53 protein-coding genes (2 of these 53 running past the window's edge) are annotated in these 55,751 nt (G+C 64.5%); 25 read left to right on the top strand and 28 right to left on the bottom strand.

What is annotated here, in order from left to right; genetic code table 11:
• The 8 genes from rplC to rplP all read left to right on the top strand — a co-directional run.
• Positions 1-734: the 3' portion of a 50S ribosomal protein L3 gene (gene rplC, locus AADZ90_RS18790; protein WP_367311565.1), read on the top strand. Its footprint begins 142 nt before the window's first position; only the last 734 of its 876 coding nucleotides appear in the window; its start codon lies off the left edge, out of view; it ends in the stop codon at positions 732-734.
• The gene (gene rplD, locus AADZ90_RS18785; protein ID WP_367311526.1) at positions 724-1,344 is read left to right on the top strand and encodes a 50S ribosomal protein L4; all 621 of its coding nucleotides are present in this window, start codon (positions 724-726) and stop codon (positions 1,342-1,344) included. The genes rplC and rplD overlap by 11 nt, the downstream gene beginning before the upstream one ends.
• A complete protein-coding gene (locus AADZ90_RS18780) occupies positions 1,341-1,637 on the top strand; it encodes a 50S ribosomal protein L23 (protein WP_367311527.1) in 297 nt (98 codons plus the stop codon). Before rplD ends, AADZ90_RS18780 begins: the two co-directional genes overlap by 4 nt.
• Before the next feature lie 121 nt (positions 1,638-1,758).
• Complete coding sequence (rplB, locus tag AADZ90_RS18775; protein WP_367311528.1) at positions 1,759-2,601, top strand: 50S ribosomal protein L2; 843 nt, start codon at positions 1,759-1,761, stop codon at positions 2,599-2,601.
• Between the two features lie 3 nt (positions 2,602-2,604).
• Positions 2,605-2,883 carry a 30S ribosomal protein S19 gene (gene rpsS / locus AADZ90_RS18770; RefSeq protein ID WP_367311529.1) on the top strand — a complete coding sequence of 93 codons (279 nt, stop codon included), beginning with the start codon at positions 2,605-2,607 and terminating at the stop codon, positions 2,881-2,883.
• Positions 2,880-3,260 (top strand): 50S ribosomal protein L22, encoded by a 381-nt coding sequence (gene rplV, locus AADZ90_RS18765; RefSeq protein WP_367311530.1) that lies wholly within the window; start codon positions 2,880-2,882, stop codon positions 3,258-3,260. Before rpsS ends, rplV begins: the two co-directional genes overlap by 4 nt.
• The gene (gene rpsC, locus AADZ90_RS18760; RefSeq protein WP_367311531.1) at positions 3,260-3,973 is read left to right on the top strand and encodes a 30S ribosomal protein S3; all 714 of its coding nucleotides are present in this window, start codon (positions 3,260-3,262) and stop codon (positions 3,971-3,973) included. Before rplV ends, rpsC begins: the two co-directional genes overlap by 1 nt.
• 3 nt (positions 3,974-3,976) lie before the next feature.
• Positions 3,977-4,390, top strand: coding sequence for a 50S ribosomal protein L16 (gene rplP, locus AADZ90_RS18755; protein WP_367311532.1), 414 nt, complete (start codon positions 3,977-3,979; stop codon positions 4,388-4,390).
• A gap of 95 nt (positions 4,391-4,485) precedes the next feature.
• Here the strand turns inward: rplP and AADZ90_RS18750 are convergent, their stop codons facing one another.
• The 6 genes from AADZ90_RS18750 to AADZ90_RS18725 all read right to left on the bottom strand — a co-directional run bounded on the left by AADZ90_RS18750 (position 4,486) and on the right by AADZ90_RS18725 (position 8,382).
• Complete coding sequence (locus tag AADZ90_RS18750; RefSeq protein ID WP_367311533.1) at positions 4,486-5,766, bottom strand: hypothetical protein; 1,281 nt, start codon at positions 5,764-5,766, stop codon at positions 4,486-4,488.
• Positions 5,763-6,170, bottom strand: a complete 408-nt coding sequence (locus tag AADZ90_RS18745; RefSeq protein WP_367311534.1) for a biopolymer transporter ExbD — start codon at positions 6,168-6,170, stop codon at positions 5,763-5,765. The genes AADZ90_RS18750 and AADZ90_RS18745 overlap by 4 nt, the downstream gene beginning before the upstream one ends.
• On the bottom strand, positions 6,167-6,613 hold the full coding sequence (locus AADZ90_RS18740) for an ExbD/TolR family protein (protein WP_367311535.1): 447 nt from the start codon (positions 6,611-6,613) through the stop codon (positions 6,167-6,169). The genes AADZ90_RS18745 and AADZ90_RS18740 overlap by 4 nt, the downstream gene beginning before the upstream one ends.
• Before the next feature lie 18 nt (positions 6,614-6,631).
• The gene (locus AADZ90_RS18735; RefSeq protein WP_367311536.1) at positions 6,632-7,273 is read right to left on the bottom strand and encodes a MotA/TolQ/ExbB proton channel family protein; all 642 of its coding nucleotides are present in this window, start codon (positions 7,271-7,273) and stop codon (positions 6,632-6,634) included.
• Between the two features lie 27 nt (positions 7,274-7,300).
• Positions 7,301-7,732, bottom strand: coding sequence for a hypothetical protein (locus tag AADZ90_RS18730; protein ID WP_367311537.1), 432 nt, complete (start codon positions 7,730-7,732; stop codon positions 7,301-7,303).
• Positions 7,733-7,851: 119 nt separating this feature from the next.
• Entirely contained in the window at positions 7,852-8,382 is a 531-nt protein-coding gene (locus AADZ90_RS18725; protein ID WP_367311538.1) for a hypothetical protein, read from the bottom strand.
• On the opposite strand from AADZ90_RS18725, the gene AADZ90_RS18720 reads away from it, so the two are divergent.
• The 3 genes from AADZ90_RS18720 (at position 8,369) to AADZ90_RS18710 (ending at position 12,667) form a co-directional block, all read left to right on the top strand.
• Positions 8,369-8,887: a DUF1036 domain-containing protein gene (locus AADZ90_RS18720; protein WP_411997094.1), complete on the top strand. Its 519-nt coding sequence runs from the start codon at positions 8,369-8,371 to the stop codon at positions 8,885-8,887. The genes AADZ90_RS18725 and AADZ90_RS18720 overlap by 14 nt on opposite strands.
• A gap of 87 nt (positions 8,888-8,974) precedes the next feature.
• Positions 8,975-10,396, top strand: a complete 1,422-nt coding sequence (locus AADZ90_RS18715; protein WP_367311540.1) for a caspase family protein — start codon at positions 8,975-8,977, stop codon at positions 10,394-10,396.
• A gap of 6 nt (positions 10,397-10,402) precedes the next feature.
• A complete protein-coding gene (locus AADZ90_RS18710; protein WP_367311541.1) occupies positions 10,403-12,667 on the top strand; it encodes a peptidoglycan DD-metalloendopeptidase family protein in 2,265 nt (754 codons plus the stop codon).
• A gap of 98 nt (positions 12,668-12,765) precedes the next feature.
• Here AADZ90_RS18710 and tssH read toward each other — a convergent pair whose 3' ends face one another.
• The 10 genes from tssH to AADZ90_RS18660 all read right to left on the bottom strand — a co-directional run bounded on the left by tssH (position 12,766) and on the right by AADZ90_RS18660 (position 25,358).
• Positions 12,766-15,546 carry a type VI secretion system ATPase TssH gene (tssH, locus tag AADZ90_RS18705; RefSeq protein WP_367311542.1) on the bottom strand — a complete coding sequence of 927 codons (2,781 nt, stop codon included), beginning with the start codon at positions 15,544-15,546 and terminating at the stop codon, positions 12,766-12,768.
• Between the two features lie 27 nt (positions 15,547-15,573).
• Entirely contained in the window at positions 15,574-16,560 is a 987-nt protein-coding gene (gene tssG / locus AADZ90_RS18700) for a type VI secretion system baseplate subunit TssG (RefSeq protein WP_367311543.1), read from the bottom strand.
• The gene (gene tssF / locus AADZ90_RS18695; RefSeq protein WP_367311544.1) at positions 16,557-18,473 is read right to left on the bottom strand and encodes a type VI secretion system baseplate subunit TssF; all 1,917 of its coding nucleotides are present in this window, start codon (positions 18,471-18,473) and stop codon (positions 16,557-16,559) included. Before tssF ends, tssG begins: the two co-directional genes overlap by 4 nt.
• Positions 18,474-18,477: 4 nt before the next feature.
• On the bottom strand, positions 18,478-19,038 hold the full coding sequence (gene tssE, locus AADZ90_RS18690) for a type VI secretion system baseplate subunit TssE (protein ID WP_411997093.1): 561 nt from the start codon (positions 19,036-19,038) through the stop codon (positions 18,478-18,480).
• Positions 19,039-19,181: 143 nt separating this feature from the next.
• Positions 19,182-19,679, bottom strand: a complete 498-nt coding sequence (locus AADZ90_RS18685; protein WP_367311546.1) for an Hcp family type VI secretion system effector — start codon at positions 19,677-19,679, stop codon at positions 19,182-19,184.
• Positions 19,680-19,736: 57 nt separating this feature from the next.
• Positions 19,737-21,233: a type VI secretion system contractile sheath large subunit gene (tssC, locus tag AADZ90_RS18680; protein ID WP_367311547.1), complete on the bottom strand. Its 1,497-nt coding sequence runs from the start codon at positions 21,231-21,233 to the stop codon at positions 19,737-19,739.
• A 55-nt stretch (positions 21,234-21,288) separates the two neighbouring features.
• Positions 21,289-21,822 (bottom strand): type VI secretion system contractile sheath small subunit, encoded by a 534-nt coding sequence (tssB, locus tag AADZ90_RS18675; protein WP_367311548.1) that lies wholly within the window; start codon positions 21,820-21,822, stop codon positions 21,289-21,291.
• A 135-nt stretch (positions 21,823-21,957) separates the two neighbouring features.
• A complete protein-coding gene (locus AADZ90_RS18670; protein ID WP_367311549.1) occupies positions 21,958-23,322 on the bottom strand; it encodes a type VI secretion system protein TssA in 1,365 nt (454 codons plus the stop codon).
• Positions 23,323-23,398: 76 nt separating this feature from the next.
• Positions 23,399-24,685, bottom strand: a complete 1,287-nt coding sequence (tagH, locus tag AADZ90_RS18665) for a type VI secretion system-associated FHA domain protein TagH (RefSeq protein ID WP_411997092.1) — start codon at positions 24,683-24,685, stop codon at positions 23,399-23,401.
• Between the two features lie 34 nt (positions 24,686-24,719).
• A complete protein-coding gene (locus AADZ90_RS18660) occupies positions 24,720-25,358 on the bottom strand; it encodes a DUF6931 family protein (protein ID WP_367312253.1) in 639 nt (212 codons plus the stop codon).
• Between the two features lie 217 nt (positions 25,359-25,575).
• On the opposite strand from AADZ90_RS18660, the gene AADZ90_RS18655 reads away from it, so the two are divergent.
• Entirely contained in the window at positions 25,576-26,616 is a 1,041-nt protein-coding gene (locus AADZ90_RS18655; protein WP_367312252.1) for a serine hydrolase domain-containing protein, read from the top strand.
• 30 nt (positions 26,617-26,646) lie between these two features.
• Here AADZ90_RS18655 and AADZ90_RS18650 read toward each other — a convergent pair whose 3' ends face one another.
• The 5 genes from AADZ90_RS18650 to AADZ90_RS18630 form a co-directional block, all read right to left on the bottom strand.
• Positions 26,647-27,075: a YybH family protein gene (locus AADZ90_RS18650; RefSeq protein WP_367312251.1), complete on the bottom strand. Its 429-nt coding sequence runs from the start codon at positions 27,073-27,075 to the stop codon at positions 26,647-26,649.
• A gap of 74 nt (positions 27,076-27,149) precedes the next feature.
• On the bottom strand, positions 27,150-27,824 hold the full coding sequence (locus AADZ90_RS18645; RefSeq protein ID WP_367312250.1) for a glutathione S-transferase family protein: 675 nt from the start codon (positions 27,822-27,824) through the stop codon (positions 27,150-27,152).
• Positions 27,821-28,312 (bottom strand): VOC family protein, encoded by a 492-nt coding sequence (locus tag AADZ90_RS18640; protein ID WP_367312249.1) that lies wholly within the window; start codon positions 28,310-28,312, stop codon positions 27,821-27,823. The genes AADZ90_RS18645 and AADZ90_RS18640 overlap by 4 nt, the downstream gene beginning before the upstream one ends.
• Entirely contained in the window at positions 28,309-28,794 is a 486-nt protein-coding gene (locus tag AADZ90_RS18635) for a VOC family protein (protein ID WP_367312248.1), read from the bottom strand. Before AADZ90_RS18635 ends, AADZ90_RS18640 begins: the two co-directional genes overlap by 4 nt.
• Before the next feature lie 2 nt (positions 28,795-28,796).
• Positions 28,797-29,429 (bottom strand): TetR/AcrR family transcriptional regulator, encoded by a 633-nt coding sequence (locus tag AADZ90_RS18630; protein ID WP_367312246.1) that lies wholly within the window; start codon positions 29,427-29,429, stop codon positions 28,797-28,799.
• A 287-nt stretch (positions 29,430-29,716) separates the two neighbouring features.
• On the opposite strand from AADZ90_RS18630, the gene AADZ90_RS18625 reads away from it, so the two are divergent.
• The gene (locus AADZ90_RS18625) at positions 29,717-30,361 is read left to right on the top strand and encodes a glutathione S-transferase family protein (protein ID WP_367312245.1); all 645 of its coding nucleotides are present in this window, start codon (positions 29,717-29,719) and stop codon (positions 30,359-30,361) included.
• 111 nt (positions 30,362-30,472) lie between these two features.
• Here the strand turns inward: AADZ90_RS18625 and AADZ90_RS18620 are convergent, their stop codons facing one another.
• Positions 30,473-30,826 carry a hypothetical protein gene (locus tag AADZ90_RS18620; RefSeq protein WP_367312244.1) on the bottom strand — a complete coding sequence of 118 codons (354 nt, stop codon included), beginning with the start codon at positions 30,824-30,826 and terminating at the stop codon, positions 30,473-30,475.
• Positions 30,827-30,959: 133 nt separating this feature from the next.
• Between AADZ90_RS18620 and AADZ90_RS18615 the strand changes: the two genes are divergently transcribed.
• From AADZ90_RS18615 to glcF, 4 genes are all read left to right on the top strand, one after another.
• Positions 30,960-32,408, top strand: a complete 1,449-nt coding sequence (locus tag AADZ90_RS18615; protein ID WP_367312243.1) for an FAD-linked oxidase C-terminal domain-containing protein — start codon at positions 30,960-30,962, stop codon at positions 32,406-32,408.
• A gap of 80 nt (positions 32,409-32,488) precedes the next feature.
• On the top strand, positions 32,489-33,562 hold the full coding sequence (locus tag AADZ90_RS18610) for an FAD-binding protein (protein ID WP_367312242.1): 1,074 nt from the start codon (positions 32,489-32,491) through the stop codon (positions 33,560-33,562).
• A complete protein-coding gene (locus AADZ90_RS18605) occupies positions 33,559-33,963 on the top strand; it encodes a hypothetical protein (protein ID WP_367312241.1) in 405 nt (134 codons plus the stop codon). The genes AADZ90_RS18610 and AADZ90_RS18605 overlap by 4 nt, the downstream gene beginning before the upstream one ends.
• A 16-nt stretch (positions 33,964-33,979) precedes the next feature.
• Positions 33,980-35,359, top strand: coding sequence for a glycolate oxidase subunit GlcF (gene glcF, locus AADZ90_RS18600; protein WP_367312240.1), 1,380 nt, complete (start codon positions 33,980-33,982; stop codon positions 35,357-35,359).
• Here glcF and AADZ90_RS18595 read toward each other — a convergent pair.
• Positions 35,356-35,886: a DUF2799 domain-containing protein gene (locus tag AADZ90_RS18595; protein ID WP_367312239.1), complete on the bottom strand. Its 531-nt coding sequence runs from the start codon at positions 35,884-35,886 to the stop codon at positions 35,356-35,358. The two genes, glcF and AADZ90_RS18595, sit on opposite strands and share 4 nt — an antisense overlap.
• Before the next feature lie 196 nt (positions 35,887-36,082).
• Here AADZ90_RS18595 and AADZ90_RS18590 point away from each other — a divergent pair, with 196 nt between their 5' ends.
• Together AADZ90_RS18590 and AADZ90_RS18585 are read left to right on the top strand one after the other, a co-directional pair.
• Positions 36,083-36,886 (top strand): trypsin-like serine peptidase, encoded by an 804-nt coding sequence (locus AADZ90_RS18590; protein ID WP_411997091.1) that lies wholly within the window; start codon positions 36,083-36,085, stop codon positions 36,884-36,886.
• 143 nt (positions 36,887-37,029) lie between these two features.
• Positions 37,030-37,500: an Hsp20 family protein gene (locus tag AADZ90_RS18585; RefSeq protein ID WP_367312237.1), complete on the top strand. Its 471-nt coding sequence runs from the start codon at positions 37,030-37,032 to the stop codon at positions 37,498-37,500.
• 163 nt (positions 37,501-37,663) lie between these two features.
• Here the strand turns inward: AADZ90_RS18585 and AADZ90_RS18580 are convergent, their stop codons facing one another.
• Positions 37,664-38,392 (bottom strand): hypothetical protein, encoded by a 729-nt coding sequence (locus AADZ90_RS18580; RefSeq protein ID WP_367312236.1) that lies wholly within the window; start codon positions 38,390-38,392, stop codon positions 37,664-37,666.
• A 15-nt stretch (positions 38,393-38,407) separates the two neighbouring features.
• A complete protein-coding gene (locus AADZ90_RS18575) occupies positions 38,408-39,292 on the bottom strand; it encodes a LysR family transcriptional regulator (RefSeq protein ID WP_367312235.1) in 885 nt (294 codons plus the stop codon).
• A 170-nt stretch (positions 39,293-39,462) separates the two neighbouring features.
• On the opposite strand from AADZ90_RS18575, the gene AADZ90_RS18570 reads away from it, so the two are divergent.
• Entirely contained in the window at positions 39,463-39,816 is a 354-nt protein-coding gene (locus AADZ90_RS18570) for a helix-turn-helix domain-containing protein (RefSeq protein ID WP_367312234.1), read from the top strand.
• 11 nt (positions 39,817-39,827) lie between these two features.
• Here the strand turns inward: AADZ90_RS18570 and AADZ90_RS18565 are convergent, their stop codons facing one another.
• The 3 genes from AADZ90_RS18565 to AADZ90_RS18555 form a co-directional block, all read right to left on the bottom strand.
• Complete coding sequence (locus AADZ90_RS18565) at positions 39,828-41,213, bottom strand: alpha,alpha-trehalose-phosphate synthase (UDP-forming) (protein ID WP_367312233.1); 1,386 nt, start codon at positions 41,211-41,213, stop codon at positions 39,828-39,830.
• A gap of 16 nt (positions 41,214-41,229) precedes the next feature.
• The gene (otsB, locus tag AADZ90_RS18560) at positions 41,230-42,006 is read right to left on the bottom strand and encodes a trehalose-phosphatase (RefSeq protein ID WP_367312232.1); all 777 of its coding nucleotides are present in this window, start codon (positions 42,004-42,006) and stop codon (positions 41,230-41,232) included.
• Between the two features lie 518 nt (positions 42,007-42,524).
• Entirely contained in the window at positions 42,525-42,761 is a 237-nt protein-coding gene (locus tag AADZ90_RS18555) for an Lrp/AsnC family transcriptional regulator (RefSeq protein ID WP_367312231.1), read from the bottom strand.
• A gap of 158 nt (positions 42,762-42,919) precedes the next feature.
• On the opposite strand from AADZ90_RS18555, the gene AADZ90_RS18550 reads away from it, so the two are divergent.
• The 5 genes from AADZ90_RS18550 to AADZ90_RS18530 form a co-directional block, all read left to right on the top strand.
• A complete protein-coding gene (locus AADZ90_RS18550; RefSeq protein WP_367312230.1) occupies positions 42,920-43,552 on the top strand; it encodes a CDP-alcohol phosphatidyltransferase family protein in 633 nt (210 codons plus the stop codon).
• Entirely contained in the window at positions 43,552-44,748 is a 1,197-nt protein-coding gene (locus AADZ90_RS18545) for an ABC transporter substrate-binding protein (RefSeq protein WP_367312229.1), read from the top strand. The genes AADZ90_RS18550 and AADZ90_RS18545 overlap by 1 nt, the downstream gene beginning before the upstream one ends.
• A 55-nt stretch (positions 44,749-44,803) precedes the next feature.
• Positions 44,804-46,447: an ABC transporter permease gene (locus tag AADZ90_RS18540; protein WP_367312257.1), complete on the top strand. Its 1,644-nt coding sequence runs from the start codon at positions 44,804-44,806 to the stop codon at positions 46,445-46,447.
• Entirely contained in the window at positions 46,440-47,072 is a 633-nt protein-coding gene (locus tag AADZ90_RS18535; RefSeq protein WP_367312228.1) for an ATP-binding cassette domain-containing protein, read from the top strand. Before AADZ90_RS18540 ends, AADZ90_RS18535 begins: the two co-directional genes overlap by 8 nt.
• Before the next feature lie 120 nt (positions 47,073-47,192).
• A protein-coding gene (locus AADZ90_RS18530; RefSeq protein ID WP_367312227.1) for a polymer-forming cytoskeletal protein crosses the window boundary here: on the top strand, positions 47,193-55,751 show its 5' portion. The gene runs 126 nt beyond the window's last position; only the first 8,559 of its 8,685 coding nucleotides appear in the window; the start codon lies at positions 47,193-47,195; its stop codon lies beyond the right edge, outside the window.

Below are 55,751 nucleotides of genomic sequence, written 5' to 3'. Positions count from 1 at the left end.
GCGCCGTTCAACTCGGGGCGGGCGTCGCGAAGGCCAAGCGCACCAGCGCGCCGATGCGCGGCCACTTTGCCGCCGCCAAGGTCGAGCCCAAGCGCAAGGTCGCCGAATTCCGTGTCCATCCCGACAATCTGATCGGTGTGGGTGAGGAGATCACCGCGAACCACTATTTCGAAGGCCAGTTCGTCGACGTCTCCGGTACGTCGATCGGTAAAGGCTTCGCCGGTGCTATGAAGCGGCACAATTTCGGCGGTCTGCGCGCCTCACACGGCGTGTCGATCAGCCACCGCTCGCATGGCTCCACCGGTCAGTGTCAGGATCCAGGCAAGGTCTTCAAAGGCAAGAAGATGGCCGGACATATGGGCGCGGCCAAGGTCACCACCCAAAACTTGCAGGTGGTCAAGACCGACGCCGACCGTGGTCTCATCATGGTCAAGGGTGCCGTTCCCGGCTCCAAAGGCGGCTGGGTCACCATCAAAGACGCGGTCAAGAAGCCGACGCCCGAGAACGTGATCTACCCTGCGGCGCTGAAATCGGCTGCCGAAGAGGCTGAGCGTCTGGCAGCAGAAGCGGCGGAAGCTGCCGAAGCCGAAGCCAAGGCCGCTGAAGAGGCACGTCTGGCGGAAGAGGCTGCGGCTCAAGAGGCTGCTCTCAAGGAAGCCGAAGCTGAAATCGCTGCCGAGAAGTCGGATGACGATAACTCAGACGCGACCGATGGAGACAAAGATGAAAGCTGATGCCATCAAACTGGACGGCAAGAAGGCTGGCTCCGTCGATCTCGACGATGCCATCTTCGGCCTTGAGCCGCGTGCGGATATCCTGCACCGCGTCGTGCGCTGGCAACGTAACAATGCGCAGCAGGGGACGCATAAGGTCAAGACCCGGTCGGAGACGAGTTATTCGACCAAGAAGATCTATCGCCAGAAGGGCACCGGTGGCGCACGCCACGGCGACCGGAACGCGCCGATCTTCCGCAAGGGTGGGATCTATAAGGGGCCGACCCCGCGCAGCCACGGCCATGAACTGACCAAGAAGTTCCGCAAGCTGGGTTTGCGCCATGCGCTGTCGGCCAAACAGGCCGCCGGTGAGCTGGTCATCATCGACGAGGCCAAGCTGGGCGACGCGAAGACGTCGCAGCTGGCCAAGCACGCGAAGTCGCTTGGCTGGAAGCGTACGCTGGTGATCGACGGCCCGCAGGTCGATGAGAACTTCGCCCGCGCCGCGCGCAACCTCACGGATGTGGACGTGCTGCCTTCGGTCGGAGCCAATGTCTACGACATCCTGAAATCGAAGACGCTTGTCATCACCAAGGCCGGCGTCGAAGCTCTGGAGGCTCGCCTGAAATGAGCGTGAAGCCGGAACATTACGACGTGATCCGCAAGCCCGTGATCACCGAAAAGGCGACGATGGCGTCCGAGAACAACGCCGTTGTCTTCGAAGTTGCGATCGATGCGAACAAGCCCGCGATCAAGGAGGCCGTCGAAAGCCTTTTTGGCGTTAAGGTGAAGTCGGTCAACACGACCATTTCCAAGGGTAAGCAAAAGCGCTTCCGCGGTCAGCTTGGCCGTCGCAACGACGTCAAGAAGGCTTACGTGACGCTCGAAGAGGGCAATACGATTGACGTGACTACAGGGCTCTAATAGAGAGCCCCATCGCATCGGCCCCCGGTCTCGGGGGCCATTGCTTTTCAACCAACCGGGGACCTTCGGGGCCCTTCAACCGCCAGGCAACCTGCCTGCAAAGCAACGGAAAGACAGTTAAATGGCACTCAAGTCGTACAAACCGACGACGCCAGGCCAGCGTGGACTGGTGCTGATCGACCGTTCGGAGCTTTGGAAAGGCCGTCCCGTCAAGGCCCTCACCGAGGGTCTCACCAAGAACGGGGGCCGGAACAATACCGGACGGATCACGATGCGCCGACGTGGCGGCGGGGCAAAGCGCCTCTACCGTATCGTCGACTTCAAGCGCACCAAACACGACGTTTCGGCCGTGGTCGCCCGGATCGAATATGACCCGAACCGCACCGCCTTCATCGCCCTGATCCAATACGAGGACGGCGAGCAGGCCTATATCCTCGCGCCCCAGCGCCTCGCCGTCGGCGACAAGGTCGTCTCGGGCGAGAAGGTGGATATCAAGCCCGGCAACGCGATGCCGTTCCAGGGCATGCCAATCGGCACCATCGTCCACAATATCGAGCTGAAGCCCGGCAAAGGCGGTCAGATCGCGCGCGCCGCGGGCACCTATGCCCAGTTCGTCGGCCGTGACGGTGGCTACGCCCAGATCCGCCTGTCTTCAGGCGAGCTGCGGCTGGTTCGCCAGGAATGCATGGCAACCGTTGGTGCGGTGTCGAACCCCGACAACTCGAACCAGAACTTCGGCAAGGCCGGCCGCAACCGTCATAAGGGCATCCGCCCGTCGGTTCGCGGTGTCGTCATGAACCCGGTCGACCACCCGCACGGTGGTGGTGAAGGCCGAACCTCGGGCGGCCGTCACCCGGTCAGCCCTTGGGGCAAGCCGACAAAGGGTGCCCGCACCCGCAACAAGAACAAGGCGTCGCAGAAGCTGATCATCCGCTCGCGTCACGCCAAGAAAAAAAGGCGCTAAGCAATGAGCCGTTCTGTCTGGAAAGGGCCTTTCGTGGACGCCTATGTCCTGAAAAAGGCCGAAGCGGCCCGCGAAAGCGGCCGCAACGACGTCATCAAGATCTGGTCGCGCCGGTCGACCATCCTGCCCCAGTTCGTGGGCCTCACCTTCGGTGTCTATAACGGGCAAAAACATATCCCCGTGAACGTCTCCGAAGACATGATCGGCCAGAAATTCGGGGAATACTCGCCCACGCGGACCTATTACGGTCACGCGGCCGATAAGAAGGCGAAACGGAAATGAGCAAGGCTAAGAACCCCCGCCGCGTGGCGGAGAACGAGGCGATGGCCAAGACGCGCATGCTCCGCACCTCGCCGCAGAAACTCAATCTCGTGGCCGCGCTGATCCGCGGCAAGAAGGTCGAGAAAGCGCTGACCGACCTCACCTTCTCCAAGAAGCGTATCGCGCAGGACGTCAAGAAATGCCTGCAATCCGCGATCGCCAATGCCGAGAACAATCATAACCTGGATGTCGACGAACTCGTCGTCGCCGAGGCCTATGTGGGCAAGAACCTTGTGATGAAGCGCGGTCGTCCGCGTGCCCGTGGCCGGTTCGGCCGGATTCACAAGCCATTTTCCGAGCTCACCATCAAGGTCCGCCAGGTCGAGGAGCAAGCCTAATGGGTAACAAGGTCAATCCGATCGGTATGCGCCTTCAGGTGAACCGCACCTGGGACAGTCGCTGGTACGCCGACACGAAGGATTACGGTGATCTCCTCCTCGAGGACATCAAGATCCGCAACTTCATCCGTGAAGAGTGCAAACAGGCCGGCATCAGCCGGGTGATCATCGAACGTCCGCACCGCAAGTGCCGCGTCACGATCCACTCGGCCCGTCCGGGCGTCATCATCGGCAAGAAAGGCGCCGATATCGAAGCGCTGCGGAAGAAACTGGCGTCGATGACGGATAGCGAACTGCACCTCAACATCGTCGAGGTCCGCAAGCCCGAGCTTGACGCGCAGCTTGTCGGCGAAAGCATTGCCCAGCAGCTCGAGCGTCGGGTCAGCTTCCGCCGTGCGATGAAGCGCGCCGTGCAAAACGCCATGCGCATGGGCGCGCTCGGCATTCGTGTGAACCTTGCCGGCCGCCTTGGCGGTGCCGAGATTGCGCGGACCGAGTGGTATCGCGAGGGCCGGGTGCCGCTGCACACGCTTCGCGCCGATATCGACTTTGCCAATGTCGAGGCGACGACGCCTTACGGTATTATCGGGATCAAGGTCTGGATCTTCAAAGGCGAGATCATGGAGCATGATCCTCAGGCGCGCGATCGCAAGCAGCAGGAGCTCCAGGAAGGCCCGGCCCCCCGCGGCGCCGGCGGCGGACGGAGGAACTAAGGTATGCTACAGCCGAAACGCACCAAATTCCGCAAGATGCATAAGGGCCGGATCAGGGGTGAAGCCAAAGGCGGCTCTGATCTGAACTTTGGTACCTATGGTCTGAAAGCGGTCGAGCCTGAGCGGATCACCGCCCGTCAGATCGAAGCCGCGCGCCGTGCCATGACGCGCCACATGAAGCGTCAGGGCCGCGTCTGGATCCGTATCTTCCCCGACACGCCGGTCACGGCGAAACCGATCGAAGTTCGGATGGGTAAGGGTAAGGGGTCCGTCGACCGTTGGGCCTGCAAGGTTAAGCCGGGTCGCATCATGTTCGAGATCGACGGCGTCAACGACAGCATCGCCCGCGAGGCTCTGCGCCTTGCTGCGATGAAGTTGCCGGTCAAGACACGGACTGTGGTCCGCGAAGACTGGTAAACCCAGTTTGGGCCGGAGCGCTCATAGATTGAAACGATTGTAGGGCGGGTTCACCCCGCCCTTTTCCTTTGGCATTCTGCGCGTGAGCAGTCTTCTCAGCGCACCGAAAACGGGATCATGCCGGTCACGGCGTTTTCGCCCAGCTCCTCACTCAGCGGCGGAAAGACATCTTCGGCCAATTGCCCTCCGCGTTCTTCGATGGTCGAGGGGCGGCCGGAGGTTGCAAGCGCGAGGAGGATCTGACCGGTATCGCGCGGCGGACCGCTACGGGTCACGGGTACGTCAAACCGCGTCTCTCCGCCTACGAATGTCAGGAAGCGGTTCAAGTCCTGAACCACCCCGTTATCGTCGACCAAAAGTAGCGTCACATACCGGCCCGCAGCGCCGCTGATCGCGCCGATAAGCCGCCCTCCGCTTTCCACGCGATCGGAGGCCAGCACGATTGACAGGCGGCCCACCGGATAATCGGGCTGCTCTCGTATGAAGCGTACCGCGGCGCATTGGCGCGTATCGATCAGAACATCCCGTTCAGATGGTTGCGGCTCGAGCCCTGGCAAGACGGCCTGCGAGAAGGACTGGATCGTCTCTTCGTCTGGCGCGATGAGCGTTAGGCGCGCGCCACCATCCCCCGTCCGCTGGGGGAGGGCGACGAGGCAGGCATCGGCCAGTTGCTCCCGAATGCGCTGCACCAGCGCATTGACCGTGCGGGCTTCTGGCGACGGTTCCGCGGCGGGCTGGGCCGTCGGAATCGCACTCGGCGCGGCGATTGTCGTTCGTGGCGCGACGGGGGCTATGCGGCCCGCGCCGGGCCCACCATCATCGACGTTCGAGGACCCGGTACCCGTCACCGCAGCAACGCGTTCTGCCTGCGGCTGGACCGGCGCGACCGCGATGAGATTCTGGTCCGGTAGGATTGGCGACGGTGAGGACTCCGGTGTAATGGGCGCGACCGGCTCGGGCTCCAACCCGGCGATCTGGTCCTCGATCGATTGCGTCTCCTCCGGTTCAACCGGATCGGCAGTTTCGCTTTCCGCGGTCTCGGACGGTTCTGCGTCCGCCTCCTCGGGCGCCTCGGGTTCGACCGTCTCGGCCACTTCGGCCTCTGCCTCCTCTGGCGCGTCCGCTTCCACCGCATCGGCGCCATCAGGTTCCGTTCCGTCGACAGTTTCCGGATCCCCGCCAGCGCCGTCCTCGGCATCCAGAAACGCTGTGTCGAAGGCAACGTTCGTCACCACGATCTCGACCTCGTTTTCGCGCGCTTCGGAGATGAAGATCGCTTGCCGATAGATACCAACAAGCGCGGCAAGAATGCCTGCGTGAAACAACAGCGAGAAACCGAAGGCCTCGATCCAGCGCAAGGGGCTTTCCCGCCTCATGGCGCGGGCCTCCGGTGTAAGGTGACGAGCCGAAGTGCGACCTGCGACAGCTCAGGCCGGCTTGAGACGTCAAGCAGGAGCGTCGCAGGCGCCTCTCGGTTGATGAGGATATGCAGCACGCGCGGCTCCGGCAGCTCATCGACGGCGACGCCGAGCAGTTCGGGGTCGATACGGCGACCGTCCAGTTCCCAGGCGCCTGAGGAGTCGACGACAAGGATCGGAGAAGGCAGCTGATCAAGTGGCAGTTCCGTCGTCTCTGCCACATCGACATCGCTGTCGGAAGGGTTCAGCAACTGACCCGTCGCCAGAAAGAACAGGATCAGCAGGAGGACGATGTTGACGATCGCAAGCGAAACGTCGACCCGGATCCGAGGCGGTGGCGGGGGGAGCAGTTGCTTCCTCATGATGGCGCCCCTGGCGCGAGTTGCACGGCGAGCACACCTGCAACTGTGAGGGCCTCGAGGACTGTCGCAACGTCCTGTACGCGGGCCTCGCTATTAGCGATGAGGATCACGCGCGAAGCGTCTGTGCCCGCCGCCGCTTCGGCCAGACGCGGCAGGTCTTCGAAGGCGAAACGCTGCCCGCCCGTCATCACTGCATCCCGCGCAACATTCCAGACGGCCGCATCTCCAAGCACCGCAGTCTGTTGTGGCTGTTCTATCTCGCCGGCGATGGCCGCGGAGGGGTCTCCACCTTCTCCAGAGCCGATCGTTAGCATCGAATAGGGGTTCAGCCCTGACGACAACATGAAGAAAATCAGCAACTGAAACATTGCATCCGCGAGCGGCGTCAACCTGAAGCGGTATTCCCGCTGCCGTCGGGGGAGAGATCCAATGATGCTGGCCATCCGGGCCGGACCCGCAGGTCAGGCCGCGGCGGCGCGGGCGACGCGGCCGTGGATCGCGGCAGAGATCATCGTTTCCATCAGCTGGCGTTCGCGGTCGATCCGCTCTTCCAGCCAGTTGGCAACGAAGTAGGTGACGAGCGCGATGGCAAGGCCGATCGCCGTCGTTGTAAGAGCTGTCCAGATACCGCCCGCCAGCAGCGCGGGATCAACCGCGCCTTCCGAGGCAGAGAGGGTCCCGAAGGCGTCGATCATGCCGATCACGGTCCCCAGAAGCCCCAGCATGGGTGCCGCCTGCACGACCGCCTCGAGCAGGCGCATCCGGGTGGACATCAACTGTAGCTCCATCAGCGCCGTCTGACGCCCCAGCTCTTCAGCATAGGTCCGATCGTCGGGGCGTGCTTGCAGCCCCGTCATCACGGCTTGCAGAACTCGCGCCAGGACAGTGTCCTGATCCGCCGCCGATTGCAGCGCCGCATCCGGCCGGCCATTCAGCCAGCTTTCAACGATCTTTTCGGCATCACGGGATTGCCCGACGCCAAGCCGGGCAAACTGGAAGGATTTGAAGAAAGCGACCGTGATCGCCAGGAGTGACAGCGCTCCCAAAGCGGCAAAGACGACCAGTGTGACCGGATCAAAAACTGAGAGGTCGGGAAGGATCATCTCACCTGCCGCTGTTATGATACCGCTTTACGTACCGAACTGGATCGCCGTACGTGACGCTGTTGCCAGCCCGCTGAGGCAGAAATCGCCGGTATCGCCGGACGACAGCGAACAATCGGCGACGTCATTGACCACGATGCGTGACGTATCCGAACATTGCTGCCCGGCCAGGTCGAACTGAAGCACTTTCGTCTTGCCGACCGGAAGCGCGCCAAACTCGAGAACGAGGATGCGGGTCACGGTGCCTTCGCCGTCGAACACTGCGACCTCGTAAGAGACCTGTTCCAGCCCCTCCTCGGAATTGTTCGACGCGACGTATGTCAGCCGGCAATTGCCGTCGGCGGTGTCGGCTGCATTGTTGAGTTCAAGCTGAAACGACGTGTCGTCTTGTGCGACGGCCGGAACTGCAAGCAAGTTAAGGGCGATGCCGGTCAGGCAGATAATTTCACGGAAAGACATTTTTTCCCCAGGGCGATGACGAGATTACTGTCGAAGGCCGCGCATGGGCACATCCGCGGACAGATCGGATTGGTCCTCAATCAGGGCCGCAAGTCAACAGTGGATTGGGCAACAATGCCTCAGCGATAGACCCCAACTGACCACGTTCGCTTGATACGCCGATCATCGGCGGGGCGATCGTCGCGCACGATACTTGTCACCGGGTCACTCGTCTCCTGCTGGGGAGCATCCAAAGGCACGCGCGAAACGGAGGGCTCTGCGACGAATGTATTGCGTTCTTCCTCGATCCCCGGAACGTAGGTCTCCACACCGGCCTCACGCAGGATGTCAGAGGGGGTTTGCGGAGCTTTCGCGGCAGGTGCGACTGCGATGCTATCGTCTGGGGCGGTCGGGCTGACCGTTGTGGGCTCTGTCAGTGCGACGTCTTCGGCTGGTGAAAGATCTGCAGGCGGGGCATCGGTTGCCGTCTGAACCGGGCTTTCAACCGCCGGGGCGACAACGGGTCGTTTGGGCGGTTCGACGGATTGCGCGACCGGCGCGGATGTCACGGCGGTGTTGGGTTGAATGATCTTGTGTACCTGTGTCAGGCCGACTGCGCCGACGACGGTGAAAATACCCGCGCCTGCGATCAAAATGATGGTTTTGGCCATTACGTTTAGGTCCTTAAAATTTGCCCCGCTTTCCAACTATACCGCGAGAGGCGATTTTTCACAATCGAACAAGGGAGGATCGCGTATGGTCACCGGTGCAAGAGCTTTCGGCGTCGCATTTGTGGCAATCTGGTCGCTCGTTGCCGGACCTCTCCGGGCAGAGTTTGCTGTCTGCAATCAAACCTTCGACGTCATAAATGTCGCTGTCGGCCAGTCTGAAGAAGATACGTTCGTCACCCGCGGTTGGTGGACGGTCGGGCCTAACCAATGCGCGAATGTCATCCGCGATCCACTTCCTGCCCGATACGTCTATATCTTCGCAAAGGATGTCTTCGGCAAAGAGATCCTTAACGGGACGGACGAGATGTGCATCTCGACCCGAAAGTTTACGATTCGAGGCGAGACGGATTGTCTTCTTCGAGGCTACCTTCCCGCCCGCTTTATCGAGGTTGACACCCAGCGCACGGAGCGATGGACGCTCTTCCTCGCGCCGACACCATCATAACAAAGGCCACTCCACAGTAGCGCGAAGAGCCGCCGTCGCGTATAAAAGATGCGGGAAGTTTTGCTGAACCTCCAGTCGAGGATGAGGATGGCACGCAACAGCGTTCGGATCGGACTTGCGGCAAGCGTTCTGGCCCTTACGGCTGGGTCGGCTTCTGCCGATCGGGTTGCGTGGATCGTCGGCAATGCCAGCTATGCGGGACAGGCTCCGCTGGATGGTCCGGCGGCCGATGTACAGCGTGTTGCTGACCGACTGTCGGCCAGTGGCTTTTCCACAAGCGTTCTGACCGATGCCGATGCTGCCGGTCTTCGGGCGATTGGTGGGACTGCGGAAGAAGCGGTCCTGTTCTTTTCTGGTCATGTCACGACGGTCGATGGCCGGACCATCCTCGTGCCGGTCGATGTCGCGCCGTCGGATCGCCCGGCGGTCGAGCAGCAGGGCGTTCCTGTCGACGAGATCTTGGCATCGATCGATGCGCCGCGCATCACGCTGATCGTTGAAAGCTGCCATGAGGGGCACAGTCTCCTCCCCGGTGGGGGACGAGTGACGGCCCCCGATGATCCGCGTGTGCGGTCAGTCTATTCCGTCGCCCCGAGCGAAACCTGCACGTCGGTCCGCGCTGATCTGAGCGATATGCTGACCCGCACCCTGACGACGTTCGACGTGACGCTGGAAGGCGCCATCGACAAGCTGTCAAGCGGCCCGGGCGCAACGATCTGGGCGTCCGAACGGCTTCACGCCGCGGCCGCTGTCGGCGCTGTGCAAAACGATACGGTCGTCATTTCGGCTGCAGTCCAACCGGTGAACGTCCGTTCTGCCACGGCGCCGGTCATCCGGCAGGCCCAGGGGGCCTCGGTCCTTGATGATGGTGTCTTGATTTTTGCCGCCCAGCCCGCACCCGCCCCGGCAAGCCTGCCGACGCCGCAGGGCCTGCCCGAACCCTCAATCATCGTCGGCGTCATCGAAGAGGACGATCCGGATTTTGACGTCGTCGGGGATGACGGCACCTCCGCCCTCTCCGGATCGGAGCTCAGCATCGCCGATCCCCAGGAACGAGAGGCGCTGCGCCGGGATAACCCGACGCTCTTCACCGCTCTGCTGGATCAGGGCGCCTTCGACCCGGCCCAGCCGGAATTGCCGCGTGCGATCCAGACGGAGCTTGCCCGGCTCAACTGCTATACGGCGGGGATCGATGGCATCTGGGGTGCCGGATCCCGCAACTCTGTCGCGCGCTACTTTGCCGAGGCAGGTGGCGCGCCCGAAAGCAACGAACCGACGATCGGGCTTTTTCGGACCTTGATGGCCGCCGATGAGGTGCGTTGCCCGGCTGTCCAGGTGGCTGCGCCGCAGACCACCCGAACGACCACCACCCGGCAAAACACCCGCCAGACAACCACGACGCGCGCCACCCAGCAGCGGACCGCCCCCGCAGCGCCGGCGCCAGCAACGCAGCCATCGTCCGGCGGTCGTACGATCCGGTCGACCGGATCGACAGGAGTGTTCCGCTGATCGCCGATGATTGAGGTTGATCCCCGTTTCAAAGCGTCAAGCGCACGGTCCAGAAAGCGCCGCCACAAGCGTATCGCCTTACTGGCTGGTGCAGGTGCAGGCAGCGTCGCTGTCCTGTCGCTCTTCTTCTGGCTTCTCGTCGTCAGGGAAGGGGGAGATCCGGCAGACCTGCCCCTCGACGGGTCCGCGCTTGTCCAGGTCGAGCTTGAGGGCGACGAAAGCGCCGCCGCGGCGCCGGTTCGCGGCAGCACGGCATTCGTCGACATTCCCGGCGATCCGATGATCCTAACCTTTGCCGAGGGTGCCGTGGCCCGTGGGCGGCGCGTGGCCGGAACGGAAGCGCTTCCCGTCTATCGCGTCGGGCCCATGCGCCCGGACCGGCTGACGCTCGTCGGCGATGATCTGATCGCGCGTGAACAGCGGCTGATGACGACCCTCCCGTCAAGCCGTGAGGATTTCGCGTTCTTTCAGGCCCAGCGCAGTGCGGCCTTCGATACGTCGATCGGCGCGGCGCAGCCCGCTGCAATCGGGGGCGAAGACCTCGGGGATTTCGGTGACAGCTGGGGCGAAAGCCTGGAAACCGGGCGCGATGGTGCCGACTTCTTTCGTGAGACACTGATCCAGAACACGACGAGCATCTCCTACGTCCGGCCCGAGCAGCGCAGGCGGGCCATCTATGAAGATCTGGTCCTACGGGTTCGCGTCGATCAGCCATTCGAAGAGGTTCTGACCTCGAACGGGTTTCCCCCCGCACTTGCTGCCAAGCTGGCAGCGGACGCATCGGCACTCCGCCCCGTCTTCAAGACGATTCCCGCCGGCAGCGTTCTTGCGATCCGGCTGGATGAGGAGCGCGGCAAGCGGCCCTTGCAGATCTCGCTTTACGTCGACGGGTCCCTTGCCGGCAGTCTGACCCGGCTGAGGGATGGACGGGTTCGTGCGGGGGCCGATCCGTGGATCGGTCAGGATCTTTCACGGCTTGGCCTGCGCGACGATACCGGGGATGACGCCGTCGACGCTCAGGTGCGCCTGCTTGATGCCCTTTACAGTGCCGCGATCCGCAACGGCATTCCGACGACATTGGTCGGGGAAGCGATCTCTCTGATCTCGCAAGCCCACGATCTTGAAGGGTTTGCGAGCGATGGCGACAAGATGTCGTTCCTCTATGCGCCCGAGGGGCGGCTGGGGGCTGGGCAGATCCTGTTCATCGGCATCGATGGACCTTCTGGCCGCAAGTCCTGTTACGTTGTCGCCACCCGGGCAGGCGGGTATTCCTGCGCCGGTCAAGGCGGCATGGGCGTCGGCATGGGGGGTGGGCTTGTGACGCCGGTAAGCGGCACGATGTCTTCGCCATTCGGACCGCGTCGGCACCCAATCTTCAAGACGGTCAAGAACCATAACGGCGTCGATTGGGCAGCGCCGACCGGCACGCCTGTGATGGCAGCACTCGACGGGCAGGTCAAAAGCGCGGGCGTCGGCGGAGGATACGGCAACCTCATTATCTTGAGCCATCAGAACGGTTTAGAGACACGATATGCACATTTGAACGCCTTTGCTGAAGGGCTGAAACCCGGCAACCCGGTCACAGCGGGCGACCTCATTGGTTATGTGGGAACGACCGGGCGGTCGACGGGGCCGCACTTGCACTTCGAGCTCTGGTCGGGAGGGCAGCCGGTTAATCCGCTGACCTATGGCGGTGGAGGCAGCGGATCGCGCGCGGTGGATGCGCTGGTGGAGCAGATCATCAAGGTCGAAAGCGCGGGGATCGCTACCGCCAGAAACTCACGCTCGACGGCGACCGGGCTGGGCCAGTTCATCGAAAGCACGTGGCTGCGGATGATGCGGGATTACGAGCCCGAACTGGTCGCGACGATGAGCCGGGCGGATCTGCTGGCCTTGCGCACCGATCCGGAGCTGTCGCGGCGGATGGTGATGAACCTTGCACGGGAAAACGAGAGCTACCTGAAGACCCGCGGGCACCAGGTTACGGCCGGGCGGCTTTACCTTGCCCACTTTCTGGGGCCGGTGGGGGCCGACAGGGCCCTGAAAGCACCGGACGAGGCGACCGTTCTAGAAATCATGGGCGCCGCGGTGGTGAACGCCAACCCCTTCCTGCGCGGCTACAAGATCGCCGATCTTGAGGCTTGGGCAGACCGAAAGATGCGAGGGCGCGGGCAGGCCGCGCCGACGGTCGTGGCGTCTGCGCCCCGCCTGACGGCGGAGGACAGGGAATTCATGCGGATCGTCGATCTGATCCTGCAGGAGGCAAGCTAGGCACTTCGGCGTTTTGCGGCGGGATGGTCCGCCATAAAACAGATCGCCCCGTCTCTACCCTGTAAGAGTTAAGATATGATTGAGGGTAGCGAAAAACCTCATGCGAATTCGTAGGCGAATGATCCGTCTGCCATTTTCACCTCAACATGCCGGATCGTGTCGCCCGCGACCATGTGGTTGAGGACCTGGCGGGACAGCTCGGGCAGGATGGAGTTGGTGATGATGTTGTCGATCATCCGGCCGCCCGAATCCGGGTCGCGGCATTGGTCGACGATGTGGGCGATCACCGCGTCGTCGTAGTCCATCGTGGCCCCGTGGGCGTCGCGCAGCCGGCGGGTGACGGAGCCCAGCTTGAGTTTTGCAATGCCGCCAAGGACTTCGCCGCCCAGAGGGTAGTAGGGAATCGTCACGATCCGACCCAGAAGGGCGGGCGGGAAGACGTCGGTCAGGAAGGGCTTCATGGCCGTTTCGACCTCTTCCTGGTCGGGGGTCGTGTTGCCCTGATCGGCCATCTCCATGATGACGTCTGTGCCGACGTTGGAGGTCAGAAGGATCAGCGTGTTCTTGAAATCGATGGCGCGGCCGTTCCCGTCTTCCATGATGCCCTTGTCGAAAACCTGGAAAAAGAGCTCGTGGATGTCGGAATGCGCCTTCTCGATTTCGTCAAGCAAAACAACGGAATAGGGCTTGCGGCGGACGGCTTCCGTGAGGCGACCACCTTCTCCATATCCGACATATCCCGGAGGCGCGCCCTTGAGGAGGGATACGGTGTGGGCCTCCTGGAACTCGGACATATTGATCGTGATGATGTTCTGCTCGCCGCCGTAGAGGCTTTCGGCGAGCGCCAGGGCGGTTTCCGTCTTGCCGACGCCGGACGGGCCGCAGAGCATGAAGACGCCGATCGGCTTTTGCGGATTGGCGAGGCCGGCGCGGCTGGTTTCAATCCTTTTCGCAATCATTTCAAGGCCATGGTCCTGGCCGATGACCCGCTCTTTCAGGCGGTCGGCCAGCGTCAGGACGGCCTGAAGCTCGTCGGCGACCATGCGGCCAGCGGGGATTCCGGTCCAGTCCGAGATGACGGAAGCGACCGCCTGTTCGTCGACATGGGAGTAGACCATGCGGTCGTCGGGGTTCGTTGCCTCGAGCTTTTCCATGTGCTCGAACAGCTCTTTTCTTATGTCGGCATCCGGTCGGCTTTCCGTCGGCATTTCGTCGGGCATGTTTTCCGCCGATTCACCGGACTCATTGAGGTTTTCCGCCTCGCCGTCTTCCGACCCATCGGTGGCGGACGATGGGTCGTCCGATCCATTCGTGTCCGCCGATGGGTTTACACCGTCTTCACTTTCGCCCGCGAGGCGCGCACGGAGGGCTAGGATATTGTCAACGACTTCCTTCTCGCCGTCATACATCGTCTGGGCCGCTTCGAGCTGCTCGCGGAGCGTCACGACCTCTTTCTCGGCCTCGGCCAGACGCTCGTCATTCGCCTCGCCCAGATCGCGCTGGGCGATCTTGCCTTCGATCTCGGTCTCGAGGGCCGAGATCGCGTCCTTGAGGTCGGCGATCTTGGCGGGGAGGGAGGCCTGGCTGACGGCGACGCGGGCGCAGGCGGTGTCGAGCAGCGAGACGGCCTTGTCGGGCAGCTGGCGCGCGGGGATGTAGCGGGCGGAGAGGTTGACGGCGGCGACGATCGCCTCGTCCGAGATGCGGACGCCGTGGTGGTCCTGCATCGGCCCGAGGACGCCGCGCAGCATGTAGGCGCAGCGTTCGGGACTGGGTTCGTCCACCGCGACGGGCTGGAAGCGGCGGGTGAGGGCCGGATCTTTCTCGAAGTAGTTGCGGTATTCGGCCCAGGTGGTGGCGCCGATGGTGCGCAGCGTGCCGCGGGCGAGCGCCGGTTTCAGCAGGTTGGCCGCGTCGCCGGTGCCCTGGGCGCCGCCTGCGCCGACGAGGGTGTGCGCCTCGTCGATGAAGAGGATGATCGGGGTGGGGGAGGCCTGCACCTCGTCGATGAGGGACTTCAGCCGCTGTTCGAATTCGCCCTTCATCGACGCGCCCGCCTGCATCGACTGGATGTCGAGCATGTGGAGGCGGGTGCCCTTGAGCTTGGGCGGTACGTCGTCATCGGCCAGACGTTGGGCGAAGCCTTCGACGACGGCGGTTTTGCCGACGCCCGCCTCGCCCGTCAGGATCGGGTTGTTCTGGCGGCGGCGGAGCAGGACGTCGATCAGCTGGCGGATTTCCTCATCCCGGCCGACGACGCGGTCGAGCTTGCCGGACTTGGCATCGGCCGTCATGTCGACCGAAAAGCGGGCGAGCGCGGTGTCGCCGCCGCGGCCTTCCTCACCCGCCGCGGCCGCGCCGCCGGAGGAGAAGCCCGAGCCGTCCATCGGGCGCATCTCCTCCTCGGCGCTGTCACGCCAGAGGGTGCGGGCCTCTTTCCCCAGCCGGTCGACGGAGATCTCGGCGAGGGGGGCGGAAATCGCCTGGAGCGCGCGCTTGAGGTTCGGGTCGTTCAGCAGCGCCACCAGCATGTGGCCGGTGCGGATCTGGACCTCTTTGAAAAAGAGGGTGGCGTAGGTCCAGGCATGGTTCAGCGCGTCGGCGAGGTTTTCCGAGATACCCGGCGTTTCGGTGACGTTCTTTGACAGCGCCGCGATGGCGGCATCGGCATCCTTCAGGACGCGGGCGCGGTCGATCTGCAGCTCGCGCAGGGTGATGGAGAGGTCGCTGTCCTTGTCCGACAGCGCGTGGAAGATGAAGTGGGGCAAGCCGACATTGCGGTTCCCTTCGGACCGGGCGTGGCGCATCGCCTTGAGGAAGGCATCATAGCCCGTGCGGTTCATTTTGCCGGCATAGGTTTCGATCGAAATATCTGTCATGTCCCCGTTCCCCTTGGGTTCAATACTTTACGCGGCGGCCGGAAGTGTTTCCGGGTCCAGTACAAAGGTCGTGCTGTCGATGAAATCGTCGGCCTCGCCCGGATCGGGCGGGGCGATACAGGCCATATACCCCAGCTCGACCGTCTCGCCGAGCTTGGCGGGAGGGATCTGGGAGGCGAGAAGGGCAAGCGTGACGCGGATGTCGAAGCGCTTGCCCAGATACCAGAAGATCAGGTCGCAAAGCGTGGCGTGATCGGGCCCGCCCGGCAGGAAGCGGCGGTATTGGGCGAGCGTCGAGAAGCGGAAGTGCAGCCCGATGGTTTCCGACACCGACGGGATGCGGCTGCCCATGATGCAATCCTGGCCCAGCGTCGCGCCCTGCTGGCCGATGCGGGAATAGGCGTCGGGCTCGAAGTCCATCCAGCCCAGCAGATGTTCGTTCACGTCGACCGGCGTGTGGAACAGGTGTTCGATCATCTGGCGCAGGCGGACGGGGCTTTTGATGCGATTGCCAGCATGCGCGACGAGCGGCAGCTTGAACGTGTCGGGCAGGTGGCTGTGGCCGTGGAAGGCGGGCGTGCCGATGCCCGCGATGGCGGCGATGTAGTCCTGGAAGCGGTCCTGCGACGGGTGGTCGAACTGGCTGATCGCGTGGGTGTCGGACCAGGCGCGGAAGAAGAGCTCCTGAAAGCGGGCGGCGAAGATGTCGGCGAAGGCGACGAAGGCGTCGTCGCCCATGTCGAACCAGCGGCGGACGTCTTCGGTGGTGGTGAGCGGCAGCGGCCCTTGCGGGCCGAAAAGGCCGAGGAGTTGCAGGCGCAGGCGGGGTTTGCCGTTTGCGGGCCGTTCGAAGTTCGAGGCGTCGGAGCCCGGGAAGGCGAGGAACGGATCCTGGCCGAGGGCGACGATTTCTTCCTTCAGGGTGCGGTTGCGGCCTATGGGGGGCTTGTCCGCCGCGTCGCGTTCGAGGCGGCGGAGCGTGGCGAGATAGCCGAGCTTGGTCGCGTCTGTCATATCAGCGGCCCGGTGCCGGTGCGCGGCGGGAAGGTGTGGATGTCGCCCCGCTGTTCCGAGGCGATCACCGTCTGGGTGAACGAGTTGATCGCGGCGTGTTCGGCCATGAATCGGTCAAGCACCGCACCCAAGAGCATGATGCCCGAGCCTTCGAAGGCGGTTTCGTCGAAGGTGATCCGAATTTCCAACCCGCGCGCCGGGTGGTATCCCGTGCCGCGTTTGATGGAGCGGACGATGGGCCGGGTTTCGACGGCGCGGATGCCGACAAGCTGTGCCTCGGTCACGGCGTCGGACAGGTCGGTGAAAAGCGACAGCATCTCGCGCAGGGCGGACGCACCCAGGCGGTCGCCGCGATGGTCGAGGCCGTATTCCGAGAGCGAGAGATAGGAGATGAGGCGCCAGTAATTGTCGCCCTGGGTCGCGCGGTGGGGGCCGGATTTCTCGATCTCGGTCATCGACTCCCGTGGTTTCGTCGGGCCTGCGACGCAGGCGAGCGTGATGGCCACGTCATCGGTCATGTAGAAATCGGTGTCGGAGCCTGCTAGCGGCAGGTGGTCGGGCAGGTGGCGGTTCGACGCCAGCCCGCGGACCTGCAGGCGCTGGGCGCGTTCCTCTTCCGGGGTGCCGGGGGGTTCGTAGATCGAGATGAAGGTTTCCGTGCCGCGGTAGCGGTGGCGCTGGCCGAAGCGACGTTCCTGTTCGGTCAGGCGGCGCTGCTTCTTGCGGTCGGTGTAATAGAGCGCCTGGCGCGGGTTCAGGTCGCCTTCGGGCAGGTCATAGAGGCGGTGGACGCGCACCTTGGATTTGACGCCGGGATAATGCGCCCAGACGTCAAGGATGCGGTGGAATTCGTAATGGGTGACGGGCGAAGAGTCTGGCGTCACGACATATTCGTGGCGCTTGTCGTCGATGCGGACGGAGGCGGAGTGTTCCTCGAACAGGTTCACGGCAGGGACGGTGTGAAGCGACAGGTCCTTCGCCTCAAGCCGGGCGGCGAGCGCGGGGTTGGCACTGTCGAATTCCAGCAGCAGCTGGCACTCGGTCCGGTCGATCCGGGGGAGGATCTTGGACAGACCGGTGAGTTTCATGCCGAGGAACGCGCGGGGGAAGACGAAGGCCTCGCGCAGCAGCGCGAAGCCGTGGAAATGGCCCGACCGGCGGGGGAAGACGCGGTGGCGCGGGTCGAAGTTGATCTGCTCGATCGCCTTCGGGTCGAGGCGCTGGAAGACCGGGTCGCCGTTCTTGTCGAGCCAGCGCAGCGTCGCGCGGGTGAGGCCGCAGTGGATTTGCTCGTAAAGCGCGATGGCTTCCGAGAATTCGTTGAGGAAATGGAGGGTGATCTCGTCGGCCTCGACCTCTGCGAGGGCGCCGGTGCCTTCGGCGCGGGCGAGGTCGATCTGGAGGCCCGCCTTGGTGCCCTGTGCGGGATCGAGGCCGAGCGCGGTGAAGCGGCCGAGCGCGTCGTGATAGGCGGCCTCTGGGATCGCGAGGGGCCAGAGGGTGAGCGGGGCGCAGGTCTGGAAGCGGCAGGAGACGCGCTGGTCGGCATCGACGAAGCGGGCGTCGATATAGCTGCCCGCCGGGAAGGATTTGCCGTGGACGATATCCTTGTCGTCGAGCGGCGGGTTGCCCCGGACGAGCGCGGCGGATGGCGTGGGGTCGATTGCGTCGGGGAAGATCTGGTCGAGGTATTCGCGGGTGAAGGTGCGAAACTCCTCATCCATCTTGAGCTGGACGCGGGCGGCGAGGAAGGCGGTTCCTTCGAGCAGGCCCGCGATGGCGGGGTCGAGGTTTTCCTTCATCAGCCCGCCCAGACGGTCGGCGAGGCCGGGATATTCGGCGGCGAATTCGGCCGAGCGTTCGTAGAGCAGGGCAAGCTCGCGTTCGTAGGCGTCGCGGAAGGCCTTTTTCATCGCGTCAGCCCTTGATCCGCTTCATCTGCATCTTGCCCGCGCCCACATCGACCTCGGCCACGAAATCAAGCGGGATGTCGACGGGATCGGCGGCGAGATCGGCGGATATGTCGAAGCAGAGCTTCTGCTCTGGATCGTCCTCGTGTTCGGTGTTCACCACGATTTCGACCGTGCTGGCGATCAGGCGGGGTTCGAAGGTGACGATCGTCTTGCGGATCGCCTCTTTCACGGCGCTGAGCGTCATCGTGTTGTTTGACAGCGAACTGAGATCGTCGAAGCCGTAATTGATGACGGATTTGCGGATATGAGGCCAGTCGTCGAGGTCGATCGTCGCGTCGAGCCGGACGGTGTTCATCAGGTTGCCGAGGTCGAGGCTGAGTTCGCGCCGGAGGGTGCGTTCGTCGACGCCGTCGCGGCGCTGGCGGGAGCGCTTGGTCAGGTCGCGGTCGCCATCCTTGAGTGCCGCATCCTGTTTGCGCGCGTCGCCCGCGGCGTGGGCCGCGCGGAAGACCTGCATGAGCGACATCTGACGCTTGTCGCGCTGGCTGCCCTCTTTCGGGGGCATGGTACGGTCGGAATGAAGACGTTGAACCATAAAGCCAAAAAGAATCTATCTACGCTGCCAGCAAGAGCTTAGCAGACAGAATATAAAAAAGGACCGGCGTGCAACACGCCGGTCCCGAAAGTCCGGAAAACCGGAAGGAGTGCTTACGCGCTCCACTCGGTGTTTTCGGCGATTTCCCAGCCGTAGCCCTGGGAGGCACCGGCGTTCCCGGCATCGTCCTGGGTGGTGTAGGTGATGTGGAACTTGCGGAAGTTCAGCATCAGGTTTTCCTGGATCCGGTCGAGACCGTCCTTGGAGCCACCCGTCTGGTAGGACGTGACCATGATGTTTTCGACCTTCATGACGAAGTACTCGACCGGGGTCGTGCCGCCCGACTTGCGCACGGTCAGCGTACCGCTTTCGATATGGGTGCCGTCGCAGCACTTGCGCATCAGGTCGTTGGAAGCGAGGTCGACATACTTGGTCACGGCAAGGTCGCCGACATTGACTTTGCCGCCGCCGCCGCCGCCGCCCATGTGGGTGGTGCCCGAGTTCGTCATGTTCCAGGACCAGGCGAGGATATCCATCGTGTCCTTGTGGGTGGTGTCCTGCGACTCGCCTTTGATGTTGTTCGAGAGTTCTAGAAAGATGTCGACGGCCATAGCCTGTCTCCTTGGTAATGAAGTTTAGGTTTGATTACACCGGAACGAATTACTTGATCACTTTCCCCCGGGGAGCTTGGAAACCAAACTCATTCCGATATCCATGCCTTCCAGCTGGAAGTGCGGTTTCAGGAAGAATTTCCCGGTATAATAGCCAGGATTTTCCTCGTCTTCGATGACCTCGACCTTCGCGCCGGCCAAGGGTTTCTTCGCCTTTTCCTTTTCGGTGGCGCTTTCGGGATTGGCAGAGACGTAGGTGTTGATCCAGGTCTGGAGGTCTTTCTCCAGTTGGACACGGTCCGGGCTCTGGCCAATTTTGTCGCGGACCATGCACTTGAGGTAGTGGCTGAACCGGGACACGGCGAAGATGTAGGGCAGCCTCGACGACATGTTGTCGGAGGCGGTTGCCAGCTCGTCGACATACTTCTTCGGGCGGTAGAGCGTCTGCGCCCCGATGAAGGCTGCCTTGTCGGTGTGCTTGCGGTGGATCAGGCCGATGAGGCCTGCCTTGCTGAGTTCCGCTTCGCGGCGGTCGGTGATCGACACTTCGGTCGGGCACTTCATCTCTTTCGAGCCGTCGCCGGTATCGAAGGTGTGGGTCGGCAGGTTCGTCACCTCGCCGCCCGAGGTCACGCCGCGGATCTGGACCGTCCAGCCGTGCTCCTTGTGGGCCCGGTTGATGTTGGCGGCCATGGCGTGCGCCGCGTTCATCCAGCCGTACTTCTCGCCCTTGTGGCCGTCGGTCTCTTCCTCGAAGGCGAATTCCTCGACCACCGAGGTGCTGTCCTGTCCGTAGGGTTCGCGCGCCAGGGCGCGGGGCAGGACGAGGGCCAGATAGCGGCTGTTTTCAATGTCGCGAAGCGAGTTCCAGGCGGCGTAGTCCGGCGTGTCGAAGATCTCCGACAGGTCGGGCGGCGTGGAGATTTCGTTCCAGTTGTCGAGGCCCAGAACATCCGGCGCGGCGCCGGAGATGAAGGGCGCGTGCGCCGCCGCGGCGATCTGGCCGAGCGAGCGGAGAAGCGAGACGTCAGCGGTGCCCTGGGTGAAGTAGTAGTCGCCGATCAGGGCGCCGAAGGGCTTGCCGCCCAGCGTGCCGAATTCCTTTTCGTAGACCTTCTGGTGCAGCGGGCTCTTGTCCCACTTGGCGCCGGGATAGCGGCGCAGGTCCTTGGCCAGTTCTGCCTTGGAGGCGTTGAAGACCTTCACCCGCAGGCTGGCATCGGTTTCGGAATTGTTGACCGTGTAGGCCAGACCGCGCCAGGAGCTTTCGATCTTCTGGAATTCTTCATGGTGGATGATCTCGTTGACCTGGGTGGTCAGCTTTTCGTCCAGCTTGGCGATCATCGCGTTGATCGTGTCGATCACGTCGTCGGAGATGACGGTCTGATCGCCGAGCGCCTCCTGCACGAGGGTGACGATCGCGTTGTCGACTTCCTGGGCGGCCACGTCGGTGCGTGGCTTGATGTTCTGCTTCAGGATATCGGAAAATTCCTCAAGCTCGTTGAGGGCGCCTTCCTGGACCTGAGCCTCTTGGGCTGTCGCTTCTTCTGCCATCTTTACCCCATCCTACTATCCCGGGCCGCCCGCGTCCGGGCGGCATGTGCCGGGATCAGTTGTCTTCGGTTTTCTCGTCGTCGCCGTCGGTTTCCTTGCTGCGTTCGGCCAGCACCTTGAGCAGCTCGGGATCATTCAGAAGCTTCGCCACCTGGTCCTGCGCCTTGGGCTTGGAGCTCATGTAGCGCTGCAGGTTTGCGAGGTGTTCGCGGGCCTCGAGCAGCTTCTTGAGCGCGGGCACCTGGCGGGCCACCTCGGCCGGGTTGAGGTCGTCCATCTTGCGGAACTGCAGGTCGACGCCCAGCTTCTGGCCGCTATCGGGGTTCAGCTTGTCCTCGACATTGAAGGTCACGCCGGGGGCCACGCTTTCCATGTAGCTGTCGAGCGAGGCGGAGGTGACATCGGTAAATTCACGCTCGTCGAAGGCGGGTTTCTCAACCGGAGAGTTGTTGCCGGAGAGGTCGGACATGACGCCCATCACGAAGGGCAGTTCGACCATCTGTTCGCTGTCGTAGGGGTCTTCGTAGGAGATATGCACACGCGGCTTGCGGTTGCGTTTGATGAAATCGGTGCTCTTGTCGGAAGCCATTTCTCAAATCTCCTTGCTTGGGCGGATCAAAGCGTTTGAACCCTGTCAAGTCAACGCGTTTTGCGGCTTTTTTAGTGCCAATGCAGGTTTGCCCCACCCCTTCGGGGGGAGCATTCCACCCCTTTGGGGGGATGGTTATTCCGTCGGGGTCTCCTTGGGTAACAGTTCGGTAATGAGGGACTGGAAATCCTTGTCCAGATAGATCCGTGCCCGGGCCAGAAGAAGGGGAATCGGACTCGCTGGCTGGTTGATCCTGTAGTAGTCCTCCACCCCCTTGAGATTGGCCGCGACATCGGCCCGGTTGTTGATGGCGGGTGGGGTCACGACGGCCTCTTCGGTCGGACCGGATTTGGGCGCTTCGCCCGAGAGCATGCGCAGCCGCTCCATCGGAAGGGCAAAGCCGGTGGCGGCGCCGAAGTCGATGGTGGCGGTGCCCGCCCGGTTCGGCAGCAGCGTCTCGATCGCCTCGATCAGGGGTTTGCCGATCAGGAGGCGGGCCTGGGTGACGAGCAGGACCGCGGCCGATGTCGGCTCTCTCGTCGCGAAGTAGCCTTCGATCGCCTGGAGCGCGGTGCGGGCGGCGGCCTGGCTGTCGATGCTGGTGGCGCCGACCGAGGGTGTCGGCGGTGCTGCGGCAGGCGCGGCATCTGCCGGAGCGTCGGCATCGACGGTCGCCTCGGCGCCCTCGGGCGCGGCGTCTTCCGCCGGTGCGGGCGCGGCCGGTTCGGCGGCCGCGGCAAGGTCGCTGCGGGCCTGGTGGATCAGGTCGAGCATCCGGTCGAGGACCTGGGTCGTCGCCTCGAGATTGACGTTGAAGGGCTGGTTGTCGTCGCTCAGGCAGGCGGAGCGGATCCGAGCCAGAGCGCCCCGCGCCGTGACGAGGCTGGTGTGGACCTCTTCGACCTTGGCGGCCGCGCCAGCATCGCCGAGGGCCGAGGTGACGGTGGAGGCCTGCAGGTTCTCTTCACTCTCGCCGCGGGGGGAGGCCTCGCCGCTCGCGACCATGTAATAGCGCAGGGTCGCGCTGTTTGGCGGCGCCATGTCGGCGTGCTGGAGCGGCATGATGACCGTTGCGATCGTCGTCAGATCCTCAAGCGTCCCGCGCCGGTCGGAGGGGCCGTCGGCGGTGGTGGGATGAACCTCGCGCGGGAAGGTTTCCAGGAGCGTCGCCATGCCGTCGACCGCTTCGGCGAAGCTGGGGAGATTACCCGCAAGCGCCGAGAAACGCGCGAGGAGCGACAGGAGCCGCAGGTCGCGGCTTTCCTTGAGCAGCCCGGTGATCTTTTCGCGTTCGTGTTTCAGGTCGACCGAGGCGGGATCGAAGAGCTGATCGCCGCGCCCTTCGCCGCCCGACGAGATGCCGGGGGTGAAGTAGCGTTCGGGCATCCGCGCCTCGGCCTCGTAGAAGTATTCGACGAAGCCGTCGTGGTCGTCTTCCTCGAGGTTGGGGCCGCAAGGTGCGTCGTCGGAAATCGGGTCTTTCAGAAAGTCGAGCGTCATCGAAAAAGTGTTCCCTGGCAAAACCGTTCGCGGGCGCGACCGTGGGGCTTTCGCGCTGGCCCGTCAAGCGGGGCGGTTAGCCGGGCTTTTTGCCCGACGCGACCGCCTGGGCGTAGCTTTCCGCGAAGTAGGCGAGGAAGACGTCGAGCATCCCGTTCTCGTGCGCGGCCGCCTTGGCATCCCAGCGTTGCACGAAGGTATCCCACGCCTTGCCCTTGCGGCCCGCGCCCAGAAGGCCGCTGCCGGCGCTTTCCTCGATCGCCTCTGGCGCCAGATCCTCCAGCAGCCGGGCGAGGGCAGGCTGGATCGCGGCGAAGACGGCGGATTGGTGCATCCGGACGTCGGCTAGCGCCGCCTGTGTCGCCTCGGCGCTATGCTGGAAGCCGTCGCGCGGGGTGAAGAGCATCACGTCAAGCGCCTGATCGGCGGACGGCATGAACTTGAGCGGGTTGTTCGCGGTCGCGCCCATCATCGTGCGTTCGCCCGCCCTGGTGAACTGCTTGGCCGAGGCGCGGTCGCGCAGCAGCGTCATCAGCTCTTCGGCCATGACGCGCATGGTGCGGCCGAGTTCGCGGGCGAGCGCTGCCTCGTCGATGCTGCCGGGCGGGGCGGGGGGCAGGCCCGCGCCTTCGCGGAAGGCGGCGGCCAGCTGGCCGCCGGGGGCCACGGGGGCAGGGGCCGCCTGAGCGGGAGATGTGGCGGGGGCCGCAAGTGGAGGAGCCGCCTGCGGCATGCCGGGCGCGCCAAACGGGCTGTCGGAGGCCGGGGGCGCGGCGGCGGGCGCCACCGGCTGCGGGACAACGGGCGCGGCAGCCGGGGCCTGCGGGGCCGGGCGCTGGACCGGGGCGGCGGGGGGCGGCGCGGGGGCGAAGCCGGGGGTCGCGATGAACTCGTCGGCGAAATCGTCGAACTGGTGGGCGGGCGGGGCCGGGTTGGGGTCGATCGGGTCGAAGTTCGATCCGCCGACCGACCAGGGATCGGCCTCTGCCGCGAAGTTGCCCGGCGCCGGTTGCTGGAACGGGTCGGGTGCCGCGGCGGCGGACGCGCCCGCGCCGAGCGAGACGGCGATGATGTAATGCCCCACCTGGAAGCGGTCGCCCTCGGCCAGCCGGTGCGCCCCGTCCAGCCGGTAGGGCTGACCGATCAGGAACGTCCCGTTGGTGGACGTATCGGTCAGCCAATAGGTGCCATCGGTGAAGCTGATCGTGAAATGCTGGCTCGACACATGCCGGGCGGGATCGGGCAGCGTCCAGTCGGAATTGGGGCTGCGTCCGACCGACAGGCCCTGGCTGTCGACCGTGATCTGGGCCGGGCCGCCATCGTCCAGCCGGTCGTAATTCTCGATCTTGAGCGTCAGCGTCATGGCGGATCCGTGGTGCCGGAGGTCTCGGCAGGGGTCAATAGACCCTCAGGACCGATTCCGCCATGTCGATAAAGCGCGCAAGCAGGATCGAGCGGCGGTTGAGCGGGGCTGTCGCGAGGCAGGACAGGATCGCGGAGTTGATCGAGCGCGGCGCGCGGTAGGGCGCGACCGGCGCGGGGTCGTTCGGGGCGATCGACCCGCCCGACCAGCCGACGGCGAGCGCCAGCAGGATGACGGGCGACCGCCGCGGCGCCCAGAGCGCGTCGCGCATGATGCGGTGGCGGCGGTCCTGGGTCGGGTCGCCGACCCAGCGGGCGATGCGCGCCATCATCTCGTGATCGGTGGCATCGAATTTCTCGGGCATCGCGCGCAGGCATTCATGGGCCCACCAGATCGCGCGCTGGGGGATGGCGGCGAAGGCCGTGAAGGTCACCGCCTCTTCCGGGGTGGTCGAGGATCGCAGGCGGTAGAGGTAGGTGATCATATCCTCGCCCTCTTGCGGGCGGCGCTGGGTCAGCTCGGCCACTTGGGGCATCGCGGCGTAGAGGTCCTGCGGCGTGTCGAAGCGCAGGTTCTCGGCCGGTGGCCGGGTCTGTTCGTCGTCCTGGGACGGCGGCGCCTGCTCTGCCACGGGCGGGCGCGTCGCGTCGTCAGGCTCTTCTGTCGCAGACATTACGCGTCCCCCCGGTCGTCCAATGTCTTGGGTGAAATCGGTTTTGACTATTTGTTCCGGTCAGGATGCTTTCCGTCAAGGCAGGCACCTCCCCCCGGATGGGGGGACCCCGTTGGGCGGCGAAGGCGTTTGCCCGCTCAATGGGCATGGCGCAGGCTTTCTGATCGGCGATCTCTTGGATAGCGTCCCGGACGTAGGGGCTTTGGAAGGAGCGACCATGCGTCTGGTTCTGGGATTCACCGCCTTTTCTGCGATCTGCCTTTCTGGTGCGGCCAGTGCGGAGGGGATCCATAAGCCGATTGTCGATCTGGTGGAGCGGAACGACGCGGTGATTGCCGCCGTCGCCGCAACGGGGGAGGGCGCGCCGGCGATCGAGTTGGAGATCGCGGGGTTTCCCGCGGCGACCCCTGAGGCGCCGCTGATCGATCTGGGCTCGATCACGAAGGTCGTCACGGCGGTTGCGGTGCTGACGCTGGTCGATGGCGGGCAGCTGGGCCTCGACACGACCCTGGCGGAGCTGATGCCGGACGTCCCCCGCGACAAGGGCGGGATCACCGTTCATCAGCTTCTGACCCATACCAGCGGCCTGGTGGACTCGACGGGCGATGACGGTGAGCGGATCGGCCGCGCGGCCTTCGTCGCGCGCCTGATGGCCACTCCGCTGGATCGCGCACCCGGGGCGGGATACGCCTATTCGAATGCGGGGTATTCCCTGCTGGCCGCGATCATCGAGACGGTTTCGGGGCAGAGCTATGATGCCTACCTTCAGAGCGCCCTGATCGAGCCGCATGGGCTTGTCCCGATCGGCTATCAGGCGGCGTATGCCGAAGACCGGTCGCTCAGAAGCGGGCGGCAGGCCCTGACCGGTTTCCGGCGCCTTCCCATCGACCGGGCGAGCTGGGGCGGGGCGGAGCCGGGCTGGAACCTGATCGGAAATGGCGGCGCGGTGACGACGGCCGATGGTTTCCTGGCGTTCTGGACCGCGTTCTATCAAGGCCGCCTTGTCTCATCGGACCTGGTGGCGTTGGCGCTGACGCCGCATGCGGATGAAGGGGACGGGACGAGCTTTTACGGCTACGGGCTGGTCGTCGAGGATACGCCGGACCATGGCCGGACCTACTGGCATGACGGCGGGAACGAGATCTTCTCGGCGGAGTGGCGGCACTTGTCGCAGCAGGACGCGGCTTACTTCGTTGCGGCCCTGCGCAACGAGGCGTTCGACCGGATGGGCGAGGTTATGGCGGCTGTCGCGCAGTAGGCGACAGCCTCGGCGAGGGCCGCTTTGGGCCTATGCCGCGGGCGATAGATCCACCGCCGCCTTCAGCGATCCGTCCATATAGTATGGCGTCGAAGAATGGTCGTGGGCGATCCGCCAGTCGCCATCCGTCTTGCGGAAGCACATGGTCGTGCGGAACCAGATATCTTCCGCCGTCCCGTCGATCTTGGTCCCGCGGATCCGGTTGAGCGCCGTCGACCAGGCGATGCCGTCGCTGACGACCAGGTCCACATCGTCGGCATCGATCAGGACCGGACCGTCCCACGTGGCAAGCCAGGCGGCAATTCCGTCCCGGTCGAGCTTGTCTCTCAGCGGCGGGGCAAGGGAGTAGATCACCGCATCGGGCGCGTAGCAGCCGATGATGGCATCCGCATCCTTGTCGTGATGCGCCTGGCCGAGCCTTTGGCAGAGGGCTGATATCTTTTCGCGGTCGTTGGTCATTGCTTCTCTCTCTCCTGTTGTCTTGCGGTTTGGGGCTGGGCTGTGGTGATCTTGTCTCCCTGGCGCCTGGCCGTTCAGACGTCGATGGCGCCCGCCGGTGCGGCGATCTGCGCGTCGGCCGCCGCGAAATGCGCCAGCTGGTCGGCAAGGGCCTTCTGGAAGGCGGGGCGGGCGGTGGCGCGGTCCACATAGCCCTGGCAGGCCGGGTGATCCGCCAGGATGTCAGTTCCGTCGAAGAGGCGGAAAGCGTCCGCCATGAGAATGTCGGCGATGGAAAAGCGGCCGGCCAGCCAGTCGCGCGTCGCCAGAACGGCCTCCATCCCGTCGAGGCGGCCGGTCAGATAGGTATCCAGCGCCTCGCGTCCGGGGGTGCGGGTGTCATCCTTGGCGAAGTCGCAGATGATCCGCGGCAGGGCGGCGGTTTCGACCGAGTTCACGGCGGCGAAGACCCATTGCAGGACCTCCGCGCGCCCTTTGGGATCTTCGGGCATCAGCACGGGGGTCTGCAGACCCAGATGGACGAGGATGGCGCCGCTTTCGAAAAGGGTGATGTCGCCGTCGGTCAGAATCGGGACCTGTCCGAAGGGCTGCCGGGCGAGATGTTCGGCCCCGCGATCCTTGCCGGAGACCGTCCTGACGCTGTAGGGCAGCCCGGCCTCTTCCAGCGCCCACCGGACGCGCAGGTCGCGCACATACCCGCGCGGGAAGTCCGGTACCCAGGCGAGCGTCGTGAGGACGAGGCCGGTCATGCCACCGGTTCGCCCGTCGCGGCGCGGTCAAGCGTGGCGATGTCGATCTTGCCCATGGTCATCATCGCGTCGCAGACGCGCTTGGCCTTGGCGCGATCCGGATCGGCCGTCAGATCGAGCAGGAGGCGCGGCGTGATCTGCCAGGAATGGCCCCAGCGGTCCTTGCACCAGCCGCAGGCGCTTTCCGTCCCGCCAGTGCCGATGATGGCGTCCCAGTAGCGGTCGGTTTCTGCCTGATCCTCGGTCACGACCATGAAGCTGACGGCTTCGTTCGGGGTGAAGACCGGCCCGCCATTGAGCCCGAGGAAGCGGCGGCCGAGGACGGTGAACTCCACGGTCAGCTCCGCCCCTTCCTGCCCGCCGGGGAAGTCGGCGGGCGCGGTGTTGACCCGGCCCACATGGCTGTCGGGGAAGGTCTCGGCATAGAAGGCGGCGGCTTTCGCGGCCTGGCCATGGTCGAACCACAGGCAGGTGACGATATCGGTCATTGTCGATCTCCTTTGGTCTGGTCGTGTCCGTCGAACGCCGCACGCATCGCGGCGATATCAATCTTCTTCATCTGCATCATGGCGGCCTGCGCCCGCCCCGCCGCTGCCCTGTCGGGGTCGGAGAGCATGTGGGTGAGGGCTGTGGGCACGACCTGCCAGTGGACCCCGTAACGGTCACAGAGCCAGCCGCAATTCCCCTCGCTCCCCCCGTCGGTCAGCGCGGTCCAGAGGCGGTCGGTTTCGTCCTGGTCGAGGGTCGCGACCGAGATCGAGTGATCGTGTTTGGGCGTGAAGCTGTCGTTGCCATCCATCGCCATGAAGGGCGTACCCATGACCCGGAAGAGGACCATCTCCATGCCCGGTCCGATTGGCTGGATGTGGTCGACATGCGTGTCGGGGAGGGTCGCGGCGTAGAAGCGGGCGGCTTCGCCGGCCTTTTCCTTGAGGAAGATGCAGGTGCGGGCATTGGGACGGTCGGGCATGGTCAGACCTTTGGCCGGGGGGCCGCGAGAAGGAGGCGGATGTAGCGGCTCAGATGGTCGAGGCTGGATTGGGCGCTCGCAGGGCTGTCTGTCGCTTTGGCGAGGATGAAGGCGCCCTGGATGACGGCCTGGATGTGGTGGGCGAGGTCCTTGGGCGTCCAGCCGGGGGTGAGGGCGCGGGCGTCCATGGCTGCGGCGATATCCGCCTCGAGCGTTTCGGCGTGGCCGAGGATGCTGGCGGCGCAGGCGTCGCGGATGGCGGGGTGCGAGATATAGGTCTCTTGCGCCATGGTCCCGACGAGGCAGGTGAATTCCGCCAGATCGCCCGCGATCAGCGATTTGCGGAAGTCGATATAGGCCAGCACCCGGTCGAGCGGGTTGGCGGGCCTGTGGTAGGGGGCGTTCTCGAAAAGGGCGCCTGTCGTCTCTGACCAGTAATTGGCAACGGCGACGCCGAGCGCCTCCTTGCTGTCGAAATGGTGGAAATAGGCGCCCTTGGTCACGCCTGCGGCCTTGCAGAGATCGTCGACGGTCGTGGCAGTGAAACCCTTTTGGCGGATGACGTCCCGGGCTGCCTCCAGAAGGCGGGAGCGCGCATCGCCGCGCTCGGGGGCTTGTTTGGTGGGTCTGGGCATGCGACTCACATACCATACAGTTGGTATGTATTCAAGGCGAAGGTGAGAGGCGTTTGCGACCATGCGCTTGGGCTGTTTGCGGAAGGGCGCGCGCTCCAAGGCTGCGGCCGCCTGCCGAGTTGAGCCCAGAGTGGATCTGTTCAGCCTTGGCCGCATTGACGCGGAAAGCGAGCCTCAAGAAAAACGCCGCCTGCTCGCATGACATGCCCCGCGGCGCGCGATAGCCTGGCTGCGTTTGCGGCATTGCCGGGCGACCGATCGGCCCCCGCAGGAGAGGGACATGTGACATGATCACCGTCTTCGGTGAAGGGAGAGGGCTTCGCGTTGTCTGGCTGCTGGAGGAGATGGCGCTCGCCTACCGGCTGAGGCCGGTCGATCTTCTGGCGGGCGCGGAGGAGGATGCCGAGTTCTTCGCCATTAACCCGGCCGGCTTCATCCCCGCGATCCGGGACGGCGATGTGACGATGGTCGAGTCGATCGCCATCATGGAATACGTGATGGCCCGTTACGGGCCGACGCCGCTCGCGCCGGACCCGCAGGATCCTGCCTTTCCCGCCTACCAGCAATTCCTTCACCTTGGCGAGGCCGGACTGGCGACCGCGATGTTCTTCTACGTCAATGCTCGCAGGTTGCCGACGGAGGCCGAGCAGCGGAATCCGACCGCCGCCCATACGCTTGCGCAGTTCGAGAGCCGGATGGATCTGGTGACGCGGCAGCTTGAGCGCACGCCGTATCTTGCGGGCGAGACCTTCACGGCGTCCGACATCTCGGTGACCTATGCCCTGAACCTGGCCGAAAGGGGTGGCGGCGTGGTCTTTGACAAGGCCGTGCAGACATATCTGGAACGCATCAGAGGGCGGGGCGCCTACGGGCGCGCCTTGGATGCGTGTGGGGCCACGAAGGCCTGGTATGCCAGCGCGGAGGACCAATGACCGCTTTGGTCAGCATTTGCGCAAATGCCCTTCGCGACGATCTGGGCTGTCAAGATGATCGTTGTCGCAAGTCGGCCTGTTTCCCCGGCGCTTGGAGCGCCGGCCCGCAGATCAGCTGCCGGTCAAGGACACCTCGACCCTCTCGTCGGACCAGCCGTCGACGGAGCAGCGGGCGCGGATGAAGACCGATGTCGTGCCGTCTGGGATTTCGACGCCGGTAAGGGAGCGGGTGAAGGGTTGTTCCTCGACATGGGGGTGGAAGAGGGTGCGCAGGCCGAGTGAGTTGCCGTTCGCGTCCAGCACCTCCCACCCGTCGGCGTAGTGGTCCCAGCCGGTATCGGGGTGGCTGATCGTGACGTCGAAGCGCCAGGTGTCGCCCGTCCGCTCGGCGGTGGCGTTTTCGATGACAGGGGCCTCGGCGGCGAGTGTGGCGGGGATAAGGAAGGGGATGAGGTATCTGAACATGGGCGCGACCTTAGAGTGGGTGAGCGCGCGGGGGCAGTCACAAAAGGGTGTGGCGGCGGGCCGCGGGGAAAGGAATTGCCGGTTCAGGAAAGTGGTCATATAATCTTACCAATTCTTCGAGGGAGGATATGCCATGGAGATGCCGGTTCCCGACGCGACGGTGCTGTCGCGCAAGGCGGCTTTGGTCGCGGAGTTGCGGAGCGTGCTGCCCGCGGACGCCGTGATCTCGGACCCGGCGGAGACGCGGGCCTATGAATGCGACGCGCTGACGGCCTATCGCTGCCCGCCGCTGGCCGTGGTGTTGCCTGCATCGACGGAGGAGGTCTCGGCAGCGCTCCGGATCTGTCACCGGATGGGCGTGCCGGTCGTGCCGCGGGGATCGGGGACGTCGCTGGCGGGCGGGGCGTTGCCGACGGAGGACAGCGTGATCCTGGGGGTCGCGCGGATGAACCAGGTGCTGGAGACGGATTACGCGAACCGGGTGATCCGGGTGCAAACCGGGCGGACGAACCTGTCGGTGACCGGCGCGGTGGAGGAGAACGGGTTCTTCTACGCGCCGGACCCGTCGTCCCAGCTCGCTTGCGCGATCGCTGGAAATATCGCGATGAATTCGGGCGGGGCGCATTGCCTGAAATATGGCGTGACGACGAACAACCTGCTGGGCGTGACGCTGGTGCAGATGGACGGCACGGTGCTGGAGATCGGCGGGGCGCATCTGGACCCGGCGGGATATGACCTGCTGGGGCTGATCTGCGGGTCGGAAGGGCAGCTGGGCGTCGTGACGGAGGCGACCTTGCGGATCCTGCGCAAGCCCGAGGGCGCACGGCCGGTGCTGATGGGCTACGACAGCTCGGAAGTGGCCGGGCAGGTGGTGAGCGACATCATCCGCGCGGGCGTGCTGCCGGTGGCGATCGAGTTCATGGACCGGCCGTGTATCGAGGCCTGCGAAGCCTTCGCCGGCGCGGGCTATCCGATGTGCGAGGCCCTGCTGATCGTGGAGGTCGAGGGGTCGGAAGCCGAGATCGACGAACAGCTGGGCGTGATCCTGCAGATCGCCCGCAAGCATAACCCGGTCGAGCTGCGCGAGGCCAAGGATGCGGACGAGGCTGGGCGGATCTGGCTGGGGCGCAAGTCGGCCTTCGGCGCGATGGGGCAGATCAACGATTACATGTGCCTCGACGGGACGATCCCGGTGTCGTCGCTGCCGATGGTCCTGCGGCGGATCGGGGAGCTGTCGAAGGAATACGGGCTGGACGTGGCGAATGTGTTCCATGCGGGGGACGGGAACATGCATCCGCTGATCCTGTTCGATTCCAACACCGAAGGGCAGCTGGAGACCTGCGAGGCGCTGGGCGCGGAGATCCTGAAGCTGTGCGTCGAGGCGGGCGGCTGCCTGACCGGAGAGCATGGGGTGGGCGTGGAAAAGCGCGACCTGATGGGGGTGCAGTTCTCGGACGCGGATATGGAGGCTCAGATGGCGGTGAAGGACGTGTTCGACCCGTCGTGGCTGCTGAACCCCGCGAAGGTGTTTCCGCTGGCGGTGTCGGAGGACCGGCGCGCGGCCCGGATCGCGGCGCAATGAGCTCGGGCGTGGAGGGGGGCGTTGCCCCCCGGCCTGCGGCCTCCCCCCAGGATATTTCGGAGGCAAAGAGTTTAAGGCCTGTGAGTGAGGCGGAGGTCGTGGAGGCTGTTCGCGGGGCGGATGGGCCGTTGCGGATCGTTGGGGGCGGGACGCGGGTTTTTGGTGGGTCCGGGCGGGAGCTGCGGACCGGTGGGCTGTCGGGGATCACTTTGTATGAGCCGGGGGCGTTGACGCTGGTTGCCCAGGCGGGGACGGCTTTGGCGGAGGTCGAGGCGGCCTTGGCGGCGGAGCGGCAGCGGCTGGCCTTCGAGCCGATGGATCATCGGGGGCTTCTGGGCGCCGAGGGGGAGCCGACGATCGGTGGGGTTGTCGCTGCCGGGGTGTCGGGGCCGCGGCGTGTGCAGGTTGGGGCGTGTCGGGATTTCCTGCTTGGCGCGCGGTTCGTGGATGGGTCGGGGACGGCGCTGAAGAATGGCGGGCGGGTGATGAAGAACGTCACCGGCTATGACCTGGTGAAGCTGATGGCAGGGAGTTACGGGACGCTTGGGGTGCTGACCGAGGTATCGCTGAAGGTGCTGCCGGCGCCGGCGGCCGAGGCCACGCTGGTGATCGAGGGACTGGAGGATGCCCGGGCGATGGAGGCGCTGACGGCCGCCTTGGGCTCTCCCTACGACGTGACAGGGGCGGCGCATCTGCCGGGGCGGACGCTGGTGCGGATCGAGGGGTTTGCGGCGTCGGTGGACTACCGGGCCGGGGAGCTGGCCACGCTGCTGGACCGGTTCGGCGCGGTCACGTTGGAGCGTGAGGGCAGCGCCGCCTTGTGGCGCCGGGTGCGGGATGTGGAGGATTTCCATGGGGCGCCCGGCGATGTCTGGCGGATTTCGGTGAAGCCGTCGGACGGGCCTGTGGTCGCTGCGCGGCTGCCGGAGGGCGTGCGGGTGGTCTATGACTGGGGCGGGGGTCTCGTCTGGGCTTTGGTGCCGGAGGGGACGGACCTGCGGGCGGAGATCGCGCCTTATGCGGGCCATGCCACGCTGGTGCGCGGGACGGGGGCGCCTGTCTTCGAGCCGCAGCCGGAGGGCGTGGCGGCGCTGGAGCGGGGGCTCCGGGAGCGGTTCGATCCGAAAGGGCTGTTTGGCGGTGTCGCCAAATGATGATGATTGTCTTGGTCTGCGCCGGGTTTCTTGTGATCGGAGGGGCGATGACTATCTCCAGCCTGCTTGTAACCACAGGACCTGTTCGGATTCTTCTTTGGGGCACGTTGCCGGTTCTTTTCGTTGGCGGTGCCTTCCTGTTTTACGTCGGCACGCTGCAGACCGGCGAATATGGTGGCCTGGGATACATCATTTTGGCAGTGGGGCTTTTCTCTTACGGTTTAGCGCTGGGCTCTGGGCTGACTATGGCGCGGGCTCCGTACGTGCAGCACCTTCCCCGGCTCGTGAAAGGTCTGATGGGGGTTCTGTTGGTCGGCGTGGCGCCATTCGTGGTGTACTGGCTTTTGGCTCTGATCGGAGAACTTGCCGAGTTGTTGCTGAGCAATTCGGAAGTGACTTAGGGCTGGAGATCGTCTTATGAAAACGGAATTCACAGAGACGCAGCTGGCCGATCCCGGGATCGCGCGGTCGAACGAGATCCTGCGGGCCTGTGTCCATTGCGGGTTCTGCACGGCGACCTGCCCAACCTATCAGGTGCTGGGCGACGAACTGGATAGTCCGCGGGGGCGGATCTACCTGATCAAGGACATGTTGGAAAACGAGCGGGTGCCGGATGAGAAGACGGTCACGCATATCGACCGGTGCCTGTCGTGCCTCGCCTGCATGACGACCTGCCCGTCGGGGGTGCATTACATGCATCTGGTGGATCACGCGCGGGCCTATATCGAGGAGCATTATCAGCGGCCCTGGCATGACCGGGCCTTGCGCTGGGTGCTGGCGCGGATCCTGCCTTATCCGGGGCGGTTCCGGGTGGCGCTGCTGGGGGCGAAGATTGCGCGGCCGTTCCGGCGGCTGGTGCCCGATGCGCGGCTGCGGGCGATGCTGGACATGGCGCCGAAGCGGATCCCTCCCGTAAGCCGGAACGACGATCCGCAGGTCTTCCCGGCCGAGGGCGCGCGGCGCAAGCGTGTCGTTCTGATGACGGGCTGCGCGCAGCGGGCGCTGAACACGGATATCAACGATGCCACGATCCGGCTGCTGACGCGGCTGGGCTGCGAGGTCGTCGTGGCCGAGGGACAGGGCTGCTGCGGGGCGCTGGTGCATCACATGGGCAAGACGGATGAAAGCCACGGGACCGCGGCGCGCAACATCCGGGCCTGGATGGCGGAGGATGCAAGGGATCCGCTGGATGCGGTCGTCATCAACACCAGCGGCTGCGGCACGACGGTGAAGGATTACGGGCATATGTTCCGGCTGGATGACGCTTTGGCCGACGATGCGGCGCGGGTCTCGGCTCTGGCGAAAGACGTGAGCGAGGTGCTGATCGAGCTGATGGGAACGTCGCCGGAGCCCGGTGCGAACGCAGCGAAGGACGGGGTCGCAGGGATCGACGCGCCCGACGGACGTGGGGTCTATGCGCCGGGCCACGGCGAAGGGCGCGGCCTGCGCGTGGCCTATCACGCCGCCTGTTCGCTGCAGCACGGGCAGAAGATCAAGACCCACCCGAAGGAGCTGCTGAAGCGCGCCGGGTTCGAGGTGGTGGAGCCGTCGGACAGCCACCTCTGCTGCGGGTCGGCGGGGACGTATAACCTGATGCAGCCCGCGATCTCGGCCCAGCTGAAAGAGCGGAAGGTGCGGACGCTCGAGGCGGTCAAGCCCGAGGTGATCGCGGCGGGGAATATCGGCTGCATGATGCAGATCGGCGGTGCCACGGGGGTGCCGGTGGTGCATACCGTGGAACTGCTCGACTGGGCGACGGGCGGCCCGAAGCCGCCCGCGCTGGAGACGTCCGCCTAGTCGAGAAGCGCGAGGAGGAGGAGGCGCCGGTCCTCCAGCCGGTCGATGCGGCGATCGATGTCGCGGATGTCCCGCCGGATCTCGCGGCGCGTGTCGTCGTCGATATCGGCATTGTCGCGGCGGTCGCGGAGCGCGTCGCGGTCGCGTTCGAGGTTCCGGATCTGCTGCCAGAGGCGACGGTCGCGCAGGCCGACCAGATGGGATTGCTCCATGACGGACAGCTCGTCGCGCGTACAGGCGGTCGAGAGGTCTTCGCCGCGCTGGCCGACCCGGAAGGCGTTGCGCGGGGTGCAATAGGCCCGCAGGCCCGCCCGGTAGCCTTCGAGCGCGCGGTCTTCGTCAGGCAGGGTCGCGCTGGCGCGGCAGACGCCCGCCTCGCGCGTGACAACCGAGGATGACTTGCCGTCGAGCCCGGTTCGGTAGCCGAAATCGTACCAGTTGATGTTGGCGCAATGGAGATCGGTGATCTCGGCACAGGAACTCAGGATCATGAACAGGACAGGAATGGAAATGAGGCGCAGATGCATGGGAAACTCTTTGTTTATTGAGGGAATAGCCCTTGCGCCGTTGTGCCGGGTGCACTGAGGCTAGGCAAAGACGGGGGTATGTTATTGGATGACAGAGCGCAGGGCGGGATGGTGCCAGTGGGGGTATTTGATCGACCCGCCCTACTTTCGCCCCAAGATCAGGGCAAGCTGGGCCATAGCTGAATGGGGATTTGTGATGTTGCGTATTGCTGCATTCGTTTTCGCATTTGTGTTTCCGGCGGCCATGTTGGCCGATGATGCTGACCTCAGGAGCCTGGAGACGGCCGATACCGGCCGCGGCTGGGAAGGGGTCGGGCGCCTCGATATCGCGGGCAAGGGGTTCTGCACCGGCGCGCTGATCGCCATCGATGAAGTGCTGACCGCGGCCCATTGTTTCTATTCCAAATCGGGTGAGCTGATCGACCGATCGCGGGTCCAGTTCCTGGCCGGGCTGCGCGGTGGTCAAGCGCAGGCCTATCGCGGGGTGCGGCGCGTGGTGATCCATCCCAGCTATGTCCATGGCGGGGAGGATGTGGGTCCGCCGCAGATGATGCACGACCTGGCACTGGTCCAGCTGGACCGGCCGATCCAGACAAGCCGCATTCTGCCGTTCGAGACCGATGCCAAGCCGATCAAGGGCGATGCGGTGGGCGTCGTGTCCTACGCGAAGGGGCGGGAGGACACACCGTCGCTGCAGGAAAGCTGCGAGGTTCTGGGGCTGCGGTCGGGGATCCTGGTGATGACCTGTGCGGTCGATTACGGGGCGAGCGGATCGCCCGTCTTCGTCTTCCGCGACGGGGTGGCGCGGATCGTGTCGGTCGTCTCGTCGATGGCGGAACTGGACGCGCAGCGCGTGTCGCTCGCCACCGCGCTGTCGCGGCCCTATGCGGAGCTGAGGGCGGCCTTCGATGACGGCGACCTGTCCGTCACGATCAACGATCAGACCTTCATCGAGCCGGGCACTCGGCAGGATACCGGGGCGAAATTCGTCCGTCCTTAAGGGTCGTTTCAGGGGGTCTTGAACCCGCTTTTCCGCTTCCCATATCGGAAGCGTCGGGATGCCAATGACGGGTTCCGGCGCACCGGGCCTGTCCCCTCGGGGAAGGCCGCAAGACCAAAGGTATCGCTCAAACGGAGGATTCCATGCGTACGTATGATTTTGCCCCGCTCTATCGGTCGACGGTCGGCTTCGACCAGATCGCCAACCTGATGGACCGGATCCTGACCTCGGATGTGGGTCAGCAAAGCTACCCCCCCTACAACATCGAAAAGCTGGGCGAAGACGCCTACCGCATCTCGATCGCCGTTGCTGGTTTTTCGGAAGAAGATCTTGGCGTCGAAGTGAAGGAAAAGGCGCTTGTCGTCTCAGCCCGCAAGACGGATGACGAAGACAGCGACCGCACCTTCTTGCATCGCGGCATTGCGACGCGCGCCTTCGAGCGCCGGTTCCACCTGGCCGATTACGTCCGCGTGACGGGTGCCAGCCATGCCGATGGCATGCTGCATATCGACCTGGAGCGCGAGATCCCCGAAGCGCTGAAACCGCGCCGGATCGAGATCGCCAAGCAGCCGTCGGTCGAGACCGACGTGGTCGAGGCGAAGGCCGTCAACTAAGCCGTCTGAAGCCGTTTCGGGCCCGCGAGAGACCGCTCTCGCGGGCCTTTTCATTGGGGTCGGGCGGAAAATCCTTCTAGAAGGATTTTTGGCGGCAAAATCTTCTGGAAGATTTTGACTTTGCAGGATTTTCTGGAAAATCCTGGCTTGGCGACAGGCCGTCCTATTTCCGGACCGTCAGCAGGCGATTCGGGGGGACGAGCAGGAGCTGTGCCAGGTCTTCGCGGCTGACGGAGACCATGAACCCCTCGAGCGCATCTTCGCTGGTCGAAAGCTGCCAGGTGAGCGTCGCGGGTTCCGCGTGCATGTAGCCTTCGCGCTCGGTCAGGCCGCGGAAGGCGAGACCCTCGCCCATGAAACCGAAGATGTAGCTTGGGCGCAGGTGCAGAAGGGCGGTCACGAGCGCAAACCGCGACAGAAGCGCTGTCACGCCGGTCCCGCGGATGGACCGGGAGAGCCACAGGTCGCCGTGATAGCAGACCTTTCCCGCAATGCGATGCGCCGTTGGCCCCGGCCGATAGCGCGAGCGGTTCAGGTCGAGCGTCAAGCCGACCGGAGAATAGTCACGGAAGCGCCGGATCATGTAGCCGGCCAGCGTGCCGCCCGCGAGGTCCACCAGCCGCATCGCCTGGCAGTGGACGACCTTGTCGTGGCGGTCGCGCCCCATGACCCAGAATGCGTTCTGATCCGTGAAGTAGTGTTTGTGGTGGTCGAAGGGCGGCCCGATCGGCTGGTCTGGGCGGGCTTTCGCCACCTCGCCCGCGTAATAGTCGAAATCAGAGCCGACCTCGATCGCGACACCCAGATTGGCGAGGAGTGTGCTTGTGTCTGCCGCGAATCGGATCGCCGCATAGACGGTCTCTATCGTCGGAGGGGGCGGGTCTTTGTCCACGCTCTGGGATCCCGGTCAATCTATGACGTCGTTTGGATCCGGTGACATTAGCAAATCGGGTGACATCCGCTCGATCTCCGTTTGGTCGACTCCGTCGATGACGACATTGTAGGTTCGGTCGACAATGCTGACCAACGCAAAGCTACCATCTGGGAAGCGGCAGCCCAAGAGCAACCTCCGGTAGGCGACGGGTTCGGGCGCTTCACCGTCCACGCGCGTGATTTCGGTAAAGACGTGATCGAGGCGGATGCCTTCGGTTTCGTAGACGTCGCGCATGGGCTGGGCGAGCAGGGTGGCGAAGCTGGTTCCGCCGGGCAGATCGGTCAGCTCGCGCCCGATCATCGAGCGCTGCCATTCCCATCCGAACCATGTCGCGAAGGAGGATTTGGGCCCCACTTCGGTGCAGAGCCAGCTTTCGCCATGCAGGCGGAAGACCATCGCAAAGGGCCGGATCCGCTGGAAGGCGGGATGTTCCAGAGCCCCGCCCGCCAGCGCCCAGGACCGGATGCTTTCCTGCAGGAGAGGGGCGTCGGCGGTCCAGACCTGCCGCAGCGGGTGCTGCTGGAGGTAATAGGTCACCTGCGGCACTTGGCGGGACTTCAGATGGAAGAGCCCGCCCACATGGCTCGACTGGTTGGCCAGCCATGCCTCGCCCCTTGCCAGCAGTTCCTGCGCCTCGCGCAGGGCGCTGCGGCCAAGCGTGGTGAGCCGGTATTCCCGTTCGTTCAGCTCGAACAGGGGGCCGCCCATATGTTCTTCGAGGATGGACATGTGGCGGCGCACGGTCTGCCGCGTGGTGCCCAGCTGTTCGACCGTGCGGGTGAGGTTCAGCGTCTCGGCGAGCGTGGTGAACGAGCGCAGAAGCTCGAACAGAATCGCCTCGCCATTTGGTCGTGCCATAGCTTGCCTGCACCTTTCGCTGTTCTCAAAGGAGCATAAATGCGCCGCCTCGGGAACAATTATCATCCATCAAGGGATCATTACGGTGCGTAAATCTGCCAAAAATGGCAGGTTCCCAAGCCGATCCGTGTGTTTCAGCATGGTGACACTTCAACTGTAACGAGAGACACATGCCCCATCCTGTAGACATCCATGTCGGAAAGAAGATTCGCGAGGTCCGGCTGATGCGATCGATGTCGCAGGCTGATCTGGCGCAGAAGATGGAGATTTCGTTTCAGCAGTTGCAGAAATACGAGACGGGGGCGAATCGTGTTTCTGCAAGCCGGCTGTATGAGATCGCGCAGATCTGCCGCGTACCGGTCGCCTACTTCTTCGATGGCCTTGGCCAAGCTGAAGGTGCCGAACCTCTTGACGACGAAACCGCCCGTCTGGCTTCGGCCTTGGCGCGCTTGCCGCAAGGCAAACTGAAATCGGCGATCGCTGGTTTGATCGCTGAGATTTCGCGCAAGCGCGCGGTTCTCTAGGGTCTCGACCCCTAGGCCGAGAGCGGCATCGGGGTCACGCTCGGTGCCGCACGGCGAAAAGCGTCGAGATATGTTTGTGTCCAGTGGCCTATGTTTTCCGAGAAGACTGATGACGCCAGCGCCTCATGGCGCTGGCGTCGTTCTGTTTGCGGCATGGCGAGTGCCCGGCGAATGGCATCGGCCATTTCGGCCATGTCGAACGGATTGACGATCAACGCTTCCGAGAGCTGTTCGGCCGCGCCGGCAAAGCGGGATAGGATCAGGACCCCCGGATCCCCTGCATCCTGCGCGGCGACGAATTCCTTTGCGACGAGGTTCATCCCGTCGGCCATCGGCGTGACGAGGCCGACATTCGCGGCCCGCAGAATCGGGGCGAGTGATTCGCGCGGGACCATCTGGTGGATGTAGCGAATCGGCGTCCAGTCGAGGTCGCTGTGCTTGCCGTTTTCCTGGCCCGAGATTCGTTCGAGTTCGGCGCGGATATCGTCATAGGCCTCGACCCCCTCACGCGTGGGTGGAGCGATTTGCAGGAACGTGGCGCGCGGGTCATTCTCGCTGCGCTCGTCGAGATATTGGCCGACGGCGCGCATCCGATTCGGCAGGCCCTTGGAGTAATCCAGCCGGTCGATCCCGATCAGCAGCTTTTCCGCCGGGCGAAGGTTGAGGATCTCGCGCCCGTTGCCGCGCACGGCAGTTTCGGCAAAGCCCTGGGCGTCGATCCCGATCGGGAAGGACTGCACGGCGAATCGCCGCTTGCCGTGGCGCAGCGTGCCGTCGAGCAGCATCTCGCCTTCGCCCATCGCGCGATAGACCTCGAGGCAGGAGGCGACATCGGCCTGGGTCTGCAGGCCGACCAGATCGAAGGCCGCGATCCAGTCGAGAAAATCGTCGCGGTTGGGAAGTGCGTCCAGATCGGTGCGCGTCGGGAAGGGGATGTGCAGGAAAAACCCTAACGAGGCCTTAACGCCCCGCGCGCGCAGGCAGTGGGCGAGCGGGAAGAAGTGATAGTCGTGGATCCAGATCCGGTCGTCGGGTTCCACGATCTCGGCAAGCATCCCGGCCAGTCGTTCGTTCACCGCCATGTAGCCTGCATGGTACTCCGGCTGGAGGTCGATCAGATCGCCGCGGCGGTGGCAAAGCGGCCAGAGCACCGCGTTGGCGTATCCCAGATAATAGTTGGCATAATCTTCCTGGGAGAGCTCGAAGGTAAGCTTTCGGTAAGAGGCTTCGTCGTGCTCGGTGAACGTCTGGGAGGGGGCCTCGGCGGTGTCTCCCGCAGCGCCGACCCAGAGTCCGCCGATCTCTTCGAGGCACTCGTGCAGCGCGACGACGAGCCCGCCCTGCGGCGGCCCGCCGAGCGGGACACGGTTCGAGACGACGATGAGGCGGCCGGACATGAGGGTATCCTTGTTCCTAAGGGGTTTCCGCCCCGGAGAGCGTGATGTGCCAGCGCTTGAGAAGCGCGCGGCTGGCGACGGGATCGGGCAGGCGGTGGCGGGCGACGGTCGGGGCGTCGCCGATCTTGATGCCGAAGCCGCCGTTGCTTTGCACTTCTTCGATGCCCGCCTCGTCGGAGGCGTCGTCACCCATGAAGATGCCGTGCCTGGCGCTGAAGTGATCCATCAGCGTTCGCGTGGCGGCGCCCTTGTTGACCGAGGCCGGCTTGATCTCGAGCGCCATCTTGGCCTGGTGTAGCTCGAGGTCGTCGTGATCCGCGATGATGGCCTGGAGGGCCTGTTCGAGAGCCGGTTGATCGGCAGGGTTGCGGCGGTAATGGACGCCGAAACCGGTGGCCTTTTCCTCAAGTAGGGTGCCGGGGTGATCCTCGGCGATCCTGGTCGCCCGGATGCGGATGTCGGTGAAGGCGTCGGAGCCCGCGAAAGGGTGGCGTTCGGTGCTTCCGTTCACCCGTATCTCGGCCCCGTGGCCGCCCACGACGGGGCCGGGGAAGCCAGGGAGGAAACTGTCCAAGTCCTTGATCGGGCGGCCGGAAACGAGGGCGAGGCGGCCCGAGAGAGCCGCGTGGAGCCGGTCGAGGAGGCCTGATAGGTCGGGCGGGACCGAGACACCGTCGGGTGTGTCGACAAGATCGACGAGGGTGCCGTCGAAATCGAGGAAGAGGGCGGATCGGTCCGGATCGAGATCGGGAATCTCGTCGGAATTCGGCGCGTCGTTTATGGCGGCGGGCATGGATGCAGTCTCTGTTATGGCGGTACGGGGAGAACAGGTGGAACGGTGTGAAGTTCCAATAATATAAGGGCACACCGTGTCGTTCGCCGCTTTTCTAGGCGATTTGCCGCCGTTCCCGGCATGTTGCGTGGGAGGCGATGAGCGGGCGGATTCCGACCATCTGTGAAGGGAGCGCGCGGTGGATTGCGCGGTGCGCAACCCGATGACGGGGACGAATCGGGGTTAACGCGTTGAAATGGCGACGGAAGGGACGTGTCGGCATCCGGTCGGATTATTGTCGGCATTCCGTCGGACATTTGGCAGGCGGGTTGGCTCGGTAACGGACCGTGCGGTGGGGGGTCACGCAACAGCGAAGTCAATCAAGGTCGTGGCGGCGAGATTGTTGAGTGAAGAGAAACGCTGGCCAGATGTCCCGCCCGACCGCTTGGAACGCTTTCGCCGCGCCACTGGCGCGACGGTCGCCCCAAACCCCACGGGCGGGCGCCGCCCCACGCGTTCTGCTGTGAGGGTATCGGCCCCTAGAACGCCTTGAAGGTCATCGTCGTCAGCGTCCGCTCGATCCCGTCGATGTCGTGGACGTTGTCGGCGATGAAATGGCCGATATCGTCCTCCTCGGGGATGTAGAGCTTCATCAGAAGGTCCCATTCCCCGGAGGTCGAGTAGAGCTCGGAATGGATCTCTCTGAGCGCGATCGCGTCGGCGACCTGGTAGCCGGTGCCGGGGCGGCAGCGGATCTGGATGAAGACGCAGTTCATCGGCGGGTCCTGTCAGGTGTCTGTCGGGGCGAGCCTAAGCGCGGAGCGGGGCCGGGCCAAGGGGAAGCGGTGCCTGACATATCGGTCAAAAACCCGTCAGGCCGATTGCAACGGCGCCGCCGGTGGGAAACATGGTCGCAGTTTTCGAGGGAGCCCCCATGCTGGACGCCGCCGTGCGCAAGCTGATCGACCCGCCGCTGAACCGCCTGGGCCACCGCCTGGCGGCGCGCGGGATCGGCGCGGATGCGGTGACGCTGGCGGGGCTGGCGCTGGGGCTGTTCGCCGCCGGGCTGATCGCGCTGGGGGCGCCGGGCTGGGCGCTGGTGCCGCTTCTGGCCTCGCGGCTGGCGGACGGGCTGGATGGCGCGGTGGCGCGGGCCACGCGGAAGACGGATTTCGGGGGATACCTGGATATCGGCGCGGATTTCCTGTTCTACGGCGCGATCCCGATGGCCTTCGTCTGGATGGACCCGGCGGCGAACGGGGCGGCGGGGGCGTTCCTGCTGACGAGCTTTTACTTCAACGGCACGACGTTTCTGGGCTACGCGATCCTGGCGGAACGCGCACAGATGGAGACGTCGGCACGGGGCGTCAAATCGCTCTATTTCACCGGCGGGCTGCTGGAGGGGACGGAAACGATCGTCTTCTTTGTCCTGCTTTGCCTTTTTCCGGATGCGTTTGCGGTTCTTTCATGGATCTTTGGAACGCTCTGCTTCGTCACCGCGACGTCGCGCCTGCTTTTGGCCCGCCGGGTGTTCCCCGGCAGTACACGCCCACGGAAGGACCGATGATGAAACGACTGCTTTTGGCGCTGCTTGCTGTCGCCCCGGTAACGGCGGCGGCCGATCCCGATCCGGCCGACTGGATGTCGGTCGTGCAGGAGGCGCAGGGGCAGACCGTCTATTGGCACGCCTGGGGCGGGTCGACGACGACGAACGATTTCATCGGCTGGGTGGGGCGGCAGGTGGACGAGCTTTACGGCGTGACGCTGGAACATGTGAAGCTGACCGATACGGGCGAGGCGGTCAGCCGGGTGCTGGCCGAAAAGCAGGCGGGGCAGGACGATGACGGCGCCGTCGACCTGATCTGGATCAACGGCGCGAATTTCGCCGCGATGAAGGGCGCCGATCTGCTGTTCGGGCCCTTCGCCGAGCAATTGCCGAACTGGCAATTCGTGGATGTCGAGGGCAAGACCGTCACCACCGATTTCACGGTGCCGACCGAGGGCTATGAGAGCCCCTGGGCCATGGCGCAGGTCGTTTTCATCTACGACAGCGCGGATATGGCGCCGCTGGGGTCGGTGCAGGAGATCCTGGACTGGAGCCAGGCGAATCCCGGCCGCTTCACCTTTCCGCAGCCGCCGGATTTCCTGGGCACGACGTTCCTGAAGCAGGCGCTGATCGATCTGGTCGGCCCGGTCGATGCGCTGGCCGAGCCTGTGACGGAGGAGGCCTATGCCCGGGTGACCGCGCCGCTGTGGGCGTTCATGGAGGCGCTGACGCCGACCCTCTGGCGCGAAGGGCGGGCCTATCCGCAGACGGGGCCGCGGCAGTTGCAGCTGATCGCCGATGACGAGGTGGATCTGGCCATTTCGTTTTCGCCCGGAGAGGCGACGGCGGCGATCGCCAATTTCCAGCTGCCCGACAGCGCGCGGACCTTCGTTTTGGACCGCGGGACTTTGGGGAACGCCAGCTTCGTCGCGATCCCCTACAATTCGGGGTCGAAGGCGGGGGCCATGGTGGTGGCCAACTTCCTGATCTCGCCCGAGGCGCAGCTGCAGGCGCAGGATCCGGAGATCCTGGGCTATGGGACCGTTCTGGACGTGGAGACGCTGCCCGAGATGGACCGCGCCGGGTTCGAGACGCTGGATCTGGGCATCGCGACCCTGTCACCCGTCGAGCTAGGCCCCGCCCTGCCAGAGCCGCATCCCAGCTGGGCCGAGCGGCTGGCGGCCGACTGGGTCCAGCGGTACGGCACCGGCGACTGACGTGGCTTTGCGCCGGCCGGCCCTGGCCTGGCTCCCCGCGCTGACGGTCCTGGCCATGCTGGGGCCGGTCGCGGCGGGACTGGCCGGAACGGTCGCGCCCGCGCTTGGGTATTTCCCGGCGATCGGGGCGGAGCGGCTGTCGCTGGCACCGTTCGAGGCGCTGTTCGGCTGGGGCGGGATCTGGCGGGCGACGTTTCTGTCTTTGACGACCGGGATCGGGACGACGCTTGTGTCGCTTGGGCTGGTGGTCCTGATCGTGGCGGGCTGGTCGGGGACGCGGGCCTTCGTTGCGTTGAGGACTGTCCTGTCGCCGCTTCTGTCGGTGCCCCATGCGGCGGCGGCCTTTGGCCTCGCCTTTCTGATCGCGCCGTCGGGCTGGATCGTGCGGGCCCTGTCGCCCTGGGCCACGGGATGGGAGAGGCCGCCGGATCTGCTGATCGTGCAGGACCCTTACGGCCTCGCCCTGATGGCCGGGCTGATCGTGAAGGAGGTGCCGTTCCTTCTGCTGATGACGCTGGCCGCCTTAGGACAGAGCAACGGCGCGCGGGCGGTCACGGTGGCGCAGACCTTGGGCTACGGCCGGGTGCGCGGCTGGCTGCTGACGGTGTTTCCGCAGATCTACGCGCAGATCCGGCTGCCGGTCTATGTGGTGCTGGCCTATGCGATGTCGGTCGTGGATGTGGCGATTGTGCTGGGGCCGAATACTCCGCCAACTTTGAGTGTGCAGATTGTGCGCTGGATGGCCGACCCGGATCTGTCGATGCGGCTGGTGGCGGCGGCGGGTGCGCTGTGGCAGGCGGTGCTGGTGTTGGGGGCCATTCTGCTCTGGCGGGTGGGCGAGGTCGCGGCGGCGGCGCTGGGGCGGCGCTGGGTGAATGCGGGGGCACGTGGCTGGGGCGAGGGTGTTTTGCGGCAGGCGGGGCTGTGGGGCGGCATGGTCGTCGTGGCGGCGGTGGCGCTGGGGCTCGCCTCGCTCGCGGTCTGGTCGGTGGCGGGGGCGTGGCGCTTTCCCGAGGTCTGGCCCGAGGGCCTGACCGGGCGGAGCTGGATGCGGCACGGGTCCGAGGTGGCGATGACGGCGTGGGAGACGGCGGTGATCGCAGGCGTCGCGGTCCTGATCGCGCTGGTGCTGACGGTGGGCTGCCTGGAGGCGGAGCATCGCTACCGGCTGCGCATGTCGGGGCGGGCGCTGACGATCCTCTACCTGCCGTTGATCGTGCCGCAGGTGGCGTTCCTGCCGGGGTTGCAGACGCTGATGCTGATGGGCGGGCTGAAAAGCGGGCTCTGGGCGGTCGTCGTGGCCCATGTGGTCTTCGTTCTGCCCTATGTCTTCCTGTCGCTGGGCGATCCCTACCGGGCGTGGGACCCACGCTATGCCACCGTCGCCGCGGCGCTTGGAGCCGGGCGGGAGCGGATCCTCTGGCGGGTGCGGCTGCCGATGCTGCTGGCGCCGGTTCTGACGGCGCTCGCCGTGGGGCTGGCGGTGTCGGTCGGGCAGTATCTGCCGACGCTGCTGATCGGCGGGGGGCGGGTGCAGACGCTGACGACCGAGGCGGTGGCGCTTGCCTCCGGCGGGGATCGGCGGGCGATCGGCGTCTACGGGTTGGCGCAGACCGCGGCGGCCTTGTTGCCGTTCGCGGCGGCGGTGCTGATCCCGGCGCTGGTCTGGCGCAACCGCCGGGGGCTGGCCCATGGATAGGGGTCTGTGCTTCGAGGGGGTGGAGATCCGGCAGGGCGGCGCGTGCATCGTCGCGCTGGATGCGGAAATCGCCCCGGGCGAGGTGCTGACGGTGATGGGGCCGTCCGGGTCAGGTAAATCGACACTTCTGGCCTTTCTGACCGGCACGCTGGCGCGGGATTTCGAGGCGCGCGGGCGGATCGTCCTCGACGGGCGCGACGTGACGGGCCTGCCGACGGCGGAGCGGCGGATCGGGCTTCTGTTCCAGGACGATCTGCTGTTTCCGCATCTGAACGTGGGCGAGAACCTGGCCTTCGGCCTGCGCCCCGGCGGCAGCCGGGCCGAGCGCCGGGTGCGGGTGGCCCAGGCGTTGGACGATGTGGGGCTGGCCGGTATGGCCGACCGTGATCCTGCGACGCTCTCGGGCGGGCAGAAGGCGCGGGTGGCGCTGATGCGGATGCTGCTGTCGGAACCTGCGGCGCTGCTGCTCGACGAGCCGTTCTCGCGCCTCGATGCGGACCGCCGCGCGCAGGTGCGCGATCTGGTCTTCGGATTGGCCCGCGCAAGGGCGCTTCCGGTGCTGCTTGTGACCCATGACGCCGAGGATGCGGAGGCCGCCGGCGGGCAGGTTTTGCGCCTCGGCTGACGGCGTTGCCAAGGCGCCTCAACTTGTCAACGTATGGTTTATCTTACCCGCGATACTCGTTGCGCGATTACGCTGCGTATGCAAACTGCCCTGCGGGAAGGTCTCTGGGATTTTATTCAAATGCTTTTTTCTGATTCCGTCGCGAAAGCGATCTCGGCTGCCGGTTATCGGTCGCGCCTGCTGTCCACGAGCGCCCTGACGGGGGTCGCGGTAGCGTTGGTTCTGATGCCCTACGAGGCGATCTCGCAGCAAACCCTCTTCTTCGACGGGTCTCCTGATCCCGGGATACAGCTGGAGAACGATCCCTGGAATACCGTCGATGAGCGCTGGCAGGACGATGCGGCGGGAGCTGGCCCGCGCATTCTGTACAGCGATGACGACAATGTCGTTTTTGGCCCGCCGACCTCGGGTTCGGGGACAGCGGTAGTCAATATCGACGACGGGGCGGTCGCGCCGAGCAGCATTTCGTTTACGGCTGATGGGTACAGAATTGTCGGGGACGCCATTCGGTCGGCGCAGGGTGACTACAATCTGGCCGACCCGACGACGCCGGGCACGAATACCGGTGTCTTGGAAATCTTCGTTGCCGCAGATGTCGAGGCTGAAATTGCAGCCCCTCTCGAAGGTGACGGCGCGGCGGTCGACGGCTCTTTCGTCCTGACCGGGGACGGTGAACTGACCATCACCGCAGACAGTCCTAGCCTGGGTGCTTTCCTGGTGACGTCTGAGGCGACACTGGTCAACACCGGCACGATGGGAGACGACGCGCCCGCCGATACGACCGTCACCGTGGAGGGGACGTTCAACAACAGCGGCACGGTGAATGGTGATGTGATCAATGACGGTGGGACCGTCACCAGCTCAGGGACCATCGCCGGCGATTACGACGGAACGAACGACGCTGTCGGGACCACGCTGACCGGGACGGTCGGGGGGAACGTGTCGACCGATGGCGGGTCGATCCTGGTCGACGATACACTCGACGTGGCGACCGGCACGGTCACCGTGAGAGGCACGGTTGACGACAACGCCGCGAGCCTGACCGCGGATGCGGCGCTGAACACGACCGGGCTTGTGGTCAGCGGGGCGAACGGCACGGATACCGGGACCGTCGTCATCGACGCGGATGGGGCGGACGGGACCGAGAACAACCTCTCCAGTATCGATGAAATATCCATCGGGGATAACGGGTCGCTTACGATCGGGACGAATGTGACGACAGACCCCAGCGCTGCCGGAATGGACGCGGGCGTCGTTACGGCGAACGGGGTCGGGGTTGAGGTGGCCGAGGCCGGTGCGCTAACTGTTCGGGAAAGCGCGACGCTGACCGGCGTTGTCCAGAACAGCGGGGACGTCACGGTCATGGGCCCGGATGCCGAGATTGCTGGCAACGTGACCAACACCGACACCGGCACGGTCACGAATGCCGGGACGATCACCGGGATAGTCACCAACACGGGCGGGGTCGTCGATAGCAGCGGAACGATTACGGGCGACTATGTAGGTACGAATGACGACGGAAGTTCCCTTGCCGGCACGGTGACCGGCAGCGTGTCGACCACCGGCGGCGCGCTGACCGTCGATGACGATCTTGATGTGACCGGTACCGTCACGGTGACCGGCAACGACACCGACGAGGCTGCCAGCCTGACAGCCGACGCGACGCTCGACACCGCCGGTCTGATTATGGCGGGAACGGCTGGGAATGTTGCGACTGTGACGATCGACGCCGATGGCGACGATGGGAGTGAGAACAACGAGTCCATGATCGACGTGATATCGGTCGGAAACAACAGCTTGCTGACGATCAGAACTGATGTGAGGGCTGACGATTCCGGTAGCGGGGTCACAGTGGCTGCGGCAGGCACGCTTGCAGTCGAGGATAACGCCACGCTGACCAGTGATGTGGACAGTTCCGGGGATGTGAACGTCGCCGAGAATGCCGAGATCACCGGCAATGTGGTGAACAACAGCGGCGGCGAGGTGACCAGCGCCGGGGCCATTGGCGGAACCGTTACGAATACCGGCGGAACGGTTGTCAGCAGCGGCACCATCACCGGCGACTATGCGGGAACAGATGATGTCGACGGTACGCGGCTGAGCGGCACGATTGGCGGTAGCCTGTCCACGAGCGGCGGTGATGTGGATATCGATGATGCCCTGGAGGTCGGCGGCACCGTGACGGTATCCTCGACCGCTGCCAGCAATGCGACCCTGGATGTGACCGGTGCGCTGACGGCCGAAGCCCTTGTCCTGAGCGGAGAGAGCGGGAACACCGGGACGGCGACGATCGATACCGCGTCGGAGATCGACACGATCGATGTCCAGGACGGAGGTGTGTTGAACCTGAATGCAGATGTCACGCTGCTGGATGGGGAACCGCCCGTCGGCGCTGATCCGGGAACGGATCTGGATGCCGAACTGACGGTTGCGGAGGGCGGTGTGCTTGTCGTGGGGGACAATGTGTCGACCACTGGCGGGGAGGTCTCCGTCAGCGGGGTTGTGCAGGCCAACGGGACGGACAGCACCCTCAATATCGGAGACAACCTCTTTATCATCACCGGTACAGACGGAGGCGCTGTCGGCGGCCGGGTCAGCGGGGCAGAGGGCGGCCTGACGATTATCGCCAATCAGTTCCTGCTTCAGGACGGATCCACGGTTGATATGACGAACGTCCTTCTGGATGGCGGGATCTTCAATCAGACCGACCTTGTCTTCGACGATGACGAGACGCTGCGCGGGGATCTGACCAACGAGAACACCGTCACGATCAATGCCGAGGTGAATGCGACCGAGGCCGGCGAAGACCCCTACGATGTGATCAACCGTCAGGGTGATCCTATCAGCGATCTGCCGGGAGAGTTCACGATCAGTGCGGGCGGAGCGCTGATCGGTGTTGGGACGTTTACCAATGAAACGGATGCGACACTGACGCTCGAAGAGGCGAGTGGTAGCGATCCCGCGGCGGTGTTGGAGGCCGAAGATCTCGTCAACAACGGGATTATCAACGGCGATATCGTGATTGGTGGCGCGGGTGCCAACGCGCAGACGATCGACCAAGGGGCAACCGGCGATATCTTGGGCGATCTGACGATCAACAGCCCAGGCAGCACGCTGGGCGGCGATATTCTTGTGGCGACCTCGGGCGGTGGCGGCAACCTTATCATCAACGAAAGCACGTCGATTGACGAGGCGATGAATGTTGAGAACGCCACGTCGGTCAATAACGATGGTACGGTGCTGACCGTTACGGCGGACGGTGCGCTGACGACGGACACGTTCGACAACAATGCCGACGCCGCGACGACAGTGGAAGCAGGCGGCTCGGTCGCGGCGACGACCACGGCCACCAATGCGGGCGGGGCGACGCTGACGCTGGAGGGCGATGGCTCTTCGGCTCAGCTGACGGCGGCGACGCTCGACAATGACGGAGAGGTTGTCGGGGGCGAAAACCTCGATGTCGGCAGCCTTCTGAATGATGGGATCATTCGGGGCGATGTCGTCGTCGGCGGCCCGGGCGCCAACGCGGACACGATCGATCAGGGGGCGGACGGAGAGATCTTCGGCACCCTGACGATCAACTCCGCCGGGAGCACGCTGGCCGGGAGTATCCGCGAGACTGCGCCGGATGTGGACGGCAACCTGAACATCAACGTGAGTTCTACGATTGACGGTCCGCTGAACGTCGACAACAGAACCACCGTCGGCGGAGGCGGGACGGTGCTGACGGTCAATGGAACCGGGGCGCTGACGACAGGGGAGTTCACGAACAACGCGTCCACGACGATCGAGAGCGGTGGTCAGATCCTGGGTGTCAACGAGTTCGCCAATTCCGTTGGCGCGACGCTGACGCTGGAGGCGGGTGGCACGTTGCAGGCGACGACGCTCGACAATGACGGAGAGGTTTTCGGCGGGTCGAACCTTAATGTCACCAACATCGAGAACGATGGTGTCATCAACGGCGACATCGTGATCGGCGGCACCGGCGCCAATGCGCAGACGATCGATCAGGGGGCGGGTGGCGACATCGTCGGCAATCTGACGATCAATACGACCGGGAACACGCTGGGCGGGGATATCCTCGAGTCGGCGCCGGACGTGGGTGGCAACCTGATCATCAACGAGAGCACGACGATCGATGAGGCGATGAACGTCGCCAATAACACATCGGTCAACAATTCCGGGACAGTGCTGACCGTCGACGGGCCTGACGGCGCCCTGACGACAGAGACCTTCACCAACCAGGGCGGCACCACGACGACGATCGAGAATGGCGGCGTGATCACCGTGACCGACGCGAATCCGACGACGAACAACGGCGTCATCAACGTGGAGAATGGGACATTTAACGGGTCGATCACGAACCAGGACGAGTTGACTGTCGGCGAGATGGGGCAGGTCACCGGTAACGTCGTCAGCAATGACGACCTCGACATGGACGGCACCGTCACGGGCGACGTGACGATCAACAACGGCGGCAACACGCTGGGCAGTGATGACGCGAGCGATCCGGCGAGCATCGGCGGCGATCTCGAAATGACATCGGGGACGAACGCTGTCGACGGGGCGTTGGTTGTTACCGGTGCGACGACCGTGACCGGGGGATCTTCGACGCTTGATGTCATATCTGGCGGTGATCTGACGACCACGACGCTGAACAATGGCGGGACTGTCAATGTGGAGGACGGTGGAGAGGTCACCGTCACAGGTGGGCCGACGACGAACACGGCCTCGCTGAACGTGGACGGCACCTTCAACGGTGACGTGAACAATACGACCGGGACGCTGGATATCGGCGGGACCGGCACCGTGAATGGCGATGTCGACAATGACAGCCAGATGGACTTTGCTGGCACGGTCGATGGGACCGTCATCAACGATGGCACGATCAACGTGACCGGTGACGCGTCGGTGACCGGCGATCTGACGAATAACAGCACGATCACATCGAGCACGGACGGATCGAGGATCGACGTCACGGGCACCTTCTTCAACGATGGCACGATCGCGGCCGATGCCACGGTTTCGACGACGGCCGATGCGGCGCTGACGATCGAAGCCGGTGTTCTGGAGTTCGGCGCAAATTCCGTCATCAGCGGTGACGTCATCCTTCTGGGTGCGATGAACAACGACGGTGAAGTGACTTTCGAGGAAGATCAGGCGCTGACCGGCAACATCCTCAATAACGGTCACATCTTCGTCGGTGGCCCGGGCAATCCGAGCGATACCGCGCAGATCGACGGTGCGGGCAACGACATCAACAACGCCGCTGCGGCATCGTCCCTCACCGTGCGCGAGGGCTCGTCCCTGACGGGCCTTGGGCGCGTCGACAATGCGGGGACAGTGACGGTCGCCGGGGTGATGTCGGCTGGCGAGACGGAAAACGACAACATCCTGACGGTCACCGGAACGATCGGCGGGCTGGTCGACAACAATGCGACCTTCACGCTCGACGGGACGATGAACGGCAATCTGGAGAATTCCGGCGATGCCGATCTTGAGGGCTCGATCGACGGGAACATCACGACATCGGCGGGATCGGACATCGACCTGACGGGTGATCTGGATGTATCGGGCAATGTGGATATCGCCGGAGGGACGACGCTGGATGTCGTTGCAGGGTCGCTGACCGGGGTCGATACGCTGGACAACGCAGGCACCACGACCGTGGGCGGCTCTGTCGGGATCACAGCGGATGCGATCAACAACACCGGCACTCTGACGAGCACCGGTACACTGACCGCGGACGTGACGAGTGACGGGACACTCAACATCGAAAACAGCGTGGACGGCAACCTGAACCTTACGGGTGGCACCGCGGACCTGACCGGTGCGCTGGACGTCACCGGCGCGTTGAATAACGATATCACGATTGTCGTAGACGCCGGCGATCTGACCGTTGGCGGACTGATCAGCAACGACGGCGACATCACCGTCAACGGTGGCCAGCTTATGAGCTCCGACGTCGCGATCGAGAACAACGCCACCGCGTTGCTGACGAATGCCGGAACGATCGAAGCACCCGAAGTGCGAAATGCCGATGGCGGGACGCTGAACTCAACCGGCACAATCCGCGGCGATCTCGACAACAGCGGGGATGCAACGATCCGGACCAGCGTAACCGGCGACGTCACCACCGAGGGGACCGGGCTGACCACGATCAATGGTGATCTGGTGATCGGCGGCGCCGTGCTTGGAACGGGCGACGTTGTCGTTACGGCCGGGACGACGAATGTCGACCTGGTTGATTTGCAGGGTGGTGGCAGCTCTCTGACGATGAATGTGGGTACGTCGCTGGTGACCGAGCCCGGCGGCACGGTCATCAACGGTGGCGGAACCTTCGATATCTCCGGGCGGATCAACACCAGCCGGCTCGAGAATGACGGGCTGATGACGCTGACCTCGACCGGGACGGTCCAGGGGCTGATGGACAACGACGCCGACATGATCCTGAACGGTCGGGTCGAGGGGGATCTCGACAATTCCGGCATAGCGACGGTCGAGGGCGGCGAGAGCGCGACCGTGACAGGCGAGTTCACCAACGAAGATGCCGATAGCGAGCTGATCGTCGATGGTGCGCTCACAGTCGCAGGCGGCGTCGACAATGCGGGCGAGGTTGATGTGAACGGCACCTTGGATGCCGATGTCGACAATTCAGGGGAGGTCTCGGTCGACGGCACGCTTATGGGGGATGTCGACAACCTTCTGGATGGTGACGTGACTGTTGCGGCCTCGGGGACGCTTGACGGGTCGCTCGACAACGAGGCGGGTGCGACGGCGACCCTGCTGAATGTCGTGACCGGAGACGTCACGAGTGACGGGACGGTCGATGCCGAGGGTACCATCGGCGGCTCGGTCTCGAATGGCGGTACATTCGTGGCGACGGAGACACTGGGCATCACCGGGTCCGTCGATACGTCGGGCGATTTCACCGTTGCGGCTGGGACGACGAGTGCTGCGTCCGTGACCAATGACGGCGACCTTCTGGTGACCGGGGGCTCTGGACTGACGGCCACGTCGATCCAGAATGACGGGACGATGACCAACGATGGTTCGGTCACTGGCAGCATCGACACCTCGGACACACTGACCCAGAGCGCCACAGGCTCGACCGACGGCGACATCACAAACAGCGGCACCGCCACCATGGCGGGGTCCCAGACCGGGACCTTCGAGAACACGTCGGGGGGCACCCTGATGACCGGCGCCGATCCGTTCAATATCACGGGCATGCTCGACAACGATGGCCTGGCCGAGATCGATGGAGATCTGACCGCCACGACGATCGATAACTCTGGTCGGATCGAACTGTCGGGCACCCTGAACGGCGACGTGACCAATACCGGTGTCATCTTCGTCGACAGTGTTCAGACCATCAATGGCAGCCTCACGAATTCAGGCCGTCTGGGGATGGCGAACGGTTCGCCCGGCGATGAGGTGACGATAAACGGCGATGTCAGCGGTGGTGGGGAATACGTTCTGGACGTCAACCTGACCGATGCAGGCTCCGGCGAAAGCGGTGCCTTGGCCGATACGGTCGTGGTCAACGGCGATGTCACGGGCGATATCACGCTGGTCTTCAACGACCTGACAACGGATTACGGCCAGCAGGAGGACGATGTGATCGTCTTCGATGCGAACAACGACGATTTCTCGTTCGGGTCGACCCTGCCGATCAATGCGGGGCTTCTGGTTTACGAACCGATACGTGTCGGGGATGGCAGCCAGATCGCCCTGCGCGATACGCTCAACCCCGCGATCGACGGGATCGCGAGCAACATCACCCTGACGCAATCGCTGATCGGGTCGATCGTGAACCGCCCGTCGAGCCCGTTCGTCAGCGGCCTTGCCTACGAGGACGAGGATAATTGCGGACCCGGCGGATGGGCCCGGGCGCTGGGCGGGACCGCCGACGTGGAAGGCGAGACCGAGATCGACGGGATCAGCCGCCCGACCGAGCTGACGGCGGATTACTACGGCGTTCAGTTCGGCGGCGACTATGCCTGCTTCAACGGCTTCTATCGCGGTTGGGATCTGGCCTTCGGCGGGATCGGCGGCATCAATATCGGCGAAACCGAGCAGCCGGTCTTCCTGTCATCGGTCGACGGCAGCAGCCGGGCACGGATCAGCACGAACTTCACCGAGTTCGAGCAGACCTATCTTGGCGTCTACATGACGGCGAGCCGCGGGCCCTTCTCGGCCGATCTGCAATACCGGATCGAAAACACCGATTTCGATATCCGCAACGAGGCGCGGTCGGGATCTGCCGATCTTGGCCTGGACTCGACCTTCTCGAGCAACGCGCAGACGCTGAGCGGCTCGGCGAGCTACTTCTTCCCCGTGGGCGATACCGGCTTCGGCATTATCCCGACGGCGGGCTTCGCGATTACCCAGACCGAGACGGACGAGATCGAGTTCGACAATGGCGAACGCCTGAAGATCGAAGACAGCACCGCGACGGTGAGTTTTGCCGGTGCGACGCTCTCGAAGTCGCAATTCGCCGAGAACGGCCTGTCGGCGCTGAACTACTTCGGGACGTTCACCTATTACGACGATTTCGGCGCCCAGTTCGATTCCGTCTTCACGCGGATCGACACCGATGGCAGCGAGGTCGAGACGGATTCCTCGACCGAGAAGCTGGGCGGCTATTCCGAGCTGAGCGCGGGGCTGAGCTATGTC

It is taken from the genome of Aestuariibius violaceus, assembly GCF_040779325.2.
GTDB lineage: Bacteria > Pseudomonadota > Alphaproteobacteria > Rhodobacterales > Rhodobacteraceae > Aestuariibius > Aestuariibius violaceus.
Note: the sequence above shows the minus strand (reverse complement) of the source record. Positions and strands in the feature narration are given on the sequence as shown.

What these genes read in the sequence shown, in the direction of transcription:
- AADZ90_RS18565 (WP_367312233.1), bottom strand. Translation starts at nt 41,213, where the DNA reads ATGTCCGGCCGCCTCATCGTCGTCTCGAACCGTGTCCCGCTCGGCGGG.
- tagH (WP_411997092.1), bottom strand. Translation starts at nt 24,685, where the DNA reads ATGACGCTGACGCTCAAGATCGAGAATTACGACCGGCTGGACGATGGC.
- AADZ90_RS18545 (WP_367312229.1), top strand. Translation starts at nt 43,552, where the DNA reads ATGAAACGACTGCTTTTGGCGCTGCTTGCTGTCGCCCCGGTAACGGCG.
- AADZ90_RS18535 (WP_367312228.1), top strand. Translation starts at nt 46,440, where the DNA reads ATGGATAGGGGTCTGTGCTTCGAGGGGGTGGAGATCCGGCAGGGCGGC.
- tssC (WP_367311547.1), bottom strand. Translation starts at nt 21,233, where the DNA reads ATGGCAGAAGAAGCGACAGCCCAAGAGGCTCAGGTCCAGGAAGGCGCC.
- rplB (WP_367311528.1), top strand. Translation starts at nt 1,759, where the DNA reads ATGGCACTCAAGTCGTACAAACCGACGACGCCAGGCCAGCGTGGACTG.
- AADZ90_RS18630 (WP_367312246.1), bottom strand. Translation starts at nt 29,429, where the DNA reads ATGCCCAGACCCACCAAACAAGCCCCCGAGCGCGGCGATGCGCGCTCC.
- AADZ90_RS18685 (WP_367311546.1), bottom strand. Translation starts at nt 19,679, where the DNA reads ATGGCCGTCGACATCTTTCTAGAACTCTCGAACAACATCAAAGGCGAG.
- AADZ90_RS18660 (WP_367312253.1), bottom strand. Translation starts at nt 25,358, where the DNA reads ATGTCTGCGACAGAAGAGCCTGACGACGCGACGCGCCCGCCCGTGGCA.
- AADZ90_RS18710 (WP_367311541.1), top strand. Translation starts at nt 10,403, where the DNA reads ATGATTGAGGTTGATCCCCGTTTCAAAGCGTCAAGCGCACGGTCCAGA.
- AADZ90_RS18555 (WP_367312231.1), bottom strand. Translation starts at nt 42,761, where the DNA reads ATGAACTGCGTCTTCATCCAGATCCGCTGCCGCCCCGGCACCGGCTAC.
- AADZ90_RS18575 (WP_367312235.1), bottom strand. Translation starts at nt 39,292, where the DNA reads ATGGCACGACCAAATGGCGAGGCGATTCTGTTCGAGCTTCTGCGCTCG.
- rpsS (WP_367311529.1), top strand. Translation starts at nt 2,605, where the DNA reads ATGAGCCGTTCTGTCTGGAAAGGGCCTTTCGTGGACGCCTATGTCCTG.
- tssE (WP_411997093.1), bottom strand. Translation starts at nt 19,038, where the DNA reads ATGCCCCCGAAAGAGGGCAGCCAGCGCGACAAGCGTCAGATGTCGCTC.
- AADZ90_RS18620 (WP_367312244.1), bottom strand. Translation starts at nt 30,826, where the DNA reads ATGTTCAGATACCTCATCCCCTTCCTTATCCCCGCCACACTCGCCGCC.
- glcF (WP_367312240.1), top strand. Translation starts at nt 33,980, where the DNA reads ATGAAAACGGAATTCACAGAGACGCAGCTGGCCGATCCCGGGATCGCG.
- AADZ90_RS18550 (WP_367312230.1), top strand. Translation starts at nt 42,920, where the DNA reads ATGCTGGACGCCGCCGTGCGCAAGCTGATCGACCCGCCGCTGAACCGC.
- rpsC (WP_367311531.1), top strand. Translation starts at nt 3,260, where the DNA reads ATGGGTAACAAGGTCAATCCGATCGGTATGCGCCTTCAGGTGAACCGC.
- AADZ90_RS18720 (WP_411997094.1), top strand. Translation starts at nt 8,369, where the DNA reads ATGGTTTTGGCCATTACGTTTAGGTCCTTAAAATTTGCCCCGCTTTCC.
- AADZ90_RS18595 (WP_367312239.1), bottom strand. Translation starts at nt 35,886, where the DNA reads ATGCATCTGCGCCTCATTTCCATTCCTGTCCTGTTCATGATCCTGAGT.
- AADZ90_RS18640 (WP_367312249.1), bottom strand. Translation starts at nt 28,312, where the DNA reads ATGACCGATATCGTCACCTGCCTGTGGTTCGACCATGGCCAGGCCGCG.
- tssG (WP_367311543.1), bottom strand. Translation starts at nt 16,560, where the DNA reads ATGACAGACGCGACCAAGCTCGGCTATCTCGCCACGCTCCGCCGCCTC.
- AADZ90_RS18570 (WP_367312234.1), top strand. Translation starts at nt 39,463, where the DNA reads ATGCCCCATCCTGTAGACATCCATGTCGGAAAGAAGATTCGCGAGGTC.
- AADZ90_RS18540 (WP_367312257.1), top strand. Translation starts at nt 44,804, where the DNA reads ATGCTGGGGCCGGTCGCGGCGGGACTGGCCGGAACGGTCGCGCCCGCG.
- AADZ90_RS18590 (WP_411997091.1), top strand. Translation starts at nt 36,083, where the DNA reads ATGTTGCGTATTGCTGCATTCGTTTTCGCATTTGTGTTTCCGGCGGCC.
- AADZ90_RS18735 (WP_367311536.1), bottom strand. Translation starts at nt 7,273, where the DNA reads ATGATCCTTCCCGACCTCTCAGTTTTTGATCCGGTCACACTGGTCGTC.
- AADZ90_RS18635 (WP_367312248.1), bottom strand. Translation starts at nt 28,794, where the DNA reads ATGCCCGACCGTCCCAATGCCCGCACCTGCATCTTCCTCAAGGAAAAG.
- tssF (WP_367311544.1), bottom strand. Translation starts at nt 18,473, where the DNA reads ATGAAAAAGGCCTTCCGCGACGCCTACGAACGCGAGCTTGCCCTGCTC.
- AADZ90_RS18655 (WP_367312252.1), top strand. Translation starts at nt 25,576, where the DNA reads ATGCGTCTGGTTCTGGGATTCACCGCCTTTTCTGCGATCTGCCTTTCT.
- AADZ90_RS18745 (WP_367311534.1), bottom strand. Translation starts at nt 6,170, where the DNA reads ATGAGGAAGCAACTGCTCCCCCCGCCACCGCCTCGGATCCGGGTCGAC.
- AADZ90_RS18650 (WP_367312251.1), bottom strand. Translation starts at nt 27,075, where the DNA reads ATGACCAACGACCGCGAAAAGATATCAGCCCTCTGCCAAAGGCTCGGC.
- otsB (WP_367312232.1), bottom strand. Translation starts at nt 42,006, where the DNA reads ATGCCCGCCGCCATAAACGACGCGCCGAATTCCGACGAGATTCCCGAT.
- tssH (WP_367311542.1), bottom strand. Translation starts at nt 15,546, where the DNA reads ATGACAGATATTTCGATCGAAACCTATGCCGGCAAAATGAACCGCACG.
- AADZ90_RS18750 (WP_367311533.1), bottom strand. Translation starts at nt 5,766, where the DNA reads ATGAGGCGGGAAAGCCCCTTGCGCTGGATCGAGGCCTTCGGTTTCTCG.
- AADZ90_RS18725 (WP_367311538.1), bottom strand. Translation starts at nt 8,382, where the DNA reads ATGGCCAAAACCATCATTTTGATCGCAGGCGCGGGTATTTTCACCGTC.
- AADZ90_RS18670 (WP_367311549.1), bottom strand. Translation starts at nt 23,322, where the DNA reads ATGACGCTCGACTTTCTGAAAGACCCGATTTCCGACGACGCACCTTGC.
- AADZ90_RS18715 (WP_367311540.1), top strand. Translation starts at nt 8,975, where the DNA reads ATGGCACGCAACAGCGTTCGGATCGGACTTGCGGCAAGCGTTCTGGCC.
- rplP (WP_367311532.1), top strand. Translation starts at nt 3,977, where the DNA reads ATGCTACAGCCGAAACGCACCAAATTCCGCAAGATGCATAAGGGCCGG.
- tssB (WP_367311548.1), bottom strand. Translation starts at nt 21,822, where the DNA reads ATGGCTTCCGACAAGAGCACCGATTTCATCAAACGCAACCGCAAGCCG.
- AADZ90_RS18625 (WP_367312245.1), top strand. Translation starts at nt 29,717, where the DNA reads ATGATCACCGTCTTCGGTGAAGGGAGAGGGCTTCGCGTTGTCTGGCTG.
- AADZ90_RS18605 (WP_367312241.1), top strand. Translation starts at nt 33,559, where the DNA reads ATGATGATGATTGTCTTGGTCTGCGCCGGGTTTCTTGTGATCGGAGGG.
- AADZ90_RS18740 (WP_367311535.1), bottom strand. Translation starts at nt 6,613, where the DNA reads ATGGCCAGCATCATTGGATCTCTCCCCCGACGGCAGCGGGAATACCGC.
- AADZ90_RS18615 (WP_367312243.1), top strand. Translation starts at nt 30,960, where the DNA reads ATGGAGATGCCGGTTCCCGACGCGACGGTGCTGTCGCGCAAGGCGGCT.
- AADZ90_RS18730 (WP_367311537.1), bottom strand. Translation starts at nt 7,732, where the DNA reads ATGTCTTTCCGTGAAATTATCTGCCTGACCGGCATCGCCCTTAACTTG.
- rplV (WP_367311530.1), top strand. Translation starts at nt 2,880, where the DNA reads ATGAGCAAGGCTAAGAACCCCCGCCGCGTGGCGGAGAACGAGGCGATG.
- AADZ90_RS18645 (WP_367312250.1), bottom strand. Translation starts at nt 27,824, where the DNA reads ATGACCGGCCTCGTCCTCACGACGCTCGCCTGGGTACCGGACTTCCCG.
- rplD (WP_367311526.1), top strand. Translation starts at nt 724, where the DNA reads ATGAAAGCTGATGCCATCAAACTGGACGGCAAGAAGGCTGGCTCCGTC.
- AADZ90_RS18585 (WP_367312237.1), top strand. Translation starts at nt 37,030, where the DNA reads ATGCGTACGTATGATTTTGCCCCGCTCTATCGGTCGACGGTCGGCTTC.
- AADZ90_RS18780 (WP_367311527.1), top strand. Translation starts at nt 1,341, where the DNA reads ATGAGCGTGAAGCCGGAACATTACGACGTGATCCGCAAGCCCGTGATC.